Source organism: Streptomyces sp. NPDC002623 (assembly GCF_053592635.1).
In genome coordinates this window covers 1-56,230 of record NZ_JBSFWB010000014.1, presented here as the reverse complement: position 1 = coordinate 56,230, position 56,230 = coordinate 1, and the positions used below count along the sequence as shown (strand labels likewise).

Below are 56,230 nucleotides of genomic sequence, written 5' to 3'. Positions count from 1 at the left end.
CGGTCGACGAGCACGCGCGCGCGGCCGCCCCCCACCAGGCCGTCGAGGACGACGACGAGACCCCGCAGGACACGAGCCCGGCGAACGAGGCCCCCGCCTCGGAGACCGACGACCTGGAAGCGGACGTTCCGGAGGCGGTCCCCGCCACCATGAAGGCGGACGACGCCACCGCGAAGGCGGACGACGCCGAGACCGTGCGGCCCGAGCCGCCCCTGGACCGCGGCCCCGGTGGCGGCGCCCGGGTCACCGTCCCCGCCCCCGCCGCCGCCCAGGCCGCGGCGCTCGTCCGCCGTCCCGCCGCTCCCGTGCAGCGCCCCTCCGGTCACTTCGCCGTGCCGACGGCCGTCGCCTACGTACCGGCCGCGCAGCCCCTGCGGCGGCCGACGGCCGAGGGCGGGTTCGACTTCTTCGGCACGAAGAGCGAGTCGACGTCCGAGGCCATGGAGGCGGTGCAGAACGAGGACCTCGCCGACGTCGTCGGCCAGGAGGCCCTCGCGCTGCACAAGGCCGAGTCCGAGGCGGAGTTCAAGCCGCTGGACGAGGCGCCGCGCGGAGTGGGCCAGGTCATCGACCTGACCGCCCACGACGAGACCGAGCACATCGACCTCCAGGGGCTGCGCAGCGCCGTCTCCTGACGCGCTACGCCATCCACCGGTCGGGCCGGGCGTCCAGGCGCCCGGTCCGCGACCGCTCCGCCTGCCCTCGAAGCAGCTCCGCGGCCTCCTGTGCGTCCCGCAGCCGGGCTGTGACGGTCTTTCCGGCCCCCGTGTCCACATGGACGTCCGCGAGGCGCCAGAGGCGCTGCCAGGGCCCCTGCGTCAGCCGTACGCTCTGCACCTTCGCGTGCGGCACGAGCGACAGCCTCCGCCGCAGCATTCCGTGCCGGGAGGCGAACACGGCGTCCGTGACGGCGATTCCGTAGCCCCGCCACCACACCGGCACACACCGCCCGGCCCGGCGCGGCGGACGCGACAGCGAAACCTCGGCCGGGACGGTCACCCCCGGCAGCACGCGCGCGACGACGCGCTCCGCGGCCTCGCGCGGGGCGACCGGCACGAGAACCGAGTTCGCGGAGCCGGCGACGTCCAGCTCGACACGCACCCAGCCGAGCCGGCGCCACAGCAGCGGCTGGACGATCCGCACGGTCTGCACCCGGCCGGGCGGCACCGTCTCGTGCGTACGGTCCAGCAGCCCGTGGTCGATCCGCAGCCCGTCCGGCGACTCGCCCACCGTCCAGTCGTACTCGCCGACGAACCGTCCCACGCTGCTCGCGCCCGCCGCGCCGAGCAGCGGCACGCCGGTCGCGAGGACCGTCCACACGCTGTGGGTGGCCAGCCACAGCACGGGCGGCACGACGAGCGCGGCGGCGAGCGCGCCCCAGGTCGCGCCGGTCAGCACCAACGCGAGCGCGAGCTTGCGCGCCGGCACGCGCAGCAGCTCGCGCGCGGGTGCTTCGCCGACTTCGTGCGCCGTCTCCGGAGCGAAACCGGCCGCCCGCGCGAGCAGCTCCGCCCGCAGGGAGCGGGCCTCTTCCTCGCCCAGGAAGGCGAGTTCGTCCTTCTTCTCGGCGCCGACCACGTCGAGCCGGAGTTTGGCGACGCCCGCGATCCGGGCCAGCAGCGGCTGACTGACGTCGATCGCCTGGATGCGTTCGAGCCGGATGTGAGCGGTGCGCCGGAACAGCAGGCCGGTCCGGATGCGCAGCTCGCTGTCCGTCACCGCGAAGTGGGTGAACCACCAGGTCAGGAAGCCGTAGAGGGAGGCCGCGGGGACGACGACGGCGAGCGCGATCAGCAGGGTGGTCGTGGTCAGCCGGGTCAGCTGTTCCTGCGCCTGGTTCGGGTCGTGGACGGCCCACCCGACGAGGACCGCGATGGGCGCCCACGCCCGCCGGAACGGCGTCACGGGGTGCAGCCGACGCTCGGCGACCAGCCGCTGCGGACGGACGGCGGGCGTCTCGGGCCCGACCTCAGGTGCCTCCGGCACGTCCGGTACGCCGTCCTCGACGCCCGGCGTGGTCACAGCCCCGCCGATCGGGCCTCGCCGAGTTCGGTGAGCCGGTCGCGCAGCCGTTCCGCCTCGGCCGGGTCGAGGCCCGGGATGGTCGCGTCGGTCGCGGCGGCCGCGGTGTGCAGCTGGACGCTCGCCAGCCCGAAGTGGCGCTCCACGGGACCGGAGGCGACCTCGACGAGCTGCATGCGCCCGTACGGCACGACGGTCTCCTGGCGCCACAGCACGCCCCGGCTGATCAGCAGGTCGTCGGCGCGCTCGGCGTACCGCCAGGAGTGCCAGTTGCGGCCGAGCAGCACCCAGCCCCAGCCGACGCCGGCCAGCGGCAGCACCGCGAACGCGGCCCACGCGGGGCCGACCAGCAGGCCGAGCAGCAGCCCGGTGCCGACGGCCGCCAGCCCCAGCCACACCACCAGCAACAGTCGCCGCATCCGCAGCAGTCCTGCCGGCAGCCCCGTCCACACCGGTTCGGCCCCTGCCGTCTCCGCGCCCGCCGGGCTCCCCGTTTCCATACGGCCAGCGTACGTAGGAGAGACTGTTGCCCATGACTCCTATGACGGAGACCACGGTCGGGATCGGCGGTGCCGCGGAGAGCACCGACATGGTGCTCAACATCGGCCCCCAGCATCCCTCCACGCACGGTGTGCTGCGGCTGCGGCTCGTCCTGGACGGCGAGCGCATCCGGCACGCGGAGCCGGTGATCGGCTATATGCACCGCGGCGCGGAGAAGTTGTTCGAGGCGCGCGACTACCGCCAGATCGTCATGCTGGCCAACCGTCACGACTGGCTGTCGGCGTTCTCCAACGAGCTGGGCGTGGTCCTCGCGGTGGAGCGGATGCTCGGCATGGAGGTCCCCCCGCGCGCGGTGTGGACCCGCACGCTGCTGGCCGAGCTGAACCGGGTGCTCAACCACCTGATGTTCCTGGGGTCCTACCCCCTGGAGCTGGGCGGCATCACGCCGGTCTTCTACGCCTTCCGTGAGCGCGAGGTGCTCCAGAACGTCATGGAGGAGGTCTCCGGCGGGCGCATGCACTACATGTTCAACCGCGTCGGCGGCCTCAAGGAGGACCTGCCGGCCGGTTGGTCCACGCGTGCGCGTGCAGCCGTCGCCGCCGTGCGCTCCCGCATGGACGTCTTCGACGACCTCGTGCTCGGCAACGAGATCTTCCGGGGCCGCACGCGGGACGTGGGCACCCTCGCGCCGGAGCACGTCCACGCGTACGGCGTGAGCGGGCCGATCGCGCGCGGCTCGGGCGTCGACTTCGACCTGCGCCGGGACGAGCCCTATCTGGCGTACGGGGAGCTGCAGGACACCCTGAAGGTGGTGACCCGGACCGAGGGCGACTGCCTCGCCCGCTTCGAGTGCCTCCTGGAGCAGACGCACAACGCGCTCGACCTCGCGGACGCCTGCCTGGACCGCCTCGTGGACCTGCCGCCCGGCCCGATCAACCAGCGGCTCCCGAAGGTCCTCAAGGCGCCCGAGGGGCACACGTACGCGTGGACCGAGAACCCGCTCGGCATCAACGGCTACTACCTCGTCAGCAAGGGCGAGAAGACGCCGTACCGGCTCAAGCTGCGCTCGGCGTCGTACAACAACATCCAGGCGCTCACCGAACTGCTGCCGGGCACGCTCGTCGCGGACATGGTGGCGATCCTGGGCTCGATGTTCTTCGTGGTGGGGGACATCGACAAGTAGGCGTCACGGGTCGGCGTCGGCGAGCGGGTCCGCGATTCCCACCGGCTGGAGCAGCCAGCCGAAGTCGCCCAGTCCGCCCGCCGCGGTGAGCTCGGCGGCCTCCCCGGCGCTCGCGAGGGCGCGTACATAACCGGCGGGGTCCGTGGAGGCGAGCGCGAGCGGGGGGCGTGCGCCCGCGATGCCCAGGGCGCGCAGGGCGGCGCGCTGGGTGAGCAGGCGCGCGGGCAGGCCCGGCTCGCCCGCCGCCGTCTCGCCTGCCGCCGTCTGGCCCGCCGCCGTCTCGCCCGCCTCCGCGCACGCGTCCAGCGCGACGTGGGCCGTGATGTCGCAGGTCCCGTCCGGCACGGGCGCCGTCTCGCGCCCCTCCCGGAAGCCGGTGAGCGTTCCGAACGGGGGGCGCGCGTCCGCCGAGTGCGCGTAGTCCACCGCGACCGCGAGCCCCCGTACGACGCACGCCACGGCGGACGCCCACGCGGTGTCCCGGGGGAGTCCGATCTCCGCCCGCAGCCCCTCCTCGTCCGCCAGCGGCCACCACCGCGCGAGCCACTGTGCCTCTGCGCCCGACACCGGCTCCCCGGGCCGCTCGGCCCCGTCGTCGCGGACGAGCAGCAGCCGAGCCACTCCCGTGGAGTCGACCTCCGCGACCTCGACGGGGACGTTGTCGAGCCACTCGTTGGCGAACAGCAGCCCGGTGATCTCTCGGGGAGGCTCGGGCAGCCACTCGATCCGGTGAGCGAGTCCCTCGGGGCGGTCGGCGATCTCGACGGCGCACGCGCGTGTGCGTGCGGCCACGTCGGCGGGGAGCGCGGCCAGGACCGCGGTGACCAGTTCGCCCCGGCCGGCGGCCATGTCGACGAAGTCGAGCGACGCGGGCCGGCCCAGAGCCTCGTCGACCCGGCACAGCAGCCGGGCCACGGCCGCGGCGAACAGCGGCGAGGCGTGCACGGACGTACGGAAGTGGCCGGCCGGGCCCTCGGCCTGCCGGTAGAAGCCGCCTGTGCCGCCTGTGCCGGCCGTGTCGCCTGCGCCCCCTGTGCCAGCCGTGGCTCCTGTGCCAGCCGTGGCTCCTGTGCCAGCCGTGCCCCCTGTGCCAGCCGTGGCCCCTGTGCCAGCCGTGGCCCCTGTGCCGGCCGTGCCGACTGCGCCTGCCGTGCCGCCCGTCCCGTACAGCGCGGACTGCGTCGCCGCTCGCCAACCGCGCCATTCGCCCGAGCCGGTCATCTCGTCCACCACCCGGCCAGACTAGGCGTACAGGTGATCACGGCATCCACCTTGCGGAGTACACGCGCCCGAACCGGATCGGTCCTCCGGTTGACCCGTGCACGCATCCGGCTTCCCTACGCTGGGTTACGTGCAGCGCCTCTATGACTTCCTCCGCAGACACCCGACAGGGGTGGACGGCTTCTGGGCCCTCGTCCTGTTCGGGATCTCCGCGGCTGCCGGAACCGCCGGTCAGGACCGCGGCGGCACCGACTCCATGGCGCTGCTGGTGCCGGTGGTGTTCCTGTTGTGCCTGGTCATCGCATTGCGTCGACGTATGCCCGAGCAGATGCTCGTGCTCGCCGCCGCGCTCGGACTGGCTCAGCTGGTGCTGAACGTCGGCGTCACGGCGGCCGACTTCGCCCTGCTGGTGATCGTCTACACCGTCGCCGCGACCGGTGCCCGCTGGGCCTCCCGGCTCGCACTGGTCATGGCCCTGGGCGCGGCCACCCTGGCGCAGCTGCGCTGGCCGCACGAGAACGCCAGCGTGCCGGGCCAGGTCGCGGTCATCGTCTTCCAGACGGTGCCGTTCGCCCTCGCCTGGGTGCTGGGTGACTCCATTCGCACCCGCCGCGCGTACTTCGCGCAGCTGGAGGAGCGGGCGGCCCGCCTGGAGAAGGAGCGCGAGGCGCAGGCGAAGGTCGCGGTGGCCGCCGAGCGGGCCCGCATCGCGCGCGAGCTGCACGACGTCGTCGCGCACAACGTGTCGGTGATGGTGGTGCAGGCCGACGGCGCCGCCTATGTCCTCGATGCCGCGCCCGACCAGGCGAAGAAGGCCCTGGAGACGATCTCCTCCACCGGGCGCCAGGCGCTCGCCGAGATGCGCCGGCTGCTGGGCGTGCTGCGCACCGGTGAGCATCAGGAGGGCGGCGAGTACGTGCCGCAGCCGGATGTCGAGCAGATCGAGGACCTCGTCGAGCAGTGCCGCGGCTCGGGCCTGCCGGTGGACTTCAAGGTCGAGGGCACTGCGCGGCCGCTGCCCAGCGGTGTCGAGCTGACGGCGTACCGCATCGTGCAGGAGGCGCTGACGAACACGCGCAAGCACGGCGGACCGAACGCGGGCGCGAGCGTGCGCCTGGTCTACTTCGACGACGGTCTCGGCCTGCTCGTCGAGGACGACGGCAAGGGCGCCCCGCACGAGCTGTACGAGGAGGGCGGCGCCGACGGCGCGGGCCACGGGCTGATCGGCATGCGCGAGCGGGTCGGCATGGTGGGCGGAACCCTGGACGCGGGCCCGCGACCCGGCGGAGGATTCCGCATCAGCGCCCTGCTCCCGCTCAAACCCGCGCACTGACACCGATGCACGCCCCCTGTTGACACCTGTCACGCCCCCAAGAACCACCCGAACAACCACTCGAAACAACCACTTGAACGACTTGAACGACTTGAACCACCTGAATCTCCTGAACCACCTGACGGAAACAGAAGAAACGGAAGAGGACTCGATGGCGATCCGCGTGATGCTCGTCGACGACCAGGTGCTGCTGCGCACCGGGTTCCGGATGGTGCTCGCCGCCCAGCCGGACATGGAGGTCGTGGCAGAGGCGGGCGACGGTGTCGAGGCCCTTCAGGTGGTGCGTTCCACGGAGGTCGACGTCGTGCTGATGGACGTCCGTATGCCGAAGCTGGACGGTGTGGAGGCCACCCGGCGCATCTGCGCGGAGCCCGACGCGCCGAAGGTGCTGATCCTGACCACCTTCGACCTGGACGAATACGCGTTCTCCGGGCTGAAGGCGGGAGCCTCCGGCTTCATGCTGAAGGACGTCCCGCCGGGCGAGCTCCTCGCCGCCATCCGCTCCGTGCACAGCGGTGACGCGGTGGTCGCCCCGTCCACCACCCGTCGGCTCCTCGACCGGTTCGCGCCGATGCTGCCCGCCACCGGCAAGGAGGCCCAGCACAAGGAGCTGGAGCGGCTCACGGAGCGGGAACGCGAGGTCATGGTGCTGGTCGCCCAGGGGCTGTCCAACGGGGAGATCGCGGCCCGGCTGGTGCTGTCCGAGGCGACCGTCAAGACCCACGTGGGCCGCATCCTGACCAAGCTGGGGCTGCGCGACCGCGTCCAGGTGGTGGTCCTGGCGTACGAGACGGGGCTCGTGCGGGCAGGCGGCCACTGATCGGCGCACACCGACCGCCGCACACCGACCGCCGCACACCGACTGCCGCACACCGACTGCCGCACACCGACCGCCGCACACCGACCGGCGGCCACCGACCGGCGGCTGCTGGACGGCGGCCGCTCCACTAGGGTCTGCGCATGCTCCTGTGGATCAACGGCCCTTTCGGGGGCGGCAAGACACAGACCGCACACGAGATACAGCGCCGTCTGCCCGGCAGTGTCGTCTGCGACCCCGAGCACGCCGGCTTCGGCCTGCGCCGCATGCTGCCGCCCGACCTTCGGGGGGACTTCCAGGACCTGACCTCCTGGCGACAGGGTGTCGTCGAGGTCCTCGACCTGGCGCTCGACCGACGCGACGGCGTGGTCATCGTGCCCATGACCGTGACCGATCCCGGGTACTTCGGGGAGACCGTCGGCCGGCTGCGCGAACTCGGCCACGACGTACACCACTTCACGCTCCTCGCCGAACGCGAGACGGTTCTGAGGCGGCTGCGTGAGCGGGGCCTGGGGCACCTCCTGGGGTTCATGGCCGGAAAGAGCGCGGGGCTGCGCCGGGAGAGCTGGGCCGTCCAGAAGCTCGACCACTGCCTCGAACGGTTGAGCGAGCCGGAGTTCGCCGAGCACCTGTGGACGGACCACTCGACCGTGCCGAAGACGGCCGACCGCATCGCCGTCCTCGCCGGGCTGACCCTCAGGCCCAACACCGAGGGCGCGCTGCGGACGAGGCTGCGGCAGGCCGGGGTCGGCCTGAAGCACATCCGCTTCGACTGACCCCGTGGAGCTCCTGCCGGCTCACCGGGCCTACAGCGACTACAGGCACTACAGGCCCCACAGGCACTACGGGCTACAGGCCCCACAGGCCCCACAGCGCCTAGCGGAGTATCCCTTCCAGGAAGTCGCTGCCCAGCCGGGCCACCACCGTCACGTCGAGCTGGTGCAGCACGTACCGGCCGCGCCGGCGGGTGGTGAGCAGGCCCGCTTTCTTCAGGACGGCGAGGTGCCGGGATATCTCGGGGGCCGTCACGCCCTGGGCCTGGGCCAGTTCGGTCGTCGTGTACGCGCTGCGGGCCAGCAGGCGGCAGATCCGCATCCGGACGGGATGGGACAGCGCGGTCATCCGTAGCGTCAACTGCTCCACCGAGGGCGGCGAGGCCAGCTCCGGTGAGGCGACCGGGTAGTGCAGCACGGGCTGCCAGCCGTACCGGTACAGCACCATCAGGTGCGGCCAGCCGAGGCTCGTCGGCACGAGCAGCAGGCCGCCGTCCCCGGTGGTGGTGCGGGCCTGGACCAGCTTGTCGACGGTGATGCGAGCCCCGGCCTCGTCGAGCGTGACGGCCGGGGACACCGCGGCGAGCGTCTCCGCCAGCCCTTTGTGGCGCAGCAGGTCCGTCTTGTGACGGGCGTCGGCGGCGAGCGGGATGCGGACCCGGGCCCAGACATCGGCGAAGAACGCCTCGTCGCAGTCCTCCAGGAACTGCCTGAGCCAGGCACGCACGCGTGGCGGGTCGTCGAGCAGCCGTTGGGTGAACCGCACCTGGCGCGGCCCGCGCGCGGCGGCCAGTTCGAAGGCGCGGCGGCGCAGTTCCGGGTCGGCGAGGACGTGATTGCTCGGCAGTTCGTACCCGGAGGAGCAGGTGAACTCCAGGGACAGGTCGACGAACTGCTCGTCCGTCAGCTTGTCGATGAGGTCGAGATCCTCGGCGAGCGTGGCCCCGGGGAGCGTGTCTCGGCCCGGGATGCCCGCGTAGGGCAGGAAGACGTCCGAGAACGTCGTCCGCCACAGGAAGTCGGCCTCGCACATCCGGTCGGCCAGATGGGGGTCGAGCCGAGCGGTGACGCCGGTGACCCAGCCCTGGAGGCCGGGATGGTGCCCCGGCTCGGCCAGCGCGTGCAACGCCGTGCCGAGCTCGGCCAGGGGCGAGGGCACGACGGCGACCCGCTCCGGCCGCAGCCCCGCGATGTCGATGCTCAGGCTCATGTCCTCATGGTGCACCCCGCCACTGACAACGCGATTCCCGATTGACGGTCGCCGTCAATCGACGCGACGCGGGGCGGCCGTCGGGCGCAGCCTGGAGAGGCCGGGGCAGCCGCGGAGCCCCTTCACCTCCTGCTACGCCCTGATCACGTTCGTTCCGAGAGGGATCGGCCATGAGCATCACCCAGCAGTACGCCCTCGACGCCTACCGCGCCCGGCAGCACGGCGAGCCCGTCGTTCCCGCGCCGGGCGCCCACGATTGGCAGGTGATGCGTGAACTGCGCGACTACCAGCAGTTCCGCGCGGTCGTCGCGGGCCGCCCCGCCCACGGTCGGCTGCGGCGGGCCCTGGCCCGTCGGCTGCACCTGCGCCCACGCCCTACCTGCTGACCCCCTCTGCCTCTTCCGCACCTTCCACCTCTTCCGTACCTTCCGCCCCTGCGGGCCCCTCTGCGGCTTCGGAAGCCTCGGCAGCCGCGGTCGCCTCGGTCACCCGGGCCAGCCGGGTCGCGAAGTCTGCGACCGCCGCCTTCACGTCGTCCGCCGTCCACGTCAGGCCGGCGGCACGGACGGTGACCTCGGTGAGGGACAGTCCGGGCCCGCCGCGGGCCCAGGCGGCGGCGAACAGCATCGTGCCCGTCTCCTCGGCCTGGAGCGCCGCCGCCTCGGCGAGCACGTCCGCCTTGTACGGCAGCCAGACCTGGAACTCGTGCGTGTGCGGCACTTCAGGGTGCACGCGCGCCCACGGGACGTCCGCCTCGGCGAACCCCTCGCGCAACGCGGCTGCCACCACGCGCGCGTGGGCCACGTACTCCGGCAGCCGGGGCAGTTCCCGCTCCAGCCCGACGAGTGCCGACAGCGCGGTGGGGAACTGCTGGAAGATCATGCCGCCGTAGCGGTGCCGCCAGGTCTTCGCCTCCTCCACCAGCGTCCTCGGACCGGCCAGCGCCGCGCCGCCGAAGCCGTCGAGGGACTTGTAGAACGAGACGTAGACGCTGTCCGCCAGACCCGCTATGTCCCGTAGGGGGCGGCCGAAGTGGTGGGTCGTCTCCCACAGGCGCGCGCCGTCGAAGTGCACGACCGCATCGCGCTCGCGTGCCGCCTCCACGACCTCGGTCAGCTCCTCCCAGGAGGGGAGCACGAAACCGGCGTCCCTCAGGGGCAGCTCCAGCATCAGTGCCCCGAAGGGCTCCTCCAAGGCGCGCACCTCCTCCGCCGTGGGCAGCCGGGGCTCGCGCGTCACCTGGACCGTGCGCAGCTCGCTGACGGTGGTGAACGCGCCCCGCTCCCACACCTCGGGGTGGCTCAGCGCGTGCAGCGCGACCGTGGGGTTCCCGGTGCGGCCCGCCCAGCAGCGCAGGGCGACCTGTTGGGCCATCGTGCCGGTGGGGAAGAACGCGCAGGCCTCCGTTCCCAGCAGCTCGGCGACCCGCTTCTCCAGGGCCTCCACGACCCCGTCGCCGTAGATGTCGGTGGGTTCGTCCAGGTCGTAGACCTGAGGCGCAGCCTCCTGCAGCAGCGTGAGCCTGTCACGCAGCGTGCCCCGGAACCCCCCGCGCGCGAGCACGCGTTCCGCCTTCCGGAAGGCGACCGCCCGCCGCTCCCGCAGGCGCTGCTGCGCCGACTTCTCCTCGCCCTGCTCCGCCGTGTTCGTCATGCTCCGGATGATGCCGTGCGGCGGTTCGCACAGGCATGCGTATTTCTGGCATCCGGGCGGCCTCCGAGGAGCGGGTGGGAAAGCCCACAGCCTGTGGACGACCGGACTCCCCTCGAACCAATCGCGTTAACATGACGAGAAATCGTCCGGTACCCGGAGCGGACTGGAACGGAAGGCCGTCGTCGCGTGAGTACAGCCCAACAGCCAGACCCCAGGGACCGCCCCGCGCGGCTCGCCGTCGGCGTCGTCGGCGCCGGCCGGGTCGGGCCGGCCCTGGCCGCGTCCCTCCAACTCGCCGGGCACCGCCCGGTCGCCGTCTCCGGCGTCTCCGACGCCTCCAGGCGACGCGCCGCGCTGCTGCTGCCCGACGTGCCCCTCCTCCCGCCCGCCGAGGTCCTCCGGCGCGCCGACCTGGTGCTGTTGACCGTCCCCGACGACAGCCTGCCCGGACTCGTCGAGGGCCTCGCCGAGACCGGCGCGGTACGACCGGGGCAGCTGCTCGTGCACACCTCCGGGCGGTACGGCGCGAAGGTCCTGGACCCCGCCCTGCGCGCGGGCGCGCTGCCGCTGGCCCTGCACCCGGCGATGACCTTCACGGGCACGCCCGTGGACGTCCAGCGGCTGGCGGGCTGCGCCTTCGGCGTCACCGCGCCCGACGAGCTGCGGCTGGCCGCGGAGGCCCTCGTGATCGAGATGGGCGGCGAGCCGGAGTGGATCGCCGAGGAGAGCCGCCCGCTCTACCACGCGGCCCTCGCCCTGGGCGCCAACCACCTGGTCACGCTGGTCGCCCAGTCCATGGAGCTGCTCCGCGCGGCCGGCGTCGAGGCCCCCGACCGGATGCTCGGCCCGCTGCTCGGCGCCGCCCTCGACAACGCGCTGCGCTCCGGGGACGGCGCGCTCACCGGCCCCGTCGCGCGCGGGGACGCGGGCACGGTCGCCGCGCACGTCGCACAGCTGCGCGAGCACGCCCCACAGGCCGTCGCCGGCTACCTGGCGATGGCCCGCGCGACCGCCGACCGAGCGCTCGCCCACGGACTCCTGAAGCCCGAACTCGCCGAGGACCTCCTCGGGGTACTCGCCGAGGAGGCCCACGGCACCCCTGGCGCCCCCGGTACGCCCGGCCCCGGCACCCACGGCACCGAAGGAGATGCCGGATGACCACTGCTCTGCTGCGCACCGCCGACGAACTCCACGCACGCACGCGTGGCGGCCGCCGGACTGTCGTGATGACGATGGGCGCCCTCCACGAGGGGCACGCCACGCTCGTCCGCACCGCCCGCGAGCTCGCCGGGCCGGACGGCGAGGTCGTCGTCACGGTCTTCGTCAACCCGCTGCAGTTCGGCCAGGGCGAGGACCTCGACCGCTACCCGCGCACCCTGGACGCGGACCTCAAGATCGCCGAGCAGGCCGGCGCGGACGTCGTGTTCGCCCCGTCCGTGGACGAGGTCTACCCGGGCGGCGAGCCCCAGGTCCGCATCACCGCGGGCCCCATGGGAGGCCGTCTGGAGGGCAGCTCCCGTCCGGGGCACTTCGACGGCATGCTCACCGTCGTCGCCAAGCTGCTGCACCTCACCCGGCCCGACACGGCCCTGTTCGGGCAGAAGGATGCCCAGCAGCTCGCCCTGATCCGCCGTATGACCCGCGACCTGAACTTCGGCGTGGAGATCGTCGCCGTCCCGACGGTGCGCGAGGAGGACGGCCTGGCCCTGTCCAGCCGCAACCGCTTTCTGTCCGCCCGGGAGCGGCACACCGCGCTGGCGCTCTCCCAGGCGCTGTTCGCGGGCCGCGACCGGCACGCCGCGCAGGAGGCGCTGCGGGCACGCGCGCGTGAGGTGCCCGCGACGCACGCGCGTGCCGAGGCGCTCAGCGCCATAGGAGAGTCCCGCGCCGCCGCCGACGCGCACGCCGTCGCCAAGGCCGCCCCCGGCAACCCCGCCGCCGTCCGCGCGGCCGCCCGCCTGGTCCTCGACGAGGCCGTCCGCCACGACCCGCCGCTGGAGCTGGACTACCTCGCCCTCGTCGACCCCTCCGACTTCACCGAGATCGACGACGACTTCACCGGCGAGGCCGTCCTCGCCGTCGCCGCCCGGGTCGGGACGACCCGGCTGATCGACAACCTCCCCCTCACCTTCGGAGCCGCCTCGTGACCAGCACAGGCATACGACTGCACGCGCCCGCGCCCGGGTGGAGCATCGCCGCGGACGTGGTGGTCGTCGGCTCCGGCGTCGCCGGCCTGACCGCGGCCCTGCGCTGCGAGGCCGCCGGCCTGAAGACCGTCGTCGTCACCAAGGCCCGCCTCGACGACGGCTCCACCCGCTGGGCGCAGGGCGGCATAGCCGCGGCCCTGGGCGAGGGCGACACACCCGAACAGCACCTGGACGACACGCTGGTGGCGGGCGCGGGCCTGTGCGACGAGGACGCGGTACGGATCCTCGTCACCGAGGGACCCGACGCCGTGCGCCGGCTGATCGCGACCGGCGCGCACTTCGACGAGTCCGAGGAAGGCGGCCTGGAGCTCACCCGCGAGGGCGGCCACCACCGCCGCCGGATCGCGCACGCGGGCGGCGACGCGACCGGCGCGGAGATCTCCCGGGCGCTCGTCGAGGCGGTACGCGCGCGTGGACTGCGCACGATCGAGAACGCGCTCGTCCTGGACCTCCTCACGGACGCCGACGGCCGCACCGCCGGCGTCACCCTGCACGTCATGGGCGAGGGCCAGCACGACGGCGTCGGCGCCGTGCACGCCCCCGCGGTCGTCCTTGCGACCGGCGGCATGGGCCAGGTGTTCTCCGCCACCACCAACCCGTCCGTGTCCACCGGCGACGGCGTGGCGCTCGCCCTGCGCGCCGGCGCGGAGGTCTCCGACCTGGAGTTCGTCCAGTTCCACCCGACCGTGCTGTTCCTCGGCGCGGACGCCGAGGGCCAGCAGCCCCTCGTCTCCGAGGCCGTGCGCGGCGAGGGCGCCCACCTGGTCGACGCGGACGGCGTGCGCTTCATGGTGGGGCAGCACGAGCTGGCCGAGCTCGCGCCCCGGGACATCGTCGCCAAGGGCATCATGCGCCGCATGCAGGAGCAGGACGCCGAGCACATGTTCCTCGACGCCCGGCACTTCGGCGCCCACATGTGGGAGCACCGCTTCCCGACGATCCTCGCCGCCTGCCGCGTCCACGGCATCGACCCGGTCACCGAGCCCGTCCCGGTCGCCCCGGCCGCCCACTACGCCTCCGGAGGCGTGCGCACCGACTCCCGCGGCCGTACGACCGTGCCAGGGCTGTACGCGTGCGGGGAGGTCGCCTGCACCGGCGTGCACGGCGCGAACCGGCTCGCGTCGAACTCGCTCCTGGAAGGCCTCGTCTACGCCGAGCGCATCGTCGCCGACATCGCCGCGAGCCGGGCGGACGACCGGCTCCACGCGCGTGTGCCCGCGCCCGTCGAGCACCCCGAGCGCCCCGCGCACCCGCTCCTCGCCCCCGAGGCCCGCTTCGCCATCCAGCGGGTGATGACGGAGGGCGCGGGCGTCCTGCGCTCCGCCGAGTCCCTGGAGAAGGCCGCCGACCAGCTGCAACGACTGCACACCGAGGCCCGCGGCGCCCTCGACGAGAACGGCAAGACGGCCGAGCCCGGCGTCGACACCTGGGAGACCACCAACCTCCTGTGCGTCGCGCGCGTCCTGGTCGCCGCCGCCCGGCAGCGCGAGGAGACCCGCGGCTGCCACTGGCGCGAGGACCACGGCGACCGCGACGACGCGAACTGGCGCCGCCACATCGTCGTCAGGCTGAATCCGGACCGCACGCTCGCCGTACACACCACCGATACCGCAGACTTCCCCCCTACCCGGCAGCACCACCAGGAGCAGTGACAGACGTGAGCACCCCCGACCTTCCCCTCGCCCAGAGCGGCGGCTGCGGCGACGGCTGTGCCTGTGGCGCCGACGCAGACGCGGACTTCACCGACGCGGAGTACCTGGAGTGCGGGCTCGACCCCGCGCTCGCCCAGCTCCTGACCGACGCCGGCCTCGACCCCGTCGAGGTCGAGGACATCGCCAACGTCGCCATCCAGGAGGACCTGGACCACGGTGTCGACGTGACGACGGTCGCGACCATCCCCGAGGAAGCGGTCGCCACCGCCGACTTCACCGCGCGCGAGGCGGGCGTGGTCGCGGGCCTCAGGATCGCCGAGGCGGTCGTCTCGGTCGTCTGCACGGACGAGTTCGAGGTCGAGCGGCACGTGGAGGACGGCGACCGCGTGGAGGCCGGACAGAAGCTGCTGTCGGTCACCACGCGCACGCGTGACCTCCTCACCGCCGAGCGCAGTGCGCTCAACCTGATGTGCCGCCTGTCCGGCATCGCCACCGCCACACGCGCGTGGGCGGACGTCCTGGAGGGCACGAACGCACGCGTGCGTGACACACGCAAGACGACGCCGGGACTGCGCTCCCTGGAGAAGTTCGCCGTCCGCTGCGGCGGAGGCGTCAACCACCGGATGTCGCTGTCCGACGCGGCCCTCGTCAAGGACAACCACGTGGTCGCCGCAGGCGGCGTCACCCGCGCCTTCGAGGCCGTCCGGGAGGCCTTCCCGGAAGTGCCGATCGAGGTCGAGGTCGACACCCTGCACCAGCTGCGCGAGGTCGTCGACGCGGGCGCCGACCTGATCCTGCTGGACAACTTCACGCCCGGGGAGTGCGCCGAGGCCGTCGGCGTCGTCGGCGGACGCGCCCTGCTGGAGGCGTCGGGCCGGCTCACGCTGGAGAACGCCAAGGCGTACGCCGACACCGGCGTCGACTTCCTCGCCGTGGGGGCCCTGACCCACTCCTCGCCGATCCTGGACATCGGTCTGGATCTGCGAGCGGCTGAGTAGGGAACGGGGACCGGCCATGCTGCTGACGATCGACGTGGGCAACACGCACACCGTGCTCGGCCTGTTCGACGGTGAGGACATCGTCGAGCACTGGCGGATCTCCACCGACGCCCGCCGCACCGCGGACGAACTGGCCGTGCTGCTGCAGGGCCTCATGGGCATGCACCCGCTGCTCGGGGACGAACTGGGCGACGGCATCGACGGGATCGCGATCTGCGCGACCGTGCCCTCCGTACTGCACGAGCTGCGCGAGGTGACACGGCGCTACTACGGCGACGTGCCCGCCGTGCTCGTCGAACCCGGCGTGAAGACGGGCGTGCCGATCCTGTTCGACAACCCCAAGGAGGTCGGCGCCGACCGCATCATCAACGCGGTCGCGGCGAACGAGCTCTACGGCGGCCCGGCGATCGTCGTCGACTTCGGCACGGCGACGACGTTCGACGCGGTCAGCGCGCGCGGGGAGTACGTCGGCGGGGTCATCGCCCCGGGCATCGAGATCTCGGTCGAGGCCCTGGGCGTCAAGGCCGCACAGCTGCGCAAGATCGAACTGGCCCGGCCGCGGAGCGTGATCGGCAAGAACACCGTCGAGGCGATGCAGTCCGGGATCGTCTACGGCTTCGCAGGCCAGGTCGACGGCGTGGTCACCCGGATGGCCCGCGAACTCGCGGACGACCCGGAGGACGTGACGGTGATCGCCACGGGCGGACTGGCGCCGACGGTGCTCGGCGAGTCCTCGGTGATCGACGAGCACGAGCCCTGGCTGACGCTGATCGGGCTGCGCCTGGTGTACGAGCGGAACGTGTCGCGCATGTGACGCGGAAACCCTGAAGCGAACGGGAGCGGACGGGGCGGACGGAAGCGGGCGGGGGGCAGACCATCGACGGGGCCACCAGGGCGGATCCGGGCGCGCCACACCCACACTCTGTGTCGAATTTGTCTGATTAGCGCGTATCGTCGCGGCATGCCCACGCCCTACGGATCCCGCGGCGGCATGGCGTTCGGTGCGGAGGAGCTGCGTGTGCTCCGCCGCGCCCTCGCCCTCGCCCTCCACCCCGGCCCCGTCTCCGCCGAGGACGTCCAGGACTGCCATCGCCTCGCCGAGTCCCTCGACGAGGCGATGGGTGAGGCCGCCCGGCTGCGGGCCTTCCTGGTGGCCGACCTCGCCCGGTACCGCGCAGCCCTCCCCGGCACCGCCGCCGGCTACCTCACCCTCCTGGAGGAGGTGCTGGCCACCGGCTACCGGCCCGACCCCGACGACCTCGCCGCGCTGCGCGCCCTGCGCGGCAACCCGACGGCCGCCGCCCTGCTGAGCCGCTGCCAGGTGCTCGCCGAACACGACGTACGCGCCCGTCTGGCCCGTCGTACGGCCCGTAGGGCCGTTCCGGTCACCCCGACGGTCCCGGCGTCCCGTACGCGGCTCCTGGCCCTTCCCGGGGGCCTCTCCGCCGACAGCTGCGCCCGGCTCTCGGTCGCCGCCGCGGATCCGGGCGAGCGGCCGGGCGAGCAGCCGCGGAAGAAGCCCGCCGAGAAGCCGGCCGCGCCCGCTCCCGGCCCCGTCCCCACCAAGCCCTCCGCACCCGAACCCGCCCGGCGGCCCGTCCCCACCCCGGGCGAGGTCTTCCCGCGCCGCAAACCGACCCCGCCGCCCGCCGACCCGGAGCAGCGGCGGCTCGCCGCCGGCTGACCCGGGCGCACCCCGCCCCGATGTCCCGTTCCTCCCTGGCTACTCTGGATCCATGGACTATGTCTCCGCGCTCGTGCCTCCCGTCGTCATGGCCGTGTTCTTCGTCGCTGTGATCAGGGTGATCGTGAAGACCCAGGGCGGGTCCAACAAGGCCAAGGAGGACGCGGCCGTGGACGCCGCACTCGCGCGCGTGGACGGCGCCCGCCAGGCCTCCGCGGGCCCCGACGCCTGACCGACCCGCGACGCTTCCGCCGCCTGCCCGGGCGTACGGCTTCTTTCGAAGCCGTACGCCCTTTTTGTTCCTGTTTGCCAATGAAGGTGCACGTCCGGCACGCGATTGGCGAGATCTCCCACTATTGTTCTGAGCTGTGCCTCGCCCATTGGGAGAACTCGAAGACTCGGTCATGACGCGGGTGTGGAAGTGGAACCGCCCGGTCACCGTTCGAGAAGTCCTGGAAGACCTTCAGCAGGAACGGTCCATCGCGTACACCACGGTGATGACCGTTTTGGACAATCTCCATCAGAAGGGCTGGGTGCGTCGTGAAGCCGAAGGCCGGGCCTATCGATATGAGGCGGTCTCCACCAGGGCCGCCTACGCCGCCGCCCTGATGAACGACGCCTGGGCGCAGAGCGACAACCCCGCAGCCGCTCTCGTCGCCTTCTTCGGGATGATGAGCGAGGAACAGCGACTCGCGCTGCGCGACGCCGTACGCATCGTCCAAGGTCCGGAAACTGTCGAACCCGCAACTCAGGGGAGTGCGGAGAGTGCGGGGAGTACCGGCAGTAGCGGCAGTGGCGCGGAGAACCCCGCCTCGGCAACGGAGGGCGGCGGGCGATAGCGTCCGCACATGTCCGCAGAGAGTCCCTCCGCCGAGAACCCCGAGAACCCCGAAGTCACCGCTAAAGCCATCACCGTCCGGCGGGCCCGGACCGGCGATGTCCCCGCCGTGCGCCGTCTCCTTGACGCCTACGTCCGCGGCGGCATCCTGCTCGACAAAGCGACGGTGACGCTTTACGAGGACATCCAGGAGTTCTGGGTCGCCGAACGCGACGACAACGCCGAGGTGGTCGGCTGTGGCGCCCTGCACGTGATGTGGGAAGACCTGGCGGAAGTCCGGACTCTCGCGGTGAAGCGCGGGCTGAAGGGCGCCGGCGTCGGTCACCAGTTGTTGGAGAAGTTGCTCCACACCGCACGCTGGCTCGGTGTTCGCCGCGTTTTCTGCCTGACCTTCGAAGTGGACTTCTTCGGCAAGCACGGCTTCGTGGAGATCGGTGAGACGCCGGTCGACACCGATGTCTACGCCGAGCTGCTGCGTTCCTATGACGAGGGCGTCGCCGAGTTCCTCGGACTCGAACGAGTGAAACCGAACACCTTGGGCAACAGCCGGATGCTTCTGCATCTGTGATCGTCGACGTCCATTCCGACCGACCTGCCTTGCCCGGGTTCCCTATGTCCGAAACGCGCACGTTTCCGGACGGGGGCAGCCTGCCGGTCTCTGCCGGGGGTTTGTGTTTTCCCAGCAAAAGCGGTTTGCTTTCCGACGTACTGCAGTACTGCATATAACAGGGCTCGGCTAAACGGCGGACGCCGCGGACCCCCGGCCCCTCACGTTTTCGATGAAAGGAAATCCGGTGGCACAGAAGGTTCAGGTCCTTCTTGTCGACGACCTCGACGGCGGCGAGGCGGACGAGACCGTGACGTTCGCGCTGGACGGCAAGACGTACGAGATCGATCTCACGACAACCAATGCGGACAAGCTGCGTGGACTTCTCGAGCCCTACGTGAAGGGCGGACGTCGTACCGGCGGCCGTGCTTCGGGTGGCCGTGGAAAGGCCCGAGTCGCTTCCGGCGGCAGCCAGGACACCGCTCAGATCCGCGCGTGGGCCAAGGAGAACGGTTTCGAGGTCAATGACCGTGGCCGCGTTCCGGCGACCATTCGCGAGGCCTACGAGAAGGCCAACGGCTGAGCGCACGCGCGCCGCAGCCGGACACGATGACAGTGCGTCGCCAACGTGTCCACCAGTCGCACGAGATCGGGGGCGCCCCCACCGCCCCCCAAGGCCGACATCGTCGGCAGCGAGGCCTCGACCTCGCACCCTGCCACGGGGGGCCGCAGCCATACAGCGGCCCCCTGCACCGGTCCGGGGCGGTTCGGCCCGGGACCGCGGCCCGGCTCCCGGGCCGGGTTTCGCGCGGGAGGCGACGGCGCCTCGATGAGCGCGCCCGCGCCGATCGCCGTCAGATCCAGCGGCAGCGCGCCCCACTCCAGCCACTGCAGGATCCCGGGCACCTCCTCCGCGCAGCCCGCCGCCACCAGCAGCCGCATCCGGTCGCCCCGTACGGCCACCGGAGAGCCCGGCGCGAGCCGCCGGAGCGTCGCGAGGCCCGCCTCGACCGGTACGTCCAGGACGTCGAAGCGCTCGCCCACCAAAAGTCGTACCGGCTCCCCGGGCACCGTCGCCCAGCCCAGTTCGTTCTCGTACCAGCCGCGGACCAGGTCGGCCCGATCCGCCGGATCGTCCGGGTCGAGCGGCCGTCGGGGGAGGGGAAGCGTGAGGATCGCAGAGGCGGCCGAGCCGGCAGCCGGGGGGACTGAGCCAACCATGCCAAGTGCAACCGCCGAAAAGGCCCGCAAGTTACGCTGGGTGGCCTCGCGACCGCACAGCGTGTCGACAAAAGGCATGCGCGGGGATGTCGTGAGACGCAAGGTTGTTCGCCCGTAGCGGAGGGAACCGGTGCGCACGGCATGGAGTGTCAGTGACGGCGGGTAAGACATCCCTAGTGGGAGGGGGCGACACGCAGGAAAGGCCGTCTCGCGTTCGCCATCGGCGTACTGGCGACTGGGGTAACTGCCTGGCCTGCGGGAACATCGTCTCGCACCATCGGGTTGGAGCAGATGTCGGCGTTCGGGGTCAGGAGGCCATCGACGGTGTCGGCAGTTGGAATGAGCGGTCCCCGCTTGCGGGACTAAGCTGCGGAAGGACAGGGAGGGGAAGTTCCCCCCACTGCCTGACCGCTCTGAGGAGCGATTAACGATGTTCGAGAGGTTCACCGACCGCGCGCGGCGGGTTGTCGTCCTGGCTCAGGAAGAAGCCCGGATGCTCAACCACAACTACATCGGCACCGAGCACATCCTCCTGGGCCTGATCCACGAGGGTGAGGGTGTCGCCGCCAAGGCCCTTGAGAGCCTCGGGATTTCGCTCGAGGCGGTCCGCCAGCAGGTGGAGGAGATCATCGGGCAGGGGCAGCAGGCCCCGTCCGGGCACATCCCCTTCACCCCCCGTGCCAAGAAGGTCCTGGAGCTGTCGCTCCGGGAGGCCCTTCAGCTGGGTCACAACTACATCGGCACGGAGCACATCCTGCTCGGCCTGATCCGCGAGGGCGAGGGCGTCGCCGCCCAGGTCCTCGTCAAGCTGGGCGCAGATCTCAACCGGGTGCGGCAGCAGGTCATCCAGCTGCTCTCCGGTTACCAGGGCAAGGAGACCGCCACCGCGGGCGGCCCTGCCGAGGGCACGCCCTCGACGTCCCTGGTGCTCGACCAGTTCGGCCGGAACCTCACCCAGGCCGCTCGTGAGTCCAAGCTCGACCCGGTCATCGGGCGCGAGAAGGAGATCGAGCGGGTCATGCAGGTGCTGTCCCGCCGCACCAAGAACAACCCGGTCCTGATCGGTGAGCCCGGCGTCGGCAAGACCGCCGTCGTCGAGGGGCTCGCTCAGGCCATCGTCAAGGGCGAGGTGCCCGAGACCCTCAAGGACAAGCACCTCTACACGCTGGACCTCGGCGCGCTGGTCGCCGGCTCCCGCTACCGCGGTGACTTCGAGGAGCGCCTGAAGAAGGTCCTCAAGGAGATCCGCACCCGCGGCGACATCATCCTGTTCATCGACGAGCTGCACACGCTGGTCGGTGCGGGTGCCGCCGAGGGCGCCATCGACGCCGCTTCGATCCTGAAGCCGATGCTGGCCCGTGGTGAGCTGCAGACCATCGGCGCCACCACGCTGGACGAGTACCGCAAGCACCTGGAGAAGGACGCGGCCCTCGAGCGCCGCTTCCAGCCCATCCAGGTCGCCGAGCCGTCCCTGCCGCACACGATCGAGATCCTCAAGGGTCTGCGTGACCGGTACGAGGCCCACCACCGCGTCTCCATCACGGACGAGGCGCTGGTCCAGGCCGCGACGCTGGCCGACCGGTACATCTCGGACCGCTTCCTGCCGGACAAGGCGATCGACCTGATCGACGAGGCCGGTTCCCGGATGCGCATCCGTCGGATGACGGCTCCGCCGGACCTCCGCGAGTTCGACGAGAAGATCGCCGGCGTCCGCCGCGACAAGGAGTCCGCGATCGACTCGCAGGACTTCGAGAAGGCCGCCTCCCTCCGCGACAAGGAGAAGCAGCTCCTGGCCGCCAAGGCCAAGCGGGAGAAGGAGTGGAAGGCCGGCGACATGGACGTCGTCGCCGAGGTCGACGGCGAGCTCATCGCCGAGGTCCTCGCGACCGCCACCGGCATCCCGGTCTTCAAGCTGACCGAGGAGGAGTCCTCGCGTCTGCTGCGCATGGAGGACGAGCTCCACAAGCGCGTCATCGGCCAGATCGACGCCGTCAAGGCGCTGTCGAAGGCCATCCGTCGTACGCGTGCCGGTCTGAAGGACCCGAAGCGTCCCGGTGGCTCGTTCATCTTCGCCGGCCCGTCCGGTGTCGGTAAGACCGAGCTGTCCAAGGCGCTCGCCGAGTTCCTCTTCGGTGACGAGGACGCGCTGATCTCCCTCGACATGTCGGAGTTCAGCGAGAAGCACACCGTCTCGCGTCTCTTCGGTTCGCCCCCCGGATACGTGGGCTACGAAGAGGGCGGTCAGCTGACCGAGAAGGTGCGCCGCAAGCCGTTCTCCGTCGTCCTCTTCGACGAGGTCGAGAAGGCCCACCCGGACATCTTCAACTCGCTGCTGCAGATCCTGGAGGACGGTCGCCTGACCGACTCCCAGGGCCGGGTCGTGGACTTCAAGAACACGGTCATCATCATGACGACCAACCTCGGCACCCGGGACATCTCCAAGGGCTTCAACCTGGGCTTCGCGGCCTCGGGCGACTCGAAGACCAACTACGAGCGCATGAAGAACAAGGTGTCGGACGAGCTCAAGCAGCACTTCCGCCCCGAGTTCCTCAACCGCGTCGACGACGTGGTGGTCTTCCCGCAGCTGACCCAGGCGGACATCCTGCGGATCGTCGACCTGATGATCGGCAAGGTGGACGAGCGCCTGAAGGACCGGGACATGGGCATCGAGCTCTCCCAGTCCGCCAAGGAGCTGCTGGCCAAGAAGGGCTACGACCCGGTGCTGGGCGCGCGTCCGCTGCGTCGCACGATCCAGCGCGAGATCGAGGACACGCTGTCGGAGAAGATCCTCTTCGGCGAGCTGCGTCCCGGTCACATCGTGGTCGTCGGCACCGAGGGCGAGGGCGAGACCCAGACCTTCACCTTCCGCGGTGAGGAGAAGTCGGCGCTGCCCGACGTCCCGCCGATCGAGCAGGCGGCCGGCGGTGCCGGGCCGAACCTGAGCAAGGAGGCGTAAGCCTCAGGGCCTTTTCGGGCCGACCGGCCTCAAGGGCCGAACAGAAGGGGCCGGTGCTTTCCAGCACCGGCCCCTTCGTCATGCTCGCGCGCGGTTACGACAGCTGGCCGTCGTAGTCGGGCAGCTTGTACGTCGTCTCGGCGTGGCCGCCCGAGAGGTCGGTGGCGCTGTTGCCGATGTTCGCGATGATCGTGTAGCCCTTGTTCTCGATGTTGACGCGCTGGGCGGTCTTGTAGGCGGCGACGTCCTTGAAGAGGTCGAGGAAGCCGCGCACGTAGAGGCCGGAGACCTGGTAGCCGACGTACTTGAGGTTGTAGTCGGTCACCCCGGCGATGATGCCCGGGCGGGCGGTGACGAAGAACAGCGAGACGCCGTGCTCCTGGGCGTACTTGGCGACCTCGAGGACCGGCTTGTTGGCCGGCTGGGGGTAGCTGAAGCCGAAGTCGGTCTCCAGGGTGGTGTTGTCGATGTCGAAGACGATCGCCTGCTTCTCGCCGGTCTTGGCGGCGGCGATGCGCTTCTTCAGCGCCGGCAGGGCCTGGTCCATCACGGCCTGGCAGTCCTGCTGCCAGGTCGCGTAGTCCACGTCCTCCGCGGCCGCTGCGGTGGACGCGGTGGCGACGGCGGAGGTGCCGGTGGCCGTCGCGGCCTGGGCGCCGGCCGGGACGGCCATCGCCGTGACGGCTGCGGTCGCCACGGCGGTCATGGCTATGCGGCGCGTCCAGGTGCCTCGGGTCATGTGTGGGGTCCTCTCGCGTCCATGCACTGCGGGTGTCGTGGGCATGCTGATCGACCGGAGTGGCCTGAGGGGAACCAGCGGGTTACTGGACGGTAGATGCGGATGAGAGGCCCATCACAGACCTGTGCAGGTGATCGTGACCGGGGTCACAACTGGCGTGCGGGGTGGGGGAGTAGCCGCCGTCACATTCCGAAGTCCCTTGAGGCGGGCGGCCGGTGACAAGCCGCACAGGCGATTTGGTCCCTACTAAGCCGGATAGTCGCACGCCGAATCTGGATAAAAAGGACAATCCCTCTGGGGTCCCGGGCTCCGCTCCCGCCTCCGGCATGGATCGGTGTCGAAGGTGTCCGGAAAGTGCGAGCTGTCAAGAGATAGGAAGTTTTGTGCTGAAGTACTAGCTTCCGTCGTACATCACACGTTTGGGGGTCTGTGGGCCTGCGGGTTACCAAGGGATGGCCACTGCGGCAGAGGTCGTGCCGGGTGGTTTCTTCTGTCCCCGTCCCCATGAGGTCTTCATGTTCAAGCGCGTCACGTTCCGTTCTTCCCGTACGTCCCTGCTCCGCACCCGCGTGGCCGTAGGGGTCGCCGCAGTGGGCGCCTCGGCCGTGCTGGGAACCGGAGTGGCGTCCGCCGCCGCCCCTGCTGCAGCGCCCGCCGCCGCCAAGACGGCCGTCTCCGCCGCTTCCTGGATCGACCCGGTGAAGAAGTACACGCTGTCCGCCAGCTTCGCCCAGGCCGGCGGCATGTGGCAGTCCACCCACAGCGGTCAGGACTTCGCCGTACCGACCGGTACCAAGGTCATGGCCGCGCACGGCGGCACCGTCGTCAAGGCCGGCGGCAACGGCGCCGGTGACGGCCCGGCCTACGGCAACGCCATCGTGATCAAGCACGCGAACGGCGTCTACTCGCAGTACGCCCACCTCTCGCACATCAACGTGAAGGTCGGCCAGGTCGTCAAGACGGGTCAGAAGATCGCCCTGTCCGGCAACACCGGCAACTCCAGCGGTCCGCACCTGCACTTCGAGATCCGTACGACCGCGAACTACGGCTCGGCGATAGACCCGGTGAAGTTCCTGCACTCCAAGGGCGTGAAGGTCTGACGCTGATGTGATCAGGCGCCCTGGTGCGCCTGCGTCACCAGCCCCATGGCGACCTCGAGGACGGCTGCACGCTTGTCCTCGGGGTCGCCTTCGAGGTCCTGCAGGAAGAACATGCCGGCGTGCAGCGTGAAGATGGCGCTCACGCAGCGCACCTGGTCGGTCAGGGGGGCGTCCGGATCGATGATGATGTCGCGCAGGCTGCGCATACGGTCCTTGAACGAGTCGCCGATCTGGAGCTCCCGCACCGTCGCCTGGTTCTCCTGCATGAAGCGGAAGAGCGGGGCCGCCTCGGACAGGGCCTTGCTGTAGCGCCGTACGAGCTCGAGCTTGGTCTCCAGGGTGTGCGGCTGGCCCTTGCCCCACTCGATCAGGTCTTCGATCGGCTTCGTGAGATCCGTGAAGATCCCGACGATGATCTCTTCCTTGGTCTTGAAGTGGTAGTACAGGGCCGCCTTGGTGACCTCCAGGCGCTCCGCGATCTCGCGGAGCGAGGTCTTCTCGTAGCCCTGTTCGGCGAAGAGTTCGAGTGCCACGTCCTGGATGCGCTGGCGGGTGTTGCCGCGCCGCTGCTGCTTGGTGCCGTCCATGGTGACGTCCATCCTCGTACTCCTTGGGCTCCCGCGGAAACTTACTTGCCGTCCGGCTAGTTCGCCCCCAGAAACTTACTTGACGACCGGCTAGTGGCAGGTCTACCTTCCCCAGTGTAGTGAACTAGCCGGGCGGCAAGTAAGTAGCCGGTCGGGGTTGTGCCCAGGGGAGTGGGGAAGATGGCGGACACACAGACAGTCGAGACCGGGGCGGAGAAGCAGCCCAAGAGCGTGCGGGTCGTTCTGCTTGCGCTGATGATCACGATGATGCTCGCGATGCTCGACAACATGATCGTGGGCACGGCGATGCCGACGATCGTCGGCGAACTCGGCGGACTCGAACACCTTTCGTGGGTCGTGACCGCGTACACCCTCGCGACCGCGGCCTCCACCCCGATCTGGGGCAAGCTCGGCGACATGTACGGGCGCAAGGGCGCCTTCATGACGTCGATCGTGATCTTCCTGGTCGGGTCCGCGCTGAGCGGCATGGCCCAGAACATGGGCGAACTGATCGGCTTCCGCGCGATCCAGGGCCTCGGCGCGGGCGGCCTGATGGTCGGCGTCATGGCGATCATCGGCGACCTGATCCCGCCGCGGGAGCGCGGCAAGTACCAGGGCATGATGGCCGGCGTCATGGCGCTCGCGATGATCGGCGGCCCGCTGGTCGGCGGCACCATCACCGACAACTGGGGCTGGCGCTGGTCCTTCTACATCAACCTGCCGCTCGGCGTGGTGTCGCTCGCGCTCATCAGCGCCGTCCTGCACCTGCCGAAGAAGCGGTCGCAGTCGCGGATCGACTACCTGGGCGCCGTACTGCTGACCGTCGGCATCACCTCCATCGTCCTCGTCACCACCTGGGGCGGCACGGAGTACGCCTGGACGTCCGCGCGGATCATGGAACTCATCGGGATCGGCGTCGCCTCGCTCATCGGGTTCGTGTTCTGGCAGACCAAGGCGACCGAGCCGATCGTGCCGCTGCACATCTTCCGCAGCCGCAACTTCACCCTGATGTCGATCATCGGCTTCATCACCGGCTTCGTGATGTTCGGCGCGACGCTCTTCCTGCCGCTGTACCAGCAGTCGGTGCAGGGCGCCTCGGCGACCAACTCCGGTCTGCTGCTCCTGCCGATGCTCGGCGCGATGCTGGTCACCTCGATGGTGGCCGGCCGGGTGACCACGAACAGCGGCAAGTACAAGGTCTTCCCGGTCGTCGGCAGCGCCCTGATGGTCATCGGCCTGTACCTGCTGTCGACGATGGACACCGGGACCAGCCGTCTCACCTCCGGTGTGTTCATGGCCGTGGTCGGCCTCGGCATGGGCTGCCTGATGCAGATCACGATGCTGGTCGCGCAGAACAGCGTCGAACTGAAGGACATGGGCGTCGCATCCTCGTCCACCACCCTGTTCCGTACGCTCGGGTCCTCCTTCGGCGTCGCGATCATGGGCGCGCTGTTCAACAGCCGGGTCCAGGACGTCATGTCCGAGCGGGCCGGCGAGATCGGCTCGAAGATCACCGAACAGTCCGCGCAGTTGGACGCGGCCAGCCTGGCCAAGCTGCCCGCAGTGGCCCGGGAGGCCTACCAGCACGCGGTGTCGTCCGGCACGCACTCGGCGTTCCTGCTGGGTGCCGTGGTGGCGGTGGTCGCGCTGGTGGCGGCCGTGTTCGTGAAGGAAGTGCCGCTCAAGGGAGCGGGACCGCAGAAGGCGGACGAGCCGACCGACGGTGCGGCCGCTGTGCAGTCGCCGATGGTCGAGGTCTGACCTTGCCAGGTCCGGCGTCACGTAGTTCGCGCACTTCACACACTCTGTGCGGTTCGCTTGCCTGCCGACCCTCCCAGTGACCGAAGGCCTCCCGGTGGTGTCCGCCCCGGGGGGCCTTCTCCGTTCGGCTGCTGACTGCTGACTGCTGACTGCTGACTGCTGACTGCCCGGTGGGCGGTGGACGGGAGGGCAGGGGAGGGACGGGAGGGCAGGGGAGGGACGGGAGGGCAGGGGAGGGACGGGAGGGGGCTGGGCCACAGGCTGTTGCATGGCGCCCTCAATGGGCCCCGGCCGCACGCCCTACGACGGCCCCGCCATGACCGCCAAGGACGGTGGCAGCCCCTTGTACGGGAGCGGGCGCAGGCATCTGCGATGCGCGGTGCCCCGAAAGGTCGCCGCCCAGCCTCCAGGGTCCGGCCGCGGTCGCCCATGGCCTGCCGTAACCCTCACGGGAGGCCGCCTCCCACGGAGTGGCGGCACAGAGTGGCGGCAGATACCCAAGGGCTTGCTGCAGTGCCCCGACAGGCAACCGCGAGCTTCCACGGACCGGCCGCTGGCCCCGCCAGGCCCCCCTCCCCCCGGGGGAGGGAGGGGGCAGCACGCCACCGGCAGGCCCTCGGGGCCAGGCACCCAACTCCTTCGCCCCGCTAGCCCCCCTTGCCCGCAAGCCCCCCTCGGTCCCGCTGGCCCCACGCCCGGCCCTGCAATTCCCAACCTCGGCTACCGCAAGCCCCACCCCGGCCCACCCCGGCCCACCCCGGCCAGGCCTGGCCCGCCCCGGCGAGAGCCTCTCGGATCCCGCCCCCGACAAGCGGATCCCGCCCCCGACAAGTCCAGCCCGGCCCAGCCCCCCCCGCCCGCGTGCCCGGTCGGCCTCAAGGTCTGATCGGGTAGCTTCCCGTGTTGGTCGGGGCGTGTTCGGGGAGCCAGAGGACGGCGACCGCGCCCTCGGCCGGTATGTGGTCCGGGGCTCCAGCGGGGCGTACGTTGCGGAAGGTCAGCCGGGCGCCCAGGACGCGGGCCTGCCCTGCCGCGATGGTGAGGCCGAGCCCGTGGCCGTGCCCGGCGCGGTCGGCGCTGCCGGTGCGGAAGCGGCTCGGCCCCTCGGCGAGCAGGTCCCCGGGGAAACCGGGGCCGTGGTCGCGGACCCGGATGACCCGGCCCTCGACGGTGACCTGGATCGGCGGTTTGCCGTGGCGAGCCGCGTTGGCGAGCAGGTTGAACAGGACGCGCTCCAGGCGACGGGGGTCGGTCGTGACCATCGACTCGTGGACCACCCGTACCTCGACGTCCGGGTCCTTGGCTGCCACCCTCCGGGCCACGAACTCGCCCAGCATGATGTCCTGCAGTTCGGCGCGCTCCGAGGCCCCGTCGAGACGGGCCACCTCCAGGACGTCCTCCACCAGCGTGCGCATGGCCTTCGCCCGGTCCAGGACCAGCTCTGTCGGCCGGCCCGGCGGCAGCAGTTCGGCGGCTGTCAGCAGGCCCGTCACCGGGGTGCGCAGCTCGTGCGCGATGTCGGCGGTGACCCGGCGCTCGGCCTCCAGCCGCTCCTGCAGCGTGTCCGCCATGGCGTCCACCGCGCTGGCCAGGTCGTCGGTCTCGTCGCGCACGACCCCGCCGATGGCATCCCGTACCCGGACCTCCGACTCGCCCTTGGCGACCTGGTTGGCCGCGGCCGCGGCCTTGCGCAGTCGCCGTGAGAGCTGCCCGCCGATGAGCACGCCGAGTGCGCTGCCGCCGAGGACGGCGGCGATGGAGCCGATCACCAGGGCCTGGTCGAGATCCTTGAGGATGTCCGTGCTGCGGTCGGTGAATCGGGTGTGCAGGGAGAGCACATGGCCGTCCTTCACCGGCACGGCCGCCCAGATGTCCGGGTCACCGCCCGGGCGGTCGGAGACGAACGTGGCCCGGCGGCCCTCCCGGACCTTCTCCCGCAAGGCAGGCGGCAGCCTGGAGTCGTCGATCTTGATGTTGGGGAAGTTCGGCCGGCCCGACAGCTCGTAGTTGTGCTGGGCGATCACGATGCGCTCGTCGGCGAGGTCGCGTGCGTTGTCCAGCATGGACACGCGCGCGGCGTTGTGCACGACCAGGCTGAGCGCGATCGCCACCAGCGCGCCGACCAGCGCGATCGCCGCGCTCAGCTTCCACCGCAGGCCCGTACGGATGCCGATGCGCTCCGTGCGAGCCGGCCTCAGGTGCCGGATCATCCCCCGCATACTCCCGTCCCCGCCCCTGCCCGTGCCCCGCTCAGGCCTTCAACTTGTAGCCGAAGCCGCGGACCGTCTCGATGCGGTCCTGGCCGATCTTCGTCCGCAGTCGCTGCACATGGACGTCGACGACGCGGGTGTCACCGCCCCAGCCGTAGTCCCACACCCGCTCCAACAGTTTGTCGCGCGAGAGAACCGTGCCCGGAGCGGAGGAGAACTCCAGCAGCAGCCGCATCTCGGTCGGGGTCAGCGCCACCGGCTGCCCGGCCCGGCGCACCTCCATGCCCTCCGTGTCGACCTCCAGATCACCGAAGGTCAGCACACCACCGGCGGCGGAGGCGTCGAGCTCGGCGCGGTCGCCGCCGCCCGCGTGACCGAAGCGGCGCAGGACGGCGCGGATCCGGGCGACCAGTACGGCGCCGTCGAACGGCTTCGTCACATAGTCGTCGGCGCCGGCCTCCAGGCCCAGGACGACGTCGATGGAGTCGGCGCGCGCCGACAGCATGATCACCGGCACCGTGGACTCGTCCCGGATGCGCCGGCACAGGCTCACGCCGTCCAGGCCGGGCACCATGACGTCCAGCAGCGCGATGTCGGGGCGGTCGGCGCGGAACGCCTCCAGGCCCGACAGGCCGTCGGGCATCGCGGTGACCGCGAAGCCGTCCCGCTCGAGGGCGAGCTGGGTGGCCTCGCGGATGACGTCGTCGTCCTCGACGAACAGGACGTGGGTCTGGTCTGCCATCCCGGTGCTCTCAGTTCTCGTATGCGTATGCGTTCACGTATGCGTGTACGTCGTCAGTCTGGCGGGCGTCTGGCCGGCCTCTGTCGGTGTGCTGTCGAGGGCGCCCACTGGGTGGACGCGTGGAGCGCGGCGAGCGTTCATTTCCTCTCCTCGTGCGTTCCCGTCGTACCCCGCCCTGTCCGTGCTCGTTCGCCCGATCCCCTCCTGCCCGTCCTTGCCCGCCCTTGCCCGTCTTGCCTGTCCATCCATTGGTCGGAACGAGCGGCCCGATCGGTTCACGCCGGCGGGAAGTTTTTTCGGGCGAGGACGTCTGGGCAGGTCAGCCGGTCTCCGGCACCGGCGTCGGCTCGTCGCCGACGCTGCTGTAGTCGTTGTGCCAGCTGAACTGCTTGACGAAGCGGCCCGAGGTCCAGCGGTACGTGATCACGTTCTCCCCGGACGGGCTGGAGACCGGGTCGCCCTTCGCGTACACCTGCTTGCTCACCACCAGGTCGCCCCGGTCTATCTCCGCGTAGACCGGGGGCTCCTCGGCCTGGAACACGTTCACGTAGCCGTCGCCGTTCTCCCGGTAGACGTAGGAGCCGACTCCGACGGCGTCACCGCAGGTGAGCACGTTGACGATGAGGTCGTGGCCGGAGCCGCCGGTGAGGTCCCCGTAGGCGACGTCGACCGGGTACTCGTCGCCGACGCAGGGCGTCAGCTCGCGCTTGACCTCCGCCGAGACCTCGGGGTCGTCCTTGATGAGCTGGACCGCGTTCGTCCGGTCGGGGAGGGTGGTCGGGGCGGCCGTCGGCGAGGCCGTCGTGCCCGCCACCGCGTCGGAGTGGGCCGGGCCTTCGTCACGGGCGCCGGTGCCGCCGGTGGCGCAGGCGGAGACGAAAAGGGCGAGGGCGGCGAGCACGGACATCGCCGTGATCGCCGCCTGGATGGTGCCTCGGGCCGGTGTGGGCCCGGCCTCTGTCAGGCCGCCGCGCAACGCTCCCGCTCCTCACGCTCCAGCGCGCGTGCGTCCAGATCGCGGGCTTCCAGCTCCTCGCGGAGCCGGGCGAGCGCCCGGTGCAGCGTGCTCTTGACCGTTCCGGCCGACATGCCGAGGGCGGCGGCCGTCTCCTCCGTGGACATCTGCTCCCAGTGTCGCAGCACCACGACACTGCGCTGCTTCGGTGCCAGGACCTTCATCGCGTCCATCAACAGGGCGCGGTCCGCGTGCTGCTCGGTGGAGTCGTCCACACAGGCGTCCGGGAGCTGCTCGGTCGGCACTTCCTCGAGCTTGCGGGCCCGCCACCACTCGGTCCGCGTATTGATCATGACTCGGCGCAGGTAGGCGTCGGCGAGCCGCTTGTCCGCGATCCCGTCCCAGCGACCGTACGTCCGGGCCAGCGCGGTCTGCAGGAGGTCCTGCGCGTCGACCGGGTCCGGGACCAGCCGGCGGGCGCTCCGCAGCAGCGCGTCCTGCCGCGTGCGGACGTATTCCTCGAACTCGAGCACGTCGCCCTGCGCCATGGTCAACCGCCTCCGATTCCCCGTTCCGACGGACGGTCGCCGTCGGTTCACTGCCCTGTGGTCTGTAGCCCGCGTCTCTCTGCCGGGTACGCAAATGAAGCTACGGAGGTGTTGTCACGGGGCTGTGCGAAGCAGCCTGCGGCCAGCGCTCAGCTGTCCGTCGGTTGTGTAACGGAAATGGGTTCGGGGTAAAGAAGTCGGCCGAATGGCCTGCCTATGGGCCGATTTGTACGGCCGCCGGGCGTGACACAAGCCCGGCGGCGACCGTGACGAAGCCGTGTGTCTGTGAAATGACCGTGCGTCAGGTCCGTGCCGGCGTCCGTGTCCGAGGCCGCCGCACGGGCCGTGCGTCAGGTCAACGGCAGGCGGTACAGCCCGCCCGGCAGCGGCTCCACCAGTCCGTCCGCGACGAGCCCGTCCAGCGCACGCGCGCGTTGCACCGGTTCGTGCCAGACGCGGTCGAGGGCCGCCTGCGGCACGGGCGTGTGCGCGTCCCGCAGAACGGCGAGCAGCTTGCCCCTGACCTGCCGGTCGGTGCCGGCGTACGTCTGGCCGCGGCGCGGCGGGCCGTCGTGCGCCGGCTTGCCCGCGAGCCGCCAGGCGCACTGCGCAGCGATCGGGCAGCGCACGCACGTCTCGTTCTTGGCCGTGCAGACGAGCGCCCCGAGCTCCATGGACGCGGCGGCCCAGCGCGCGGCGGTCGGCTCGTCGTCCGGCAGCAGGGCGCGGGCCAGCTTGCGCTCGGCGGCCGTGGTGGCGTTCGGCGGGTACTGCACGCCCGTGACGGCGCGTGCGAAGACGCGGCGGACGTTGGTGTCCAGGACGGCGTGCCGCTGGCCGTACGCGAAGGAGGCGACGGCCGCGGCCGTGTACTCGCCGATCCCGGGCAGTGCGAGGAGCTGTCCGTGGTCCGACGGCACGTCGCCGCCGTGCCGTTCCGTTATCGCCGCCGCGGCGCCGTGCAGCCGCAGGGCGCGGCGCGGGTAGCCCAGCCGCCCCCACGCGCGTACGGCCTCGCCGGGGGCCTCCGCGGCCAGGTCGGCGGGGCGCGGCCAGCGGGCGAGCCACTGCTCGTAGACCGGCAGGACGCGGCTGACCGGCGTCTGCTGGAGCATGAACTCGCTGACCATCACCCCCCACGCGCCGGCCTCCGGGTGCCGCCAGGGCAGATCACGGGCGTGGTCGTCGAACCAGTCGATCACCGGGGAGTGCAGGTCCGCTCCGGGGGCCTCGGCGACGGCGTCGGCGCGGGCGGGGCTGCTGTGCGGGGGCTTCGTGGGCGCAGTCATGGCCCTTCCGATCCTGCCATGCGCACCGGGGCACGCGCGCGTAGCGCCACTCGACCGCGTATCGGTGCCGGATCCGTGCCGAGGGCCGCTTCACGCGTGCGTGCCGCGGTCATGGCCAGAGCTGCAACGGGTGCGATGGCCAACGAACGGCGACCGAGCAATGACCGGGCGGCGACCGCGCGGGCCGAAGTCGAGTACGGAAGAGGTGGTTTCCGGAATGATGATCCGGAAAAGTTGTCCTTGTGGCGGCGGGTGGGGCCAGCGAACGCGTCGATCTCTCGTACAGTTTGCGCCGTGGGATCTCTGCGCAATCCGGTCGGTCCGCTCCCCTCCTCCATCTACTGGCGACGGAGGGTCGTACTGCTGTCCGTGTTCGCCCTGTTGGCGCTGCTGATCCTGTGGGTGGTGACCTCGGGCGGAGGCGGCGGCAAGAACAGCGCGAACGGGGGCAACGGCAAGAATCCCGCGTCCTCGATCACGCCGGGACCGACCGGCTCCGGGCCCGCGATCAGCCAAAACCCGGGCGGGCGCGACGAGTCGAGCGAAGGCTCGACCAGCGGGTCCGGCTCCGGGTCGGGCTCGGGCGACGGCAGCGGCTCCGGTGGCTCGGACGGCGGCTCGACGGACTCCGGCAGCACCGACGACGGCGCCAACGGCAGCGGCAGTGGCGGCGGCAGCGGTACCGGGACGACGCTTCCGGCCGGGACGACACTGCCCAACTGCACCGCCAGCGTGGTGACGTTGACCCTGAGCAGCGTTCGCAACGACTACTCGCCGGACGAGACCCCCACCTTCCAACTGACCGCGAAGAACAGTTCGACCAGCGACTGCAAGGTCGATCTCGGGCCGAAGAACGCGGTGTTGACGATCACCCAGGCGAGCGGCGAAGACGACTACTGGTCGTCCGCGGACTGCCCCAAGGTGACCGGGAGCATGCTGTACCGGGTGCCGGCCGGGGACAGCATCACGTACCTCGTGAAGTGGGACCGCAAGCCGAGTGCGCCGGAGTGTGCGACCCCTCCGGCGGGCGCGGCCGGCGCGGGCACGTACCTGGTCGAGGCGAAGGCCCCGGGGTTTGCAAAGGCGCAGTCGTCCTTCGTGCTGAAGGACGACTAGGGCGTTGAAGACAGCGAGCGTCTTGAAGGGCGACTGGCGCGTCCGTACGGACGACTGACGCGTCCGTCTAGACGTACCGCTCCAGGATCGACGACTCGGCGAGCCGGGAAAGGCCCTCGCGGACGCTCCGGGCCCGCGCCTCGCCCACGCCCTCCACCGTCTGGAGGTCGTCGACGCTCGCGGCGAGGAGCTTCTGGAGGCCGCCGAAGTGCTCGACGAGGCGGTCGATGATGGCGCCGGGGAGACGAGGCACCTTCGCCAGGAGCCGGAAGCCGCGCGGGGAGACCGCCGTGTCGAGGGCCTCGGGGGAGCCGGTGTAGCCCAACGCGCGAGCCACCGTGGACAGTTCGAGAAGTTCGGCGTGGGTGAGCGCGTTCAGCTCGTACAGCGCCTCGTCGACCGTGCGGGACCGCTTGGCCGTGGGCTCGGGGACGTAGTCCCGGACCACCAGCTCGCGCTCCGGCTCCACGCCGGCGATCAACTCGTCGAGCTGGAGGGCGAGCAGTCGACCGTCCGTGCCCAGTTCGACCACGTATTCGGCGATTTCGGTGGCGATGCGGCGCACCATCTCCAGGCGCTGGGCCACCGCGGAGACGTCCCGGACCGTCACCAGGTCCTCGATCTCCAGCGCTGACAACGTTCCCGCGACCTCGTCCAGCCGGAGCTTGTAGCGCTCCAGGGTGGCCAGCGCCTGGTTCGCGCGGGACAGGATCGCCGCGGAGTCCTCCAGGACGCGGCGCTGTCCGTCGACGTACAGGGCGATCAGACGCATGGACTGGGAGACCGAGACGACCGGGTAGCCGACCTGCTTGCTGACCCGGTCCGCCGTACGGTGCCGGGTGCCCGTCTCCTCCGTGGGGATCGTGGGGTCAGGCACCAGCTGGACGCCGGCCCGGAGGATCTTCGACAGATCGGAGGAGACCACGATGCCGCCGTCGAGCTTGCACAGCTCGCGCAGACGCGTGGCCGCGAACTCCACGTCCAGGACGAACCCGCCCGTGCACATCGCCTCGACCGTCTTGTCGGAGCCCAGCACGATGAGTCCGCCGGTGTTGCCGCGCAGGATGCGCTCCAGGCCGTCGCGCAGGGCCGTGCCGGGAGCCACCGCGCTCAGCGCGGCGCGCATCAGGCCGTCGGCACCGGAACTCCCACCGGACTTTCCGGGAGCCGAAGCCCGGTCGTTGGCTGCCACTGCACTCCTCCGGTCACAGGGTCTGGGCGTCCCCGTTTCGCGTACTCGTTTCGCACGGACGGGCGAGACCAGGGCAAAGTCTACCGGCGGTCCTCCGTCTCCCGTGGGGCGTCTCGGCGACGGGAACGCGGCAGGACCCGCAGGGCGTCCCCCATGTCCGCGACTTCCAGGACCTTCATGCCCGCGGGGATCTTGCCGGGATCGCCCGGTACGAGCGCGTGGGTGAAGCCCAGACGGTGGGCCTCGGCGAGCCTGCGCTGGACGCCCGTGACCCGTCTGACCTCGCCCGCGAGGCCGACTTCGCCGATCGCGACGAGGTTCTTGGGCAGCGGGGTGTCGCTCGCGGCGGAGGCCAGCGCGAGGGCGATCGCCAGGTCCGCGGCGGGCTCCGAGAGCTTCACTCCGCCGACCGTCGCCGAGTAGATGTCCCGCTTGCCCAGCGCGCTGATCCGCCCGCGCTGCTCCAGAACGGCCAGCATCATCGAGACGCGGGAGGTCTCCAGGCCGGACGTCGTACGGCGGGGCGAGGGGATCTGGGAGTCGACGGTGAGGGCCTGCACCTCGGCGACCAGCGGGCGACGGCCCTCCAGGGTGACCGTCAGACAGGTGCCCGGGACCGGTTCGTCACGACGGGTCAGGAAGAGCCCGCTGGGGTCGGCCAGGCCCGTGATGCCCTCGTCGTGCAGTTCGAAGCAGCCGACCTCGTCGGTGGCGCCGTAGCGGTTCTTCACGCCCCGCACCAGGCGCAGGCGCGCGTGCCGGTCGCCCTCGAACGACAGGACGACGTCCACCAGGTGTTCGAGGAGGCGGGGGCCGGCGATCGCGCCGTCCTTTGTGACATGGCCCACCAGGAGCGTGGACATGCCGCGTTCCTTGGAGGCGCGGATCAGCGCGCCGGCGACCTCGCGGACCTGGGCCATGCCGCCCGGCGCGCCGTCGATCTCGGGGGAGGCCACCGTCTGCACGGAGTCCACGATCAGCAGGGACGGCTTCACCGCGTCCAAGTGACCGAGGACGGCCGCCAGATCCGTCTCCGCAGCCAGGTACAGGTTGTCGTCGATGGCGCGGATCCGGTCGGCGCGCAGCCGGACCTGGGACGCCGACTCCTCGCCCGTGACATAGAGCGTGCGGTGTTCGTCACTCGCCGACTTGGCCGCCACGTCCAGCAGCAGGGTCGACTTGCCGACGCCCGGCTCCCCGGCCAGGAGCACGACCGCGCCGGGGACGAGCCCGCCGCCCAGGACGCGGTCCAGCTCGGGCACGCCGGTGGGGCGGGCGGTGGCCTGCCGCCCGTCGACCTGGCCGATGGGCACGGCGGAGGTGGTGACGCGGCCCGGCGCCGTCGTGCGGACCGCGGGCGCGCCGTACTCCTCGACCGTCCCCCAGGCCTGGCACTCGGGGCAGCGGCCGAGCCACTTGGCCGTCTGCCAGCCGCATTCCGTGCAGCGGTAGGACGGGCGGTCCTTGGCGGTCTTCGTACGGGTGGCCATGGGGAAACCGTAACCGCCGCCACTGACAGCCGGACGCGCCTGTGGACAACCGGGCCCCGGCCGGGGCCCCCGGCCGCTCCCGCGCGGACGGGCACCCCCTGTGAATCAGCCACACCCCGTCACGAACGAGCCATGGGACCCCCCTTCCCTGTCCCCTTATGAGGGATCGTTTCACCCGTACGGATTAAAAGGACTCAAGGGACAAGAAGACCTCCTTCCGCGCCGCCTACGGTCGCACGGGTGATGAGCAGCAGCCCGGAAACCTCGACCCGCACGACCGGCGCACACCGGGCGCACCGGGAGGCGCGCGACGGCGCTGCGGCGCGCACGCTCGCGCAGCGGCCGCCCGCGCGCTACGAGCCCTACCTCGATGGCCTGTTCACCTACTGCCTGTCCGTCCTGTGCGACCACGACGCGGCCACCGCCGCTCTCGGGGACGCCCTCGCCTTCGCCGAGCGACGCGGCCAGCGCGTCCCGGACGCCGCGGGCGACCGCCGGGCCTGGCTGTACGCCCTGGCCCGCTGGGCCTGTCTGCGCAAACTCACCGAGGCCAAGCAGAAACGTCAGAGCACGCACGCGGCGCGAAGAAGCGGCGGCCACCGGCCACCGACCCCGAAGCCCGCACCGCCCACCGCGCCCACCGCGCCCACCGCTTTCGCCGTGTCCACCGCGTCCGCTTCCGACGAGGCCCAGGAGCAGCAGCGCCGTGGAGAACTCGCCCTGCTCGCCTGGCCGGAGGCCGCAGGCACCACCCCGGAACAGCGCGAGGCGCTGGAACTCGCGGTACGTCACCACCTCGCCGCGCACGAGGTCGCCGCCGTCCTCGGCAAGGATCTCGCCGCCGCCCGCGAGCTGCTCGCCTCCGCCGCCTGCGAGGTCGAACGCACGCGTGCGGCGCTCGCCGTCGTCGAGACCGGCGGCTGTCCCGGTGTGGCGCGCCTCACGGGCGAGAACCAGCTCGTGCTCAGCGCCGCGCTGCGCCGTGAACTCGTCCGGCACGTCGACGACTGCCCGCGCTGCCGCCGGGCCGCCGAACGCGCCGTCCCCGGCCGCTGGCCCGGCGCCGGTGTCACCCCCGCCGAGCTGCCCGTCCTGGAAGCGCCGCGCGCGCAGCTGCACGTCGCCATGGCCCACCTCCCCCGCGCGCGGGGCGCAGCCGTGCCGCGCTACGACCGGCGCGGGTTCCCCATGGACCCCAAGGACCGCGCCGCCCGCCGGGAGCGTCTACGCGCGCGTGCCGTCACGACGACCGTCGTCGCCACCGTCGTCGCCGCTCCCGTGATCGCCCTGTGGGCGGCCTACCGCGGCACGCCGACGGGGGAGGGTGCCGAAGGACGCCAGGCCACCGCCAGCGAGGCGCAGGGTCCCGGCGGCCTCGACGGCGAGACGGCCGGCGGCTACGAGAACGCCGGGAACGCCAGCACCCGCCCCGGCAGCCGTTTCACCAAGGACGACGAACCGGACGTCTCGGTGGAGGTCATCAGCGTCACGGGACTCGGCAGGAGCGCCTCCGGCCGGCTCTCCGTGACGGCCGACCACAGCGGCGACACCACCCTCATCACCCTCAGCGCGGCCCCGGGCGGCGACGAGCCGGTCCGCTGGTCGGCGACCACTGCGGACCACTGGCTCTATCTGAGCCGCTCAACCGGCGCGCTGAAGCCCGGCGAGTCGGTGACGATCAAGGTGTACGTCGACCATCTGCGCGAGCCCGCCGGGCACTGGCACGCGCGCGTGGCGATCGCCCCGGCCGGCGCGGTCGTCTCCATCGAGGGCTACGGCACCGCCCCCGGCCCGTCGGACCCCGGCAACGGCCCTGGTCCGGGCACTGGCGGCCCCGTCGACCCGCCCCCGTCCGGCGACCCCCAGCCGACTCCCACGCCCCCGTCCTCCCCGGATCCCACCCCGTCCGACCCGCCCCCGGCCACCGACCCGGAACCCACCCCCGGCAACCCGTCCCCGTCCGCCCCGGAGAGCTCGGCGTCGCCGCCCGCCGACAGCGACCCCCCGAGCCCGACGACGGCATAGGCGTCCGGACGCGGGATGTGCGGGAGGTGCAGGACATGAGGGCGGTGCGGGCTCAGCCGCGAGGGCCCGTCGGATCCGCCGGATGCGGCGCCACCAGCGGGAGCTGCGAGGCGAGGCGCTGCTCGCACAGCTCGACCAGGCGGTCGTAGCCGGCCTTGCCCATCAGCTCGGTCAGCTCCGGCCGGTAGGAGACGTACACCGGGTCGCCCGCGCCGTGCGCCGAGGTCGCCGACGTGCACCACCAGTGCAGGTCATGGCCGCCCGGACCCCAGCCCCGCCGGTCGTACTCGCCGATCGACACCTGCAGCACCCGGGTGTCGTCGGGCCGGTCGATCCAGTCGTACGTCCGGCGCACCGGAAGCTGCCAGCAGACGTCCGGCTTGGTCTCCAGCGGCTCGCGGCCCTCCTTGACGGCGAGGATGTGCAGCGAGCAGCCCGCGCCGCCCGCGAAGCCGGGGCGGTTCTGGAAGATGCACGAGCCGTTGAACGGGCGGGTCTGGCGGGAGCCCTCGTCGTCCTCCGAGACCCAGCCGCCCAGCGTGCCCTCGGCGTGGTGCTGCCAGACGTCGGGGGTGAGCCTCGCCACATGCTCGGCGACGCGCTTCTCGTCGTCCTCGTCGGAGAAGTGGGCGCCCAGCGTGCAGCACCCGTCGTCCGCGCGGCCCGCCTGGATGCCCTGGCAGCCGCTGCCGAAGATGCAGTTCCAGCGTGAGGTCAGCCACGTCAGATCGCACCGGAAGACCTGTTCGTCGTCCGCCGGGTCCGGAAACTCCACCCACGCGCGCGCGAAATCGAGGCCCTTCTCGTCGGCGGCGAGCTCAGCGGTGGGCCCGGCAGCGAGCGCCGGCGCCTGAGCTGCCTGGGCCTTCTTCGACTTCTTCGGTGGCTTCACCGGCTTCACCTGCGAAGAACCGCCGGTTGATTTGTCGGTTTTCACCTTGTTCGTCTTTGGCACTTGTCCAGGGTAAGTCGCCAGGACCTCCTTCGGGGACGGTCGAGGGCGCTCTGGGCAGTAGCGTTTCCCAACATGAGACTCGGTGTCCTCGACGTGGGATCGAACACGGTGCATCTGCTGGTGGTGGACGCACACCCGGGCGCGCGCCCGCTTCCCGCGCACTCGCACAAGGCGGAATTGCGCCTTGCTCAGCTGCTGGACGAGCACGGAGCGATCGGCTCCGACGGCGTGGACAAACTGATCAACGTCATCCACGACGCGCTCCAGGCCGCCGAGGACAAGGGCGTCGAGGACCTGCTGCCGTTCGCGACCTCCGCCGTGCGCGAGGCCAGCAACGCCGACGACGTCCTCGCGCGCGTGCAGGCCGAGACGGGCGTCGAGCTCCAGGTCCTCACCGGCGCCGAGGAGGCTCGGCTCACCTTCCTCGCCGCCCGCCGCTGGTTCGGCTGGTCGGCCGGAAAGCTGCTGGTCCTGGACATCGGCGGCGGCTCCCTGGAGATCGCGTACGGCATCGACGAGGAGCCCGACGCGGCGGCGTCCCTGCCGCTCGGGGCCGGCCGCCTCACCGCGGGCTGGCTGCCCGGCGACCCGCCCGAGCCCCACGACATACGGGCCCTGCGCCGCCACGCCCGCGCGCAGATCGCGCGCACGGTCGGCGAGTTCAGCCGCTTCGGCGCCCCGGACCGGGTCGTCGCCACGTCGAAGACCTTCAAGCAGCTCGCCCGTATCGCGGGCGCCGCCCGCTCCACCGACGGCGTCTACGCCCAGCGGGAGCTCAAGCGCGAGTCCCTGGAGGCCTGGGTGCCCCGTCTGGCGGGCATGACGGCGGCCCAGCGGGCCGAGCTGCCGGGCGTCTCCGAGGGCCGCGCCAACCAGCTTCTCGCGGGCGCGCTGGTCGCCGAGGGGGCGATGGACCTCTTCGGCATCGAAACGCTTGAGATATGCCCCTGGGCGCTCAGGGAAGGCGTGATCCTGCGCAAACTCGATCACATGGGTTCGGCGTAGGCGCAGCGAAGGGGCGCGGGAAGCGGCGCGGGTCGTCGTGCGCGCGACCCGGGCGCGCCCGCACCCGCCCGTGGTGAACACCACAACGGCGAACAGGTGCCCGGCATCCACCCGACCGCACCCCGTAATCTGTCCCCCATGGCAGAGCCAGTCGTGCGGATTCCGGATGCGAAGGTCGCCCTGTCGACTGCCTCGGTCTATCCGGAGTCGACGGCGACGGCCTTCGAGATCGCCGCACGCCTCGGGTACGACGGCGTCGAGGTCATGGTCTGGAACGACCCCGTCAGCCAGGACGTCGACGCGCTGCGCCGGCTCAGCGACTACCACCGGATCCCGATCCTCGCCGTGCACGCCCCCTGTCTGCTCATCACGCAGCGGGTGTGGTCGACCGACCCGTGGATCAAGCTCCAGCGAGCCCGCGCGGCCGCGGAGAAGCTCGGCGCGAGCACCGTCGTCGTCCACCCGCCGTTCCGCTGGCAGCGCCAGTACGCGCGGGACTTCGTCACAGGCATCTGGCGGATGGCGGACGAGACGGACGTCCGGTTCGCCGTCGAGAACATGTACCCGTGGCGCTACCGCGACCGCGAGATGCTCGCGTACGCGCCGGACTGGGACGTCACGAAGGACGACTACCGGCACTTCACGATCGACCTCAGCCACGCCTCCACGGCCCGCACGGACGCGATGCAGATGATCGACCGTATGAGCGACCGGCTGGGCCATGTCCATCTCGCCGACGGAAACGGTTCCGCCAAGGACGAGCACCTGGTCCCCGGCCGCGGCAACCAGCCCTGCGCCGAACTGCTGGAGCGGCTCGCGCTGACCGGCTTCGACGGGCATGTCGTCATCGAGGTCAACACACGGCGCGCGATGTCCGGCGCCGAACGTGAGGCCGACCTGGCGGAGGCCCTGGCCTTCACCCGCCTGCACCTCGCCTCGGCATCCGGGGCGTCCGCGACCCCCGGAGCGAAGGTGCCCCGCCCATGACCGGCGTCACCGCCCGCAAGCGCGGCCGGCCCCCTCGCACGGAGTCGGCGGACACCCGCGCCCGCATCCTGACCGCCGCCCGCGAGGAGTTCTCCGAGCTCGGCTACGAGAAGACGTCCGTACGCGGCATCGCGAAGGCGGCCGGTGTGGACGCGGCACTGGTGCACCACTACTTCGGCACCAAGGAGCAGGTCTTCGAAGCGGCCGTCGAGGTCGCCTTCGCGCCCGCGCTCCACGCGCCGGACGCGATCATGGACGCCCCCGTGGACCAGGTCGGCGAGCGGCTCGCCCGCTTCATCTTCGGCCTCTGGGAGAACCCCACCACCCGGAAGCCGCTGCTGGCGATCGTCCGCTCCGCCGTGAACAACGAGACCGCCGCCGCCGTCTTCCGCCGTCTGGTCGCGGCGCAGCTGCTGCGCCGCATCGCCGCCCAGCTCGACCTGCCGGACGCCGAGCTGCGCGCCGAGCTGGCGGCGGCGCAGCTGGTGGGCTGCGCGATGCTGCGATACGTCATGAAGGTGGAGCCGCTGGCCTCGGCGGACCTGGAACTGATCATCGCGCGCGTGGCTCCTGTCGTACAGGGACACCTGACCGGGCCGTGAAACGCGGCCCGGGAGTGAGACGTTCGTCCCGGTATGCGGACAGCGTGTCCGACCCCTGGATGACCGGCGTACGCTCGTTTGCAGTCAGAAGTCTCTGATCGCACTCTCTGAAGGAGCGAGCGACGATGCCCGAGCTGAGGTCCCGCACAGTCACCCACGGACGCAACATGGCGGGCGCCCGCGCCCTTATGCGCGCCTCCGGTGTACCCGGTGCGGACATCGGCCGGAAGCCGATCATCGCGGTGGCCAACAGCTTCACCGAGTTCGTGCCCGGCCACACGCACCTGCAGCCGGTCGGCAGGATCGTCAGCGAGGCGATCACCGAGGCCGGCGGCATCCCGCGCGAGTTCAACACCATCGCGGTCGACGACGGCATCGCGATGGGCCACGGCGGCATGCTCTACTCGCTCCCCTCCCGCGACCTCATCGCGGACTCGGTCGAGTACATGGTCGAGGCCCACTGCGCCGACGCGCTGATCTGCATCTCCAACTGCGACAAGATCACCCCGGGCATGCTCAACGCGGCCCTGCGCCTCAACATCCCGACGGTGTTCGTCTCCGGCGGCCCGATGGAGTCCGGCCGCGCCACGCTCGTCGACGGCACGGTCCGCACGCTCGACCTCGTCGACGCGATCTCCGACGCCGTCAACGACAAGATCTCGGACGAGGACATCCTCCGCATAGAGGAGAACGCCTGTCCGACCTGCGGCAGCTGTTCCGGCATGTTCACGGCCAACTCGATGAACTGCCTCGCGGAGGCCATCGGACTGGCCCTCCCCGGCAACGGCTCGGTCCTGGCCACCCACACGGCCCGCCGGGCGCTGTACGAGAACGCCGGCCGCACGGTGATGGACATCACCCGCCGCTACTACGAGCAGGACGACGAGACGGTCCTGCCCCGCAACGTCGCCACCTTCGCGGCCTTCCAGAACGCCATGGCCCTCGACATCGCGATGGGCGGCTCGACCAACACGATCCTGCACCTGCTGGCCGCGGCCCAGGAGGCGGGCGTCCCGTTCGACCTGGACGACATCAACGAGGTCTCGCGCCGCGTGCCGTGCCTGGCGAAGGTCGCGCCGAACGTCGCCAAGGACCGCACGTACTACATGGAGGACGTGCACCGGGCCGGCGGCATCCCCGCCCTCCTCGGCGAACTCCACCGCGCGGGCCTCCTCAACGAGGACGTGAACTCGGTTCACAGCTCGTCCCTCGCGGACTGGCTGAAGACCTGGGACGTGCGCGGCGGCTCGCCGTCGCCGGAGGCCCTGGAACTGTGGCACGCGGCGCCCGGCTGCGTCCGCTCCGCCGAGGCCTTCTCCCAGTCCGAGCGCTGGGAGGCCCTGGACCTGGACGCCGCCGGCGGCTGCATCCGCAGCGCCGAGCACGCGTACTCGAAGGACGGCGGCCTGGCCGTCCTCAAGGGCAACCTCGCCGTCGACGGCTGCGTCGTGAAGACGGCCGGCGTGGACGAGTCGATCTGGACCTTCGAGGGCCCGGCCGTCGTCTGCGAGTCGCAGGAGGAGGCCGTCGAGAAGATCCTCAACAAACAGGTGACGCACGGCGACGTCGTCGTCATCCGCTACGAGGGTCCCAAGGGCGGCCCCGGCATGCAGGAGATGCTCTACCCGACGTCCTTCCTGAAGGGCCGCGGCCTCGGCAAGACCTGCGCCCTGATCACCGACGGCCGCTTCTCCGGCGGCACCTCGGGTCTGTCCATCGGCCACGCGTCCCCGGAGGCGGCCTCCGGCGGCACCATCGCCCTCGTCGAGGACGGCGACCGCATCCGCATCGACATCCCGGGCCGCACGATCGAGCTCCTGGTCGACGACGCGGAACTGGCCCGGCGCGAGGCCGCCCTCGGCGGCGTCTACGCCCCGAAGAACCGCGAGCGCAAGGTGTCCGCCGCCCTGCGCGCCTACGCCGCGATGGCGACGAGCGCCGACAAGGGCGCGGTGCGGGACGTGTCGAAGCTCGGCTGAGCCCGATCGCCCTATGTATGGCTCAGGGGCCGCTTCCGCCGCTTCGGCGGGAGGCGGCCCCTGCGCATGTCACCGGCCCGCTCTCACCAGTCGGCCGGATCCCGTCCGTCCACCGCGAAGACGGTCCCGTCGGGGGCGCCGGCGTAGACCCGGCCGTCGACCGCCTCGGGCGCGGGCAGCGTGGCCACCACCTCGTCCGAGTTGGCGCCGAGCCGCAGCGCCGTCTGCCCGACGAGCTTGCCCTTCGCGGCGTCCACGGCGAGGAGACGTCCGTCGGCGGCGCTGAAGTAGACGTGCGAGCCGTCGGCGGCCGGCGCCGAACCCCGGCTCACCGCCGTCTGCAGGGACCACACCTGCTTGCCCGCGACCATGTCGACGGCCACCAGCGACCCGTCGAAGGCCAGCAGGTAGACCCGGTCGCCCTGCACGGCGGCACGCGGCTCCTGGAGCGCGACGCCCAGCTCCACCCGCTGCGTCTCCTGGCCCTGCGGGCGGTAGCGGACCACGGCGTCGACCGCTCCGTACGCACTGTCCTGGGACAGCAGGACGAGGCTGTCGTCCGAGGTGCCCACGAGGGTCAGCGTGCCCTTGAGCCACTCCTCCCACCGCACCTGCCCGGTCGCCGGATCCACCGCCGTGATCTGCGTGCGCCCGTCGTCCGACGTACTCACCGCATACGCCAGCGGATCCTTGGGGAACGCCGTGAAGTACGGCTCGCTCAGCCCCGGAATGCGCCGGCTCCACGCCGTCTTCCCCGTCGCCGCGTCCACCCCGGTCACCGTGCGGTCGGCCGCGGTCAGCAACAGGGTGCCGCCGGCGCTCCGGACGCTCTGGTAGGCCGACACGTCCAGCTGCCAGCGCGTGGCGCCCGACGCCGGGTCGAGCGCCTCCACCCGCTGGCCCGAGTCCGTGACCAGTTGCACCTGCACGAGCCCGCCCGCCAGCACCGGAGCCTCGCTCGGCCGGTCGCCGTCGGCGAGGGCGTGCCGCCACAGCACCCGCCCGTCGGACGAGTCCAGCGCGGACACCAGCCCCGACTGGACACAGAGCAGCCGCTGCGCGTCGTAGACACACCGCGGCATGCCGCCCGTGCCGGTACCCGTACCGGCGCCGGTGCTGCCCTTCGCCGGTCGCACGCTCCAGGGGGTGAAGGCGGCCGACGCGGACTGCGAACTCCCCGCGCCCCCCTGCCCTTCCGGGCTCGGATCGACACTGCTCAGCAGCTGCGTGGCCACGAGCACCCCGCCGGACAGGACGACGACCAGCCCGCCGGCGGCGAGGGCGACCCGTCTGCGCCGACTCCGAGTCGCCCGCCCCGCCCGAGATCCCGAACCGGACTCCGGCAGGAGCTCCGGCTCCGCCTCGGACTTCCTGGGCTTCTCGGACGCCTCGTGCGCCTCGGACCGCTCCTCGTGCTCCTCCAGCGTGCGCTGCGCCGGTATGAACGACTGCGTGTCGTACGAGGCCGCCTCCGACCGCAGTTCCCGCATCAACTCGTCCGGCGTGGGCCGGTCCTCGGGCTCCTTGGCGAGGCAGCGCACCACCAGCGGCGCGAGGTTCCCGGGCACGCCGGTCAGGTCCGGCTCGTCGTGCACGACCTGGTAGGCGACGACGTACGGGCTGTCGGAGTCGAACGGCCCGCGTCCCGTCGCCGCGTGCACCATCACCGACCCGAGCGCGAAGATGTCCGCGGCCGGACCGACCTCCCGCGGCCGCCGGAACTGCTCCGGCGCCATGAACGGCGGCGTCCCGATCAACTTCCCGGTCTCGGTCCGCAGTTCGCTGTCCTTCGGCCGGGAGATACCGAAGTCGATCACCTTCGGCCCGTCCTCGGCGAGCAGCACGTTGCTCGGCTTCAGATCCCGGTGCACGACCCCGACGCGGTGGATGTCCCGCAGCGCCTCCGCGAGCCCGGCCATCAGCCGCCGCAACTCACCCGAGCCCATCGGCCCGTTCCGCTTCACCTGCTCGGCGAGCGTCGAGCCGGGAATGAACAGGGTGGCCATCCACGGCCGTTCGGCCTCCGGGTCGGCGTCGACGACGGGTGCGGTGAACGCCCCGCTGACCCGCCGAGCGGCCGCCACCTCCTGCCGGAAACGACCCCTGAACTCGGGATCCCGCGCGTACTGCGCATGGACGACCTTCACCGCGACCTTCATCCCGGAGGTGCTCCGGGCCAGGTGCACCACGCCCATGCCGCCGGAGCCCAGACACTCCTCAAGACGGTAGTGACCGGCGTACTCCGGAAGTTCCGCTTCCGCGCCCGCCCCGGTGTTGCGCTGTGGCGTCATGGACCACCCCCGTGCTGTTCGTCCGCGCGCGCGACGCACGGAGCCTAGTCGATGACTCGTACGGGACCGAGGCGGCTTGCTAGCCTCCGTGTGCGAATCCTGCACAGGTGTTTTATTGCGTGTTTTAGGGGAATGAACGTGACCCCATGCCATTCATGGGGTCTGACGGGGGAGGTTTTTCATGTCTGTTGACCGCGTGGAAGAGGTCGAGAGCGGCGAAGCGACGGAGGCCGTCACCACGGCCGCGGCGGCGTCCCTCACCTACTATCCGATCGCCCCGGGCGTCCGGCTGAACGTCCGCAGCGGCCCCGGCACCGGTTACTCGGTCGTCCGGGTCCTGGCCGAGGGCACCAAGGTCCCGATCTTCTGCCAGACCCCGGGCACCTCGGTGTCCGGCCCGTACGGCACGACGAACATCTGGGACAACATCGCCGACGGCCAGTTCGTCTCGGACGCATACGTGAGGACGGGCAGCGACGGCTACGTCGCCCCGCACTGCGCCTGACCCGAAGCACCCCGGGCCGGCGCACCCGGACCTGACGCATCCCGGGCCGGCGCACCCGGACCCGATGCAGCCCGAGCCGACCCACCCGGGGAGCCCGCCGCCGTCCGGAGCCATAATCGTCCCGTGAGCGACGAAAACGGCACCCCGGACACCCCGGCGGGCTCCGCGGGTTCCGCGGGCACCCCGGGCGCCCCCACCGGCCAGGCAGGAAGCCAGACCGGTGCCGGCCCCCGCCCCGAGACCCTCCGCTTCTTCGGCACCACCTGGGTGGACCACGACCCCGGCCTCCAGGGCTACGCGGCCCGCCGCGTCGCCGCGGCCGTCGGCTCTCTCGCCGCCGTCACCGTCTCCTGCCTGGTCCTGCGCTTCGCCTACGAGGGCATCGCGATCGCCGACCTCGGCAGCTTCGTGACCCTCCTGGTCGTCGTGATGTTCGCGGTCTGCAGCGCGCTGGCCTTCCGCCACACCTGGGACGGCTTCGCCAAGCGCCCCGACCCCGACCGCCAGGCCTCCCTGCGCGGCCTCCTGGCCATCGGCTTCGTCGGCTCGCTGCTCGCCTACTTCTTCCGCACCTTCACCGAGGCACCCGGCGAGAAACTCCTGCGCGAGGAGTACGACACGGCCCGCCAACAGCACGAACGCCGCGCCACCCGCCGCACGGGCAACCCGTCGAAGAAGCGCCGTCGCGGCTGAGACCCACCTTCCCGACAGCCCGACCCCCTGTCGGCCCACAGACCGACCCACAAACCGAAAACCCATTCCCCTCCTCACTCACCCCGGTCACCATGACCCCATGACGGCTTCCTCCCACCCGGCCGACGCGGCCGACGCGGCCGACGCGGCCGACGCGGCCGACGCGGCCGACGCGGCCCACCTAGCCGACACAGCGCAGACGGCCGACACAGCGCAGACGGCCGACACAGCGCAGACGGCCGACACAGTGCAGACGGCCGCCACGACCGCCCCCGCCCCGCCGACCGCCCCCGCGCAGCCGGTCCACACAGCCCGGGCCCACTCCTTCAACGCCGCCGCAGCCCAGTACGCCGCCAACCGCCCCTCCTACCCGACCGCCCTCCTCGACGCGATCGAGGACCTCGCCGGACACGCCCTCACCGGCGCGCGGGTCGCGGACATCGGGGCCGGCACCGGCATCGCGACCGCGCTCCTGCACGCCCGCGGAGCCCACGTCCTCGCCGTGGAACCCGGGGACGGCATGACCGAGCAGTTCCGCCGCACCCTCCCCGACGTGCCGATCGTCCGAGGCGACGGCAACCGCCTCCCCCTGGCCGCCGGCTCCCTCGACTTCCTCACCTACGCCCAGTCCTGGCACTGGACCGACCCGGCGCGCTCGGTTCCGGAGGCCCTGCGCGTCCTGCGGCTGGGCGGCGCGCTGGCGCTGTGGTGGAACACCTACGCCCTAGACGTTCCGTGGATCGCCGCCCAGACGGACCGCATCGGCGCGCACTTCGCCGCCTTCGCCGCCCACCCGTCCGTCGAGGTCAACGGCAGCGGCGCCCGAGCAGCCCTCGCCGACCCCACCGGCCGCCTGGACTTCACGTTCCGCCTGGTCCGCTGGAGCCGCCGCGTCCCGGTCGACACCCACCTAGCCAACATCGGCAGCCACTCGGTCTTCCTGGTCGCCGGCGAGGAACGCACCACGGCCTTCCTCGCCGAAGAACGGGAGCACCTGCGCGAGGTCTTCCCCGACGGAGTCGTCGAGGAGACCTACGAGGTCGAGCTGCTGGTCGCCGCCAAGGCCTGACCCCGCGCGGCGGCCCACCCCTCCAGGGCCGCCGCACACGCGTGGTCCACATGCCGCAGCCCGCCCAACTCCAGCCGCACCTCGCGGTCGTGCGGCAGCGCGTCCAACGCGTCGAGCAGCTTCGGCAGCCGCAGAAACGTGGCATGCCCCAGCACCCGTACGACGAGCCCCGCCTCCCCCCGGTCCTCGGTCTCGACGTGCACATGGCTGATCTCCCACGCCGTCTTCGCCACGGCCAGGGCCAGCCCGATCAACACCCCCTCGAACAGGTTCCCCACGACGATCGCGACCGCCGTCACGCCCAGCACGACGACCTCGCCCCGATGCCCGTGCCACAGCTTGCGCACCTCCCGCACGGGCACGAGCTTGCAGCCGGCGTGCACCAGCAGCCCGGCCAGCGCCGCCACCGGGATGACCTCCAGCACCCCGGGCACGACGGCCGCGAACAGCAGCAGCCACACCCCGTGCAGCACCCGCGATGCCTTGGTCCGCGCCCCCGCCTGCACGTTTGATGCGCTCCGCACGATGACCGCCGTCATCGGCAGCGCGCCCAGCACCCCGCACACCGCGTTGCCCGCGCCCTGCGCCATCAACTCCCGGTCGTAATCCGTCCTCCGTCCGTCGTGCAATCGGTCCACCGCCGCCGCGCTGAACAGCGACTCCGCCGACGCGATCAACGCGAACGCCACGACGGTCCCGATCACTCCCACTTCCGTCAGCCGCCCGAAGTCCGACGGCTCCGGCAGCCGTACCGCATCCAGCAGCCCCTGCACCCGGACCCGCCGCACATCCAGGTCGAACACCCAGGTCACGCCCGCCGCCAACGCCACCGCGACCAACGGCGCCGGAACCAGACGCGCCCCGCGCCGCCACCGCCCCCACAACAGCAGCACGACCATCGTGGCACCCCCCACTGACAACGCCACCGGGTCCGCCCTCCCGGGCAGCGACACCAGCCCGCCGAGCTTGGCGAGCCCGCCCGCCGGCGCGGCCGCGTCCCCGAGGGCGTACACCTGCCCGGCGACGAGCACCAGCCCGATCCCGGCGAGCATCCCGTGCACGACGGCCACCGACACGGCCCGGAACCACCGCCCCAGCCGCAGCGCGCCCAGCCCGAGCTGCACCAGCCCGGCGGCGAGCACCAACACCCCGAGCGCCCGCGGCCCGTACTGCTGCACGGCCTCGTAGACGAGCACGGTGAGCCCCGCCGCGGGCCCGCTCACCTGCAGGCTGCTGCCGGGCAGCACCCCGGCGACCAGCCCGCCGACTATGCCGGTGATCAGCCCCAGCTCGGCGGGCACGCCGGAGGCGATGGCGACGCCCACGCAGAGCGGGAGCGCGACGAGAAAGACGACGAGAGAAGCGAACAGATCAGCCTTGCCGACACCACGGCGCAACATGGCGGCACCTCCGGTAGGAAACGGGAGATGCGTGGGCGCGCCGCACCGGGGGAGGGCACGGCGACGACCATCCGCGAACGAGGCCCGAACCCGCCGAAGCCACAGCCGACCCCGACCCCTGACAGGCCCACGACGCCCCGTCCGCGCATGAATTCCATTGTCAGTTGAAACGACCGGCTCGACGCCCGGTTCCTGTGCCGAGCATGTGAACACGGAAGCGGATGAACCGGAACCTCCGCTTCCAATCCCACCGCCACGCGCCTGCGCCACTTGACGCCTCAACACACCCCGAGCATTATTCATCGCATGATGAATTTTAACCCCGGCTCACACGCGCACCCACCCGGCGAAGCCGACAAGCAGCCCGCCGCCACCGCAGTCCCCGCCGTGCGAGCCCAGGCCCTGACCGTCGTCCGAGGCCCCCGCACCGTCCTGCGCGCCCTCGACTTCACCGTCCCCCGCGGCCAGATCACCGGCCTGCTGGGCCCCTCCGGCTGCGGCAAGTCGACCCTCATGCGCGCGATCGTCGGCACCCAGGCCAAGGTCACCGGCACCCTCGACGTCCTCGGCCGACCTGCCGGCCACCCCACCCTCCGCACCCGCATCGGCTACGTGACCCAGGCCCCGTCCGTCTACGACGACCTGACGATCCGCCAGAACCTCGACTACTTCGCCGCGATCCTCGACCCGGGCCGCGCGGCAGCCGACCGCCGCGACGAGAACGTCACCCGAGCCATCGCCGACGTCGACCTGACCACCCACGCCGACGCCCTCGCCGGCAACCTCTCCGGCGGTCAGCGCAACCGCGTCTCACTCGCCGTGGCCCTCCTGGGCACCCCGGAACTCCTGGTCCTCGACGAACCGACCGTCGGCCTGGACCCGGTGCTCCGCCGCGACCTCTGGAACCTCTTCCACGACATCGCCACGACCCGAGGCGCGACCCTGCTCGTCTCCTCCCACGTCATGGACGAGGCCGAGCGCTGCCACCGCCTGCTCCTCATGCGCCAGGGCGAGATCCTCGCCGACGCCACCCCCGACGACCTGCGCACCCGCACCGCCGCGGACACGGTCGAGTCGGCCTTCCTGCACCTGGTGGACGCCGCGACCCGGGCGACCCGCGAAAAGGAGACAACCCGATGACGACGACAACCCCCACCGGCCCCACCGCCCCCGTCCCCACCAGGGCGCTGAACGCCTCCCGCACCACAGCCACCGCGGCCCGCGTCCTACGTCAACTGAGCCACGACTCCCGCACGATCGCGCTGCTCGTCCTCATCCCCTGCGTGATGCTGTTCCTGCTCCGCTACGTCTTCGACGGCAACCCCCGCACCTTCGACAACATCGGCGCGTCGCTCCTGGGCATCTTCCCGCTGATCACGATGTTCCTGGTCACGTCCATCGCCACCCTGCGCGAGCGCACCTCGGGCACCCTCGAACGCCTCCTCGCCATGCCCCTCGGCAAAGGCGACCTGATCGCGGGCTACGCCCTCGCCTTCGGCATCCTCGCGATCATCCAGTCGGCCCTCGCCACCGCCCTCGCGGTCTGGTTCCTGGACCTGGACGTCACGGGCAGCCCCTGGCTCCTCCTCCTGGTCGCCCTCCTCGACGCCCTCCTCGGCACCGCCCTGGGCCTCTTCGTCTCGGCCTTCGCGGCCTCGGAGTTCCAGGCCGTCCAGTTCATGCCGGCGGTGATCTTCCCCCAACTCCTCCTCTGCGGTCTCTTCGCCCCCCGAGACACCATGCACCCCGCCCTGGAGGCCCTCTCCGACGTCCTCCCCATGTCCTACGCCGTCGACGGCATGAACGAGGTCCTCACCCGCACAGACATGACAGCCACCTTCGTACGGGACGTCCTCATCGTCGGCGGCTGCGCAGTCCTGGTCCTCTGCCTGGGAGCAGCAACCCTCCGACGCCGCACAACGTGACCGCTCCAGCCCGTCCGGCGCTTGAGGACGAGGCCGTTCAGGCCGAAAGGGGGTCTGGGGGCGCAGCCCCCAGGGACGGGAACGGGAAGGGGCGGCGGGGGCGAGAAACGACGTCCGCCCACCGGACAGGCAAGCCGGACACGCACCCCCGGTGCGACGATGAACCCCGGACGACGCAACCCCCGGAGGACCCCGCACCATGACCCAGAAAGTCGCAGTCCTCGGCACCGGCAAGATCGGCGAAGCCCTCCTCAGCGGCATGATCCGAGGCGGCTGGGCCCCCGACGACCTCCTCGTCACCGCCCGCCGCCCGGAACGAGCCGAGGAACTCCGCACCCGCTACGGAGTCACCCCGGTCACCAACCCCGAGGCCGCCAAGACCGCCGACACCCTGATCCTCACGGTCAAGCCGCAGGACATGGGCGCCCTCCTCGACGAGCTCGCCCCCCACGTCCCCGCCGACCGCCTGATCGTCAGCGGAGCCGCCGGCATCACCACCGCCTCCATCGAGGAACGCCTCGCCGCCGGCACCCCGGTCGTCCGTGTCATGACGAACACCCCCGCCCTCGTCGACGAGGCCATGTCCGTCATCTCCGCCGGCACCCACGCCACCGCCGAGCACCTCGCCCACACCGAGGAGATCTTCGGCGCGGTGGGCAAGACGCTCCGCGTCCCCGAGTCCCAGCAGGACGCCTGCACGGCCCTCTCCGGCTCCGGCCCGGCGTACTTCTTCTACCTGGTCGAAGCCATGACCGACGCCGGCATCCTCCTGGGCCTGCCCCGCGACAAGGCCCACGACCTGATCGTCCAGTCCGCGATCGGCGCCGCGACGATGCTCCGCGACAGCGGCGAACACCCGGTCAAGCTCCGCGAGAACGTCACCTCCCCGGCCGGCACCACCATCAGCGCCATCCGCGAACTCGAGAACCACGGCGTACGGGCCGCCCTCATCGCCGCCCTCGAGGCCGCCCGCGACCGCAGCCGCGAGCTGGCCTCGGGCAAGAAGGACTGACACCCGCCGCGAGGACAAGCCGGGGCGGTCAGACCGCGGCCGCCCCCGCGACGACGTCCTGCGTGCTCACCACCCGAGCGAACCCACCCCCGTGCAGGGACACCGCGGACGCCTGCGCGAGCTCGTCCGCACTCCGCCGCCATCCGAACGGCCCCTCCAGGTCGAACGTGTGCGTCGCGTCGTACGCCACCAGCACGTCGTACCCCAGGTTCCCGCCCATCCGCGCCGTCGTCTCCACGCACATGTTGGTCTGGATCCCGGCCACCACGAACTGTGAGATTCCCTCCGCGCTCAGCCAGGCCCCCAGATCCGGCGTCCCCAGGAACGCCGAGTTCACCGTCTTCGTGATGAACAGCTCGGCCCCGGCACCCTTCCCTCTCCTCTCCTCCACGTACTCCTTGAAGTCGTTCCCCCCATACCCCGCCCGCAACGGCGACCCCGGCTCGGACGAGTCATGCCGCACGAACACGACCGGCCGCCCCGTCCCCTGCCAGACGTCGATGAGCGCGGCAATGTTGTCGTCGGCCCCGGGATTGTTCCGAGCCCCCCAGTGGTCAAGCTCCTCGAACCCCTTCTGTACGTCGACGACGACCAGGGCTGCGTTCGCTGCGATCTCTGCGATGTCCATGCCCACGATCCTGCCGTCGGCCCCGAACACTCCCCAGAGGGCGCAAAGCCATCGATCGATGGTTTACTGCCACCCATGAAGCCTGCGTACCGGGTCGCCCTCCTCGCCTTCCCCGGCATCCGCGCCTTCGACGTCTCCGTCATCACCGAGGTCTGGGGCAGCGACCGCACCGACCGCGGCGCCCCCGCCTTCGACCTGCGCCGGGTCGCTGCCGACACCACCACCCCCATCCCGATGCGCGGCGGTCTGGCCCTCCTCCCCGACCGCACCCTCACCTGGCTCTCCCGAGCAGACCTGATCCTGGTCCCCGGCCTGGACGACCACCTCACCCCCGCACCGGCCCCCGTCCTGGACGCACTCCGCCGCGCCCACGCCCGCGGCACCACCCTCGCCGCCCTCTGCGGCGGCGCCTTCACCCTCGCCCAGGCCGGCCTCCTCGACGACCGCCGAGCGATCACCCACTGGGACCTGATCGACCTCCTGCGCACCCACCACCCCCAGGTCACCGTCGTCCCCGACGCCCTCTTCATCGAGGACGACAACATCTGGACCGCCGCCGGCACGGCAGCCGGCATCGACCTCTGCCTCCACCTGGTCCGCCGCTCCCACGGCGCGGAAGCGGCCGCCACCATCGCCCGCTCCATGGTCACCGCCCCCTTCCGCACCGGAACCCAGGCACAGTTCATCGAACACCCCACCCCGCGCGCGGACCGGGACGCCGACACCCTCGCCGCGGTACGCGAACACGCCCTGCGCCACCTGCACCAGCCACTCACCGTCGCCGACCTGGCGGCACACGCGGGCATGTCCGCGCGCAGCTTCGCCCGCCACTTCACGGCGGCGACCGGCGCCACCCCGCTCCGCTGGCTCCTGGACCAGCGCATCGCCGCAGCCCAGAAACTCCTGGAACGCACCGACCTCCCGATGCCGGAGGTGGCCCGACGCGCCGGCTTCGGCAGCGAGGTCACCATGCGCCAGCACTTCGCATCGCGCCTCGCCACCAGCCCGCGCGCCTACCGAGCGGCGTTCAGCACCCCGTCCGACACCGACTCCGTCAGCGGCGGGAGCAACCCGATCGCGCGATAGGCGCTGTCCACGACCGGCCGGGCCATCTCCCGAGCCTTCTCCGCTCCATCCCGCAGCACCCCCTCCACATAGCCAGGATCAGCGCACAACTCCTTGTGCCGAGCCTGAAGAGGCCTCAGGACCTCCACCACCGCGTCCGCCGTGTCCTTCTTCAAAGAGCCGTACGACGTATGAACGCCGCCCAAGATCTCCGGGTTCCCACCCGTACAGGCCGCGAGAATCTCCAGCAGATTCGCGACCCCGGGCCTCCCTGCCCGGTCGTACACCACATCCCGCCTGCTGTCGGTGACAGCCCGCATGATCTTCTTGCGCACCACATCGGGCTCGTCCAGCAGATAGACGATCCCCGGCCCGAAGTCGTCGCTCTTGCCCATCTTCGAGCCCGGGTCCTGCAGGTTCATCACCCGAGCCGCCACCGCCGGACGCGTCGCCCTCGGCACCACGAACGTGTGCCCGTACCGCTGGTTGAACCGCACCGCCAGATCCCGCGCCAGCTCCACATGCTGCGTCTGGTCGTCCCCCACCGGCACGTCGTCGGTCCCGTAGGCCAGGATGTCCGCCGCCATCAACACCGGATACGTCAGCAACGACAGCCGCACACTGCCCCCGCGCTCCCGCTCCCGCGCGGCCTTCTCCTTGTACTGGATCATCCGCCGCATCTCGCCGTCCGTGGCCACGCACTCCAGCAGATACGACAACCGCGCGTGCTCGTCCACATGGCTCTGCACGAACACGGTGCACAACCGTGGATCCAGGCCGGCCGCCAGCAGCAGCGTCGCCGACTGCCGACTCAGCCGCCGCACCCGCGCGGGATCGTGCTCCACGGTCAGCGCATGCAGATCGACGACACAGAACACCGAGTCCGCCTGATGCTGGTCGACCTCGGCCCACTGCCGCATGGCCCCCAGGTAGTTCCCCAGCGTCAGGTGCCCGGTCGGCTTGATCCCGCTGAATACCCGCTTCATCTCTCCGCCTCCTGGTCGAGACCGCCGCCCTGGCCGGCCGGCCCCTGAACCCCTGGAGGGAGAAACAAGAACGGCCGCCGAGGCGGCGGCCGTTGAGTGCATACGTGAGTACACGGCCGCCGTCAGGCGGCCCACCACAGTTGGGTGCACGTACGCGTAGTCATGGCCGTCAGAGTACGCCTCAGGGGTGCCACCGGCACTTGAGTTGACACACCCAGGCCGCATACGTAGTGTTCTCCGAGTTGTCCGACGTGAGCGCCGACTCCGGTCGGTCCCCGGACAGCCATTCCGCAAGTACCTGCCACTTCTCGATGTGCAGTCGTTTCCGTCTGCCGTCGCGTCATTGGCGTGCGTATTCGCGAAATGAGGAATCCGCGTTCGAAAGGACGTAGGACCCCGATTGGCTTCGGGGGCCGGGAATCCGCTAAAGTCTCACTCGTCGGAACGGCCCAAGGGCCGTGAAGACAACCCCCTCTGACTGGGAATCAGCGCCGAAAGGATCTGATAGAGTCGGAACCGCCGGAAAGGGAAACCGCGAAACAAAAGCGGGAACCTGGA

General features: G+C 71.5%; 52 protein-coding genes (1 of these 52 cut by a window edge). 32 read left to right on the top strand and 20 right to left on the bottom strand.

The features are described 5' to 3' along the window. Positions 1–635, top strand: the end of a protein-coding gene (locus ACWD4O_RS25080) for a hypothetical protein (RefSeq protein WP_451283024.1). 847 nt of this gene lie to the left of the window's left edge; only the last 635 of its 1,482 coding nucleotides appear in the window; its start codon lies off the left edge, out of view; the stop codon is at positions 633–635. A gap of 4 nt (positions 636–639) precedes the next feature. On the opposite strand, the gene ACWD4O_RS25075 is transcribed toward ACWD4O_RS25080, so the two are convergent. Both ACWD4O_RS25075 and ACWD4O_RS25070 read right to left on the bottom strand, forming a co-directional pair. After that, entirely contained in the window at positions 640–2,022 is a 1,383-nt protein-coding gene (locus ACWD4O_RS25075) for a PH domain-containing protein (protein WP_451283022.1), read from the bottom strand. Beyond that, entirely contained in the window at positions 2,019–2,522 is a 504-nt protein-coding gene (locus tag ACWD4O_RS25070) for a PH domain-containing protein (protein ID WP_451283020.1), read from the bottom strand. Before ACWD4O_RS25070 ends, ACWD4O_RS25075 begins: the two co-directional genes overlap by 4 nt. A 32-nt stretch (positions 2,523–2,554) precedes the next feature. On the opposite strand from ACWD4O_RS25070, the gene ACWD4O_RS25065 reads away from it, so the two are divergent. Next, positions 2,555–3,706 (top strand): NADH-quinone oxidoreductase subunit D, encoded by a 1,152-nt coding sequence (locus ACWD4O_RS25065; RefSeq protein ID WP_351916061.1) that lies wholly within the window; start codon positions 2,555–2,557, stop codon positions 3,704–3,706. Between the two features lie 3 nt (positions 3,707–3,709). On the opposite strand, the gene ACWD4O_RS25060 is transcribed toward ACWD4O_RS25065, so the two are convergent. Continuing rightward, positions 3,710–4,927 (bottom strand): SAM-dependent methyltransferase, encoded by a 1,218-nt coding sequence (locus tag ACWD4O_RS25060; RefSeq protein ID WP_451283273.1) that lies wholly within the window; start codon positions 4,925–4,927, stop codon positions 3,710–3,712. A gap of 130 nt (positions 4,928–5,057) precedes the next feature. Between ACWD4O_RS25060 and ACWD4O_RS25055 the strand changes: the two genes are divergently transcribed. The 3 genes from ACWD4O_RS25055 to ACWD4O_RS25045 all read left to right on the top strand — a co-directional run bounded on the left by ACWD4O_RS25055 (position 5,058) and on the right by ACWD4O_RS25045 (position 7,853). Continuing rightward, a complete protein-coding gene (locus tag ACWD4O_RS25055; protein ID WP_450950896.1) occupies positions 5,058–6,260 on the top strand; it encodes a sensor histidine kinase in 1,203 nt (400 codons plus the stop codon). Between the two features lie 151 nt (positions 6,261–6,411). Then, a complete protein-coding gene (locus ACWD4O_RS25050) occupies positions 6,412–7,080 on the top strand; it encodes a response regulator (RefSeq protein ID WP_450950897.1) in 669 nt (222 codons plus the stop codon). 140 nt (positions 7,081–7,220) lie between these two features. Next, positions 7,221–7,853 carry an AAA family ATPase gene (locus tag ACWD4O_RS25045; protein ID WP_451283017.1) on the top strand — a complete coding sequence of 211 codons (633 nt, stop codon included), beginning with the start codon at positions 7,221–7,223 and terminating at the stop codon, positions 7,851–7,853. 100 nt (positions 7,854–7,953) lie between these two features. Here ACWD4O_RS25045 and ACWD4O_RS25040 read toward each other — a convergent pair whose 3' ends face one another. Next, on the bottom strand, positions 7,954–9,060 hold the full coding sequence (locus tag ACWD4O_RS25040) for a DUF5937 family protein (protein WP_451283015.1): 1,107 nt from the start codon (positions 9,058–9,060) through the stop codon (positions 7,954–7,956). Positions 9,061–9,230: 170 nt separating this feature from the next. Between ACWD4O_RS25040 and ACWD4O_RS25035 the strand changes: the two genes are divergently transcribed. Further along, entirely contained in the window at positions 9,231–9,446 is a 216-nt protein-coding gene (locus ACWD4O_RS25035) for a hypothetical protein (protein ID WP_450950900.1), read from the top strand. On the opposite strand, the gene ACWD4O_RS25030 is transcribed toward ACWD4O_RS25035, so the two are convergent. Next, the gene (locus ACWD4O_RS25030; RefSeq protein WP_451283013.1) at positions 9,436–10,713 is read right to left on the bottom strand and encodes a beta-eliminating lyase-related protein; all 1,278 of its coding nucleotides are present in this window, start codon (positions 10,711–10,713) and stop codon (positions 9,436–9,438) included. The genes ACWD4O_RS25035 and ACWD4O_RS25030 overlap by 11 nt on opposite strands. A 186-nt stretch (positions 10,714–10,899) precedes the next feature. On the opposite strand from ACWD4O_RS25030, the gene ACWD4O_RS25025 reads away from it, so the two are divergent. From ACWD4O_RS25025 to ACWD4O_RS24980, 10 genes are all read left to right on the top strand, one after another. Next, entirely contained in the window at positions 10,900–11,871 is a 972-nt protein-coding gene (locus ACWD4O_RS25025) for a Rossmann-like and DUF2520 domain-containing protein (protein ID WP_451283011.1), read from the top strand. Then, positions 11,868–12,860 carry a pantoate--beta-alanine ligase gene (panC, locus tag ACWD4O_RS25020; protein ID WP_451283009.1) on the top strand — a complete coding sequence of 331 codons (993 nt, stop codon included), beginning with the start codon at positions 11,868–11,870 and terminating at the stop codon, positions 12,858–12,860. Before ACWD4O_RS25025 ends, panC begins: the two co-directional genes overlap by 4 nt. Beyond that, positions 12,857–14,572, top strand: coding sequence for an L-aspartate oxidase (locus tag ACWD4O_RS25015; RefSeq protein WP_451283008.1), 1,716 nt, complete (start codon positions 12,857–12,859; stop codon positions 14,570–14,572). Before panC ends, ACWD4O_RS25015 begins: the two co-directional genes overlap by 4 nt. Before the next feature lie 5 nt (positions 14,573–14,577). Further along, positions 14,578–15,570 (top strand): carboxylating nicotinate-nucleotide diphosphorylase, encoded by a 993-nt coding sequence (nadC, locus tag ACWD4O_RS25010; protein WP_451283006.1) that lies wholly within the window; start codon positions 14,578–14,580, stop codon positions 15,568–15,570. 16 nt (positions 15,571–15,586) lie between these two features. Beyond that, the gene (locus ACWD4O_RS25005; RefSeq protein ID WP_450950906.1) at positions 15,587–16,384 is read left to right on the top strand and encodes a type III pantothenate kinase; all 798 of its coding nucleotides are present in this window, start codon (positions 15,587–15,589) and stop codon (positions 16,382–16,384) included. Positions 16,385–16,561: 177 nt separating this feature from the next. Further along, complete coding sequence (locus ACWD4O_RS25000) at positions 16,562–17,254, top strand: hypothetical protein (protein ID WP_451283271.1); 693 nt, start codon at positions 16,562–16,564, stop codon at positions 17,252–17,254. A gap of 52 nt (positions 17,255–17,306) precedes the next feature. Further along, entirely contained in the window at positions 17,307–17,486 is a 180-nt protein-coding gene (locus tag ACWD4O_RS24995) for a hypothetical protein (protein ID WP_451283004.1), read from the top strand. A gap of 172 nt (positions 17,487–17,658) precedes the next feature. Next, on the top strand, positions 17,659–18,093 hold the full coding sequence (locus ACWD4O_RS24990) for a BlaI/MecI/CopY family transcriptional regulator (protein ID WP_451283002.1): 435 nt from the start codon (positions 17,659–17,661) through the stop codon (positions 18,091–18,093). 9 nt (positions 18,094–18,102) lie between these two features. Then, positions 18,103–18,660: an amino-acid N-acetyltransferase gene (locus tag ACWD4O_RS24985; RefSeq protein WP_451283000.1), complete on the top strand. Its 558-nt coding sequence runs from the start codon at positions 18,103–18,105 to the stop codon at positions 18,658–18,660. Between the two features lie 226 nt (positions 18,661–18,886). Continuing rightward, positions 18,887–19,222, top strand: a complete 336-nt coding sequence (locus ACWD4O_RS24980) for a histone-like nucleoid-structuring protein Lsr2 (protein ID WP_451282998.1) — start codon at positions 18,887–18,889, stop codon at positions 19,220–19,222. On the opposite strand, the gene ACWD4O_RS24975 is transcribed toward ACWD4O_RS24980, so the two are convergent. Then, on the bottom strand, positions 19,201–19,860 hold the full coding sequence (locus ACWD4O_RS24975; RefSeq protein ID WP_451282996.1) for an SCO3374 family protein: 660 nt from the start codon (positions 19,858–19,860) through the stop codon (positions 19,201–19,203). The genes ACWD4O_RS24980 and ACWD4O_RS24975 overlap by 22 nt on opposite strands. Before the next feature lie 430 nt (positions 19,861–20,290). Between ACWD4O_RS24975 and ACWD4O_RS24970 the strand changes: the two genes are divergently transcribed. Continuing rightward, positions 20,291–22,816, top strand: coding sequence for an ATP-dependent Clp protease ATP-binding subunit (locus ACWD4O_RS24970; RefSeq protein WP_351916032.1), 2,526 nt, complete (start codon positions 20,291–20,293; stop codon positions 22,814–22,816). A gap of 94 nt (positions 22,817–22,910) precedes the next feature. On the opposite strand, the gene ACWD4O_RS24965 is transcribed toward ACWD4O_RS24970, so the two are convergent. After that, positions 22,911–23,555 (bottom strand): HAD family acid phosphatase, encoded by a 645-nt coding sequence (locus ACWD4O_RS24965; protein WP_451282993.1) that lies wholly within the window; start codon positions 23,553–23,555, stop codon positions 22,911–22,913. Between the two features lie 515 nt (positions 23,556–24,070). Here ACWD4O_RS24965 and ACWD4O_RS24960 point away from each other — a divergent pair. Continuing rightward, positions 24,071–24,655 (top strand): M23 family metallopeptidase, encoded by a 585-nt coding sequence (locus ACWD4O_RS24960; RefSeq protein ID WP_451282991.1) that lies wholly within the window; start codon positions 24,071–24,073, stop codon positions 24,653–24,655. Between the two features lie 11 nt (positions 24,656–24,666). Here ACWD4O_RS24960 and ACWD4O_RS24955 read toward each other — a convergent pair whose 3' ends face one another. Then, positions 24,667–25,254 (bottom strand): TetR/AcrR family transcriptional regulator, encoded by a 588-nt coding sequence (locus tag ACWD4O_RS24955; RefSeq protein ID WP_451282989.1) that lies wholly within the window; start codon positions 25,252–25,254, stop codon positions 24,667–24,669. Between the two features lie 168 nt (positions 25,255–25,422). On the opposite strand from ACWD4O_RS24955, the gene ACWD4O_RS24950 reads away from it, so the two are divergent. Then, positions 25,423–27,003: an MDR family MFS transporter gene (locus ACWD4O_RS24950; RefSeq protein ID WP_451282987.1), complete on the top strand. Its 1,581-nt coding sequence runs from the start codon at positions 25,423–25,425 to the stop codon at positions 27,001–27,003. 875 nt (positions 27,004–27,878) lie between these two features. On the opposite strand, the gene cseC is transcribed toward ACWD4O_RS24950, so the two are convergent. The 5 genes from cseC to ACWD4O_RS24925 all read right to left on the bottom strand — a co-directional run bounded on the left by cseC (position 27,879) and on the right by ACWD4O_RS24925 (position 32,747). Beyond that, positions 27,879–29,213, bottom strand: a complete 1,335-nt coding sequence (cseC, locus tag ACWD4O_RS24945; protein WP_451282985.1) for a two-component system sensor histidine kinase CseC — start codon at positions 29,211–29,213, stop codon at positions 27,879–27,881. Between the two features lie 40 nt (positions 29,214–29,253). Continuing rightward, positions 29,254–29,955 (bottom strand): two-component system response regulator CseB, encoded by a 702-nt coding sequence (cseB, locus tag ACWD4O_RS24940; protein ID WP_451282983.1) that lies wholly within the window; start codon positions 29,953–29,955, stop codon positions 29,254–29,256. A gap of 319 nt (positions 29,956–30,274) precedes the next feature. Continuing rightward, entirely contained in the window at positions 30,275–30,931 is a 657-nt protein-coding gene (locus tag ACWD4O_RS24935; protein WP_451282981.1) for a hypothetical protein, read from the bottom strand. After that, on the bottom strand, positions 30,916–31,458 hold the full coding sequence (locus ACWD4O_RS24930; RefSeq protein ID WP_358802712.1) for a SigE family RNA polymerase sigma factor: 543 nt from the start codon (positions 31,456–31,458) through the stop codon (positions 30,916–30,918). Before ACWD4O_RS24930 ends, ACWD4O_RS24935 begins: the two co-directional genes overlap by 16 nt. Before the next feature lie 350 nt (positions 31,459–31,808). Continuing rightward, positions 31,809–32,747, bottom strand: a complete 939-nt coding sequence (locus ACWD4O_RS24925) for an A/G-specific adenine glycosylase (RefSeq protein ID WP_451282979.1) — start codon at positions 32,745–32,747, stop codon at positions 31,809–31,811. 294 nt (positions 32,748–33,041) lie between these two features. Here ACWD4O_RS24925 and ACWD4O_RS24920 point away from each other — a divergent pair, with 294 nt between their 5' ends. Then, positions 33,042–33,863 carry a hypothetical protein gene (locus ACWD4O_RS24920; protein WP_451282977.1) on the top strand — a complete coding sequence of 274 codons (822 nt, stop codon included), beginning with the start codon at positions 33,042–33,044 and terminating at the stop codon, positions 33,861–33,863. A 67-nt stretch (positions 33,864–33,930) separates the two neighbouring features. Here ACWD4O_RS24920 and disA read toward each other — a convergent pair whose 3' ends face one another. Further along, entirely contained in the window at positions 33,931–35,055 is a 1,125-nt protein-coding gene (disA, locus tag ACWD4O_RS24915) for a DNA integrity scanning diadenylate cyclase DisA (protein WP_351916010.1), read from the bottom strand. Positions 35,056–35,135: 80 nt separating this feature from the next. Further along, a complete protein-coding gene (radA, locus tag ACWD4O_RS24910) occupies positions 35,136–36,545 on the bottom strand; it encodes a DNA repair protein RadA (RefSeq protein WP_450950922.1) in 1,410 nt (469 codons plus the stop codon). A gap of 243 nt (positions 36,546–36,788) precedes the next feature. Here radA and ACWD4O_RS24905 point away from each other — a divergent pair, with 243 nt between their 5' ends. After that, on the top strand, positions 36,789–38,570 hold the full coding sequence (locus tag ACWD4O_RS24905) for an RNA polymerase sigma factor (RefSeq protein WP_451282975.1): 1,782 nt from the start codon (positions 36,789–36,791) through the stop codon (positions 38,568–38,570). A 52-nt stretch (positions 38,571–38,622) separates the two neighbouring features. Here the strand turns inward: ACWD4O_RS24905 and ACWD4O_RS24900 are convergent, their stop codons facing one another. Further along, a complete protein-coding gene (locus ACWD4O_RS24900; RefSeq protein ID WP_451282973.1) occupies positions 38,623–39,525 on the bottom strand; it encodes a hypothetical protein in 903 nt (300 codons plus the stop codon). A 72-nt stretch (positions 39,526–39,597) separates the two neighbouring features. On the opposite strand from ACWD4O_RS24900, the gene ACWD4O_RS24895 reads away from it, so the two are divergent. From ACWD4O_RS24895 to ilvD, 4 genes are all read left to right on the top strand, one after another. Beyond that, a complete protein-coding gene (locus ACWD4O_RS24895; protein ID WP_450950925.1) occupies positions 39,598–40,530 on the top strand; it encodes a Ppx/GppA phosphatase family protein in 933 nt (310 codons plus the stop codon). Positions 40,531–40,668: 138 nt separating this feature from the next. Then, positions 40,669–41,517, top strand: coding sequence for a sugar phosphate isomerase/epimerase family protein (locus tag ACWD4O_RS24890; protein ID WP_451282971.1), 849 nt, complete (start codon positions 40,669–40,671; stop codon positions 41,515–41,517). Then, positions 41,514–42,119, top strand: coding sequence for a TetR/AcrR family transcriptional regulator (locus tag ACWD4O_RS24885; RefSeq protein WP_451282969.1), 606 nt, complete (start codon positions 41,514–41,516; stop codon positions 42,117–42,119). Before ACWD4O_RS24890 ends, ACWD4O_RS24885 begins: the two co-directional genes overlap by 4 nt. Before the next feature lie 125 nt (positions 42,120–42,244). Beyond that, complete coding sequence (gene ilvD, locus ACWD4O_RS24880; RefSeq protein ID WP_451282968.1) at positions 42,245–44,098, top strand: dihydroxy-acid dehydratase; 1,854 nt, start codon at positions 42,245–42,247, stop codon at positions 44,096–44,098. 83 nt (positions 44,099–44,181) lie between these two features. Here the strand turns inward: ilvD and ACWD4O_RS24875 are convergent, their stop codons facing one another. Then, positions 44,182–46,389 (bottom strand): serine/threonine-protein kinase, encoded by a 2,208-nt coding sequence (locus ACWD4O_RS24875; RefSeq protein ID WP_451282966.1) that lies wholly within the window; start codon positions 46,387–46,389, stop codon positions 44,182–44,184. A 181-nt stretch (positions 46,390–46,570) separates the two neighbouring features. Between ACWD4O_RS24875 and ACWD4O_RS24870 the strand changes: the two genes are divergently transcribed. The 3 genes from ACWD4O_RS24870 (at position 46,571) to ACWD4O_RS24860 (ending at position 48,656) form a co-directional block, all read left to right on the top strand. Next, complete coding sequence (locus ACWD4O_RS24870) at positions 46,571–46,894, top strand: SH3 domain-containing protein (RefSeq protein ID WP_398421875.1); 324 nt, start codon at positions 46,571–46,573, stop codon at positions 46,892–46,894. 123 nt (positions 46,895–47,017) lie between these two features. Beyond that, entirely contained in the window at positions 47,018–47,587 is a 570-nt protein-coding gene (locus tag ACWD4O_RS24865; RefSeq protein ID WP_451282965.1) for an EamA/RhaT family transporter, read from the top strand. A gap of 100 nt (positions 47,588–47,687) precedes the next feature. Beyond that, positions 47,688–48,656 (top strand): class I SAM-dependent methyltransferase, encoded by a 969-nt coding sequence (locus ACWD4O_RS24860; RefSeq protein ID WP_451282964.1) that lies wholly within the window; start codon positions 47,688–47,690, stop codon positions 48,654–48,656. On the opposite strand, the gene ACWD4O_RS24855 is transcribed toward ACWD4O_RS24860, so the two are convergent. Continuing rightward, positions 48,620–50,056 carry a SulP family inorganic anion transporter gene (locus tag ACWD4O_RS24855; protein ID WP_451282962.1) on the bottom strand — a complete coding sequence of 479 codons (1,437 nt, stop codon included), beginning with the start codon at positions 50,054–50,056 and terminating at the stop codon, positions 48,620–48,622. The genes ACWD4O_RS24860 and ACWD4O_RS24855 overlap by 37 nt on opposite strands. Positions 50,057–50,362: 306 nt before the next feature. Between ACWD4O_RS24855 and ACWD4O_RS24850 the strand changes: the two genes are divergently transcribed. From ACWD4O_RS24850 to proC, 3 genes are all read left to right on the top strand, one after another. After that, positions 50,363–51,196 carry an ABC transporter ATP-binding protein gene (locus tag ACWD4O_RS24850; RefSeq protein ID WP_451282960.1) on the top strand — a complete coding sequence of 278 codons (834 nt, stop codon included), beginning with the start codon at positions 50,363–50,365 and terminating at the stop codon, positions 51,194–51,196. Then, a complete protein-coding gene (locus tag ACWD4O_RS24845) occupies positions 51,193–51,981 on the top strand; it encodes an ABC transporter permease (protein ID WP_451282959.1) in 789 nt (262 codons plus the stop codon). The genes ACWD4O_RS24850 and ACWD4O_RS24845 overlap by 4 nt, the downstream gene beginning before the upstream one ends. A gap of 199 nt (positions 51,982–52,180) precedes the next feature. Further along, entirely contained in the window at positions 52,181–52,993 is an 813-nt protein-coding gene (proC, locus tag ACWD4O_RS24840) for a pyrroline-5-carboxylate reductase (RefSeq protein ID WP_450950935.1), read from the top strand. Positions 52,994–53,021: 28 nt separating this feature from the next. On the opposite strand, the gene ACWD4O_RS24835 is transcribed toward proC, so the two are convergent. Further along, positions 53,022–53,621 carry a cysteine hydrolase family protein gene (locus ACWD4O_RS24835; protein ID WP_451282957.1) on the bottom strand — a complete coding sequence of 200 codons (600 nt, stop codon included), beginning with the start codon at positions 53,619–53,621 and terminating at the stop codon, positions 53,022–53,024. Positions 53,622–53,696: 75 nt separating this feature from the next. Between ACWD4O_RS24835 and ACWD4O_RS24830 the strand changes: the two genes are divergently transcribed. Next, positions 53,697–54,707: a GlxA family transcriptional regulator gene (locus ACWD4O_RS24830; RefSeq protein ID WP_451282955.1), complete on the top strand. Its 1,011-nt coding sequence runs from the start codon at positions 53,697–53,699 to the stop codon at positions 54,705–54,707. Here the strand turns inward: ACWD4O_RS24830 and trpS are convergent. Further along, positions 54,635–55,672, bottom strand: a complete 1,038-nt coding sequence (trpS, locus tag ACWD4O_RS24825) for a tryptophan--tRNA ligase (RefSeq protein WP_451282953.1) — start codon at positions 55,670–55,672, stop codon at positions 54,635–54,637. The genes ACWD4O_RS24830 and trpS overlap by 73 nt on opposite strands. Between the last annotated feature and the right edge of the window lie 558 nt (positions 55,673–56,230).

Excerpts from the sequence above, each read along its gene's own strand:
- ACWD4O_RS25070 (WP_451283020.1), bottom strand. The coding sequence starts at position 2,522 with ATGGAAACGGGGAGCCCGGCGGGCGCGGAGACGGCAGGGGCCGAACCG.
- ACWD4O_RS25065 (WP_351916061.1), top strand. The coding sequence starts at position 2,555 with ATGACTCCTATGACGGAGACCACGGTCGGGATCGGCGGTGCCGCGGAG.
- ACWD4O_RS25060 (WP_451283273.1), bottom strand. The coding sequence starts at position 4,927 with ATGACCGGCTCGGGCGAATGGCGCGGTTGGCGAGCGGCGACGCAGTCC.
- ACWD4O_RS25050 (WP_450950897.1), top strand. The coding sequence starts at position 6,412 with ATGGCGATCCGCGTGATGCTCGTCGACGACCAGGTGCTGCTGCGCACC.
- ACWD4O_RS25045 (WP_451283017.1), top strand. The coding sequence starts at position 7,221 with ATGCTCCTGTGGATCAACGGCCCTTTCGGGGGCGGCAAGACACAGACC.
- ACWD4O_RS25040 (WP_451283015.1), bottom strand. The coding sequence starts at position 9,060 with ATGAGCCTGAGCATCGACATCGCGGGGCTGCGGCCGGAGCGGGTCGCC.
- ACWD4O_RS25035 (WP_450950900.1), top strand. The coding sequence starts at position 9,231 with ATGAGCATCACCCAGCAGTACGCCCTCGACGCCTACCGCGCCCGGCAG.
- ACWD4O_RS25030 (WP_451283013.1), bottom strand. The coding sequence starts at position 10,713 with ATGACGAACACGGCGGAGCAGGGCGAGGAGAAGTCGGCGCAGCAGCGC.
- panC (WP_451283009.1), top strand. The coding sequence starts at position 11,868 with ATGACCACTGCTCTGCTGCGCACCGCCGACGAACTCCACGCACGCACG.
- ACWD4O_RS25005 (WP_450950906.1), top strand. The coding sequence starts at position 15,587 with ATGCTGCTGACGATCGACGTGGGCAACACGCACACCGTGCTCGGCCTG.
- ACWD4O_RS25000 (WP_451283271.1), top strand. The coding sequence starts at position 16,562 with ATGGCGTTCGGTGCGGAGGAGCTGCGTGTGCTCCGCCGCGCCCTCGCC.
- ACWD4O_RS24995 (WP_451283004.1), top strand. The coding sequence starts at position 17,307 with ATGGACTATGTCTCCGCGCTCGTGCCTCCCGTCGTCATGGCCGTGTTC.
- ACWD4O_RS24990 (WP_451283002.1), top strand. The coding sequence starts at position 17,659 with ATGACGCGGGTGTGGAAGTGGAACCGCCCGGTCACCGTTCGAGAAGTC.
- ACWD4O_RS24985 (WP_451283000.1), top strand. The coding sequence starts at position 18,103 with ATGTCCGCAGAGAGTCCCTCCGCCGAGAACCCCGAGAACCCCGAAGTC.
- ACWD4O_RS24975 (WP_451282996.1), bottom strand. The coding sequence starts at position 19,860 with ATGGTTGGCTCAGTCCCCCCGGCTGCCGGCTCGGCCGCCTCTGCGATC.
- ACWD4O_RS24970 (WP_351916032.1), top strand. The coding sequence starts at position 20,291 with ATGTTCGAGAGGTTCACCGACCGCGCGCGGCGGGTTGTCGTCCTGGCT.
- ACWD4O_RS24965 (WP_451282993.1), bottom strand. The coding sequence starts at position 23,555 with ATGACCCGAGGCACCTGGACGCGCCGCATAGCCATGACCGCCGTGGCG.
- ACWD4O_RS24960 (WP_451282991.1), top strand. The coding sequence starts at position 24,071 with ATGTTCAAGCGCGTCACGTTCCGTTCTTCCCGTACGTCCCTGCTCCGC.
- ACWD4O_RS24955 (WP_451282989.1), bottom strand. The coding sequence starts at position 25,254 with ATGGACGTCACCATGGACGGCACCAAGCAGCAGCGGCGCGGCAACACC.
- ACWD4O_RS24950 (WP_451282987.1), top strand. The coding sequence starts at position 25,423 with ATGGCGGACACACAGACAGTCGAGACCGGGGCGGAGAAGCAGCCCAAG.
- cseC (WP_451282985.1), bottom strand. The coding sequence starts at position 29,213 with ATGATCCGGCACCTGAGGCCGGCTCGCACGGAGCGCATCGGCATCCGT.
- cseB (WP_451282983.1), bottom strand. The coding sequence starts at position 29,955 with ATGGCAGACCAGACCCACGTCCTGTTCGTCGAGGACGACGACGTCATC.
- ACWD4O_RS24930 (WP_358802712.1), bottom strand. The coding sequence starts at position 31,458 with ATGGCGCAGGGCGACGTGCTCGAGTTCGAGGAATACGTCCGCACGCGG.
- ACWD4O_RS24925 (WP_451282979.1), bottom strand. The coding sequence starts at position 32,747 with ATGACTGCGCCCACGAAGCCCCCGCACAGCAGCCCCGCCCGCGCCGAC.
- radA (WP_450950922.1), bottom strand. The coding sequence starts at position 36,545 with ATGGCCACCCGTACGAAGACCGCCAAGGACCGCCCGTCCTACCGCTGC.
- ACWD4O_RS24905 (WP_451282975.1), top strand. The coding sequence starts at position 36,789 with ATGAGCAGCAGCCCGGAAACCTCGACCCGCACGACCGGCGCACACCGG.
- ACWD4O_RS24895 (WP_450950925.1), top strand. The coding sequence starts at position 39,598 with ATGAGACTCGGTGTCCTCGACGTGGGATCGAACACGGTGCATCTGCTG.
- ACWD4O_RS24890 (WP_451282971.1), top strand. The coding sequence starts at position 40,669 with ATGGCAGAGCCAGTCGTGCGGATTCCGGATGCGAAGGTCGCCCTGTCG.
- ACWD4O_RS24885 (WP_451282969.1), top strand. The coding sequence starts at position 41,514 with ATGACCGGCGTCACCGCCCGCAAGCGCGGCCGGCCCCCTCGCACGGAG.
- ilvD (WP_451282968.1), top strand. The coding sequence starts at position 42,245 with ATGCCCGAGCTGAGGTCCCGCACAGTCACCCACGGACGCAACATGGCG.
- ACWD4O_RS24875 (WP_451282966.1), bottom strand. The coding sequence starts at position 46,389 with ATGACGCCACAGCGCAACACCGGGGCGGGCGCGGAAGCGGAACTTCCG.
- ACWD4O_RS24870 (WP_398421875.1), top strand. The coding sequence starts at position 46,571 with ATGTCTGTTGACCGCGTGGAAGAGGTCGAGAGCGGCGAAGCGACGGAG.
- ACWD4O_RS24860 (WP_451282964.1), top strand. The coding sequence starts at position 47,688 with ATGACGGCTTCCTCCCACCCGGCCGACGCGGCCGACGCGGCCGACGCG.
- ACWD4O_RS24855 (WP_451282962.1), bottom strand. The coding sequence starts at position 50,056 with ATGTTGCGCCGTGGTGTCGGCAAGGCTGATCTGTTCGCTTCTCTCGTC.
- ACWD4O_RS24850 (WP_451282960.1), top strand. The coding sequence starts at position 50,363 with ATGATGAATTTTAACCCCGGCTCACACGCGCACCCACCCGGCGAAGCC.
- ACWD4O_RS24845 (WP_451282959.1), top strand. The coding sequence starts at position 51,193 with ATGACGACGACAACCCCCACCGGCCCCACCGCCCCCGTCCCCACCAGG.
- proC (WP_450950935.1), top strand. The coding sequence starts at position 52,181 with ATGACCCAGAAAGTCGCAGTCCTCGGCACCGGCAAGATCGGCGAAGCC.
- ACWD4O_RS24835 (WP_451282957.1), bottom strand. The coding sequence starts at position 53,621 with ATGGACATCGCAGAGATCGCAGCGAACGCAGCCCTGGTCGTCGTCGAC.
- ACWD4O_RS24830 (WP_451282955.1), top strand. The coding sequence starts at position 53,697 with ATGAAGCCTGCGTACCGGGTCGCCCTCCTCGCCTTCCCCGGCATCCGC.
- trpS (WP_451282953.1), bottom strand. The coding sequence starts at position 55,672 with ATGAAGCGGGTATTCAGCGGGATCAAGCCGACCGGGCACCTGACGCTG.